The organism is Streptomyces hyderabadensis (assembly GCF_020404845.1).
Lineage (GTDB): Bacteria > Actinomycetota > Actinomycetes > Streptomycetales > Streptomycetaceae > Streptomyces > Streptomyces hyderabadensis.
The window spans coordinates 57,672-113,485 of sequence record NZ_JAIOJZ010000026.1 but is presented as its reverse complement, the minus strand read 5'-3'; the positions used below and the strand labels follow the sequence as shown (position 1 = coordinate 113,485).

General features: G+C 72.4%; 54 protein-coding genes (1 of these 54 only partly in view). 24 read left to right on the top strand and 30 right to left on the bottom strand.

All coding sequences use genetic code 11. From position 1 onward, the window contains the following. Positions 1-36: 36 nt before the first annotated feature. On the bottom strand, positions 37-933 hold the full coding sequence (locus K7854_RS21135; protein WP_226028112.1) for a helix-turn-helix transcriptional regulator: 897 nt from the start codon (positions 931-933) through the stop codon (positions 37-39). A 137-nt stretch (positions 934-1,070) separates the two neighbouring features. Between K7854_RS21135 and K7854_RS21130 the strand changes: the two genes are divergently transcribed. Then, entirely contained in the window at positions 1,071-2,501 is a 1,431-nt protein-coding gene (locus tag K7854_RS21130; RefSeq protein ID WP_226028105.1) for an MFS transporter, read from the top strand. A gap of 124 nt (positions 2,502-2,625) precedes the next feature. Next, entirely contained in the window at positions 2,626-3,702 is a 1,077-nt protein-coding gene (locus K7854_RS21125) for a chitinase (RefSeq protein ID WP_226028104.1), read from the top strand. A gap of 106 nt (positions 3,703-3,808) precedes the next feature. Here the strand turns inward: K7854_RS21125 and K7854_RS21120 are convergent, their stop codons facing one another. Further along, positions 3,809-5,191 carry a glycine--tRNA ligase gene (locus tag K7854_RS21120; RefSeq protein ID WP_226028103.1) on the bottom strand — a complete coding sequence of 461 codons (1,383 nt, stop codon included), beginning with the start codon at positions 5,189-5,191 and terminating at the stop codon, positions 3,809-3,811. A 161-nt stretch (positions 5,192-5,352) separates the two neighbouring features. Between K7854_RS21120 and K7854_RS21115 the strand changes: the two genes are divergently transcribed. The 4 genes from K7854_RS21115 to K7854_RS21100 all read left to right on the top strand — a co-directional run bounded on the left by K7854_RS21115 (position 5,353) and on the right by K7854_RS21100 (position 8,540). After that, a complete protein-coding gene (locus tag K7854_RS21115) occupies positions 5,353-6,333 on the top strand; it encodes a zinc ABC transporter substrate-binding protein (RefSeq protein ID WP_226028102.1) in 981 nt (326 codons plus the stop codon). Positions 6,334-6,371: 38 nt separating this feature from the next. Continuing rightward, positions 6,372-7,142: a metal ABC transporter ATP-binding protein gene (locus tag K7854_RS21110; RefSeq protein WP_226028101.1), complete on the top strand. Its 771-nt coding sequence runs from the start codon at positions 6,372-6,374 to the stop codon at positions 7,140-7,142. Between the two features lie 13 nt (positions 7,143-7,155). After that, a complete protein-coding gene (locus K7854_RS21105; RefSeq protein WP_226028100.1) occupies positions 7,156-8,058 on the top strand; it encodes a metal ABC transporter permease in 903 nt (300 codons plus the stop codon). A 62-nt stretch (positions 8,059-8,120) separates the two neighbouring features. Continuing rightward, positions 8,121-8,540 (top strand): Fur family transcriptional regulator, encoded by a 420-nt coding sequence (locus K7854_RS21100; RefSeq protein ID WP_007449657.1) that lies wholly within the window; start codon positions 8,121-8,123, stop codon positions 8,538-8,540. A gap of 96 nt (positions 8,541-8,636) precedes the next feature. On the opposite strand, the gene K7854_RS21095 is transcribed toward K7854_RS21100, so the two are convergent. From K7854_RS21095 to K7854_RS21080, 4 genes are read right to left on the bottom strand one after another with little or no spacing between them, the layout of a single operon-like run. Then, a complete protein-coding gene (locus tag K7854_RS21095; RefSeq protein ID WP_226028099.1) occupies positions 8,637-9,470 on the bottom strand; it encodes an isoprenyl transferase in 834 nt (277 codons plus the stop codon). A 12-nt stretch (positions 9,471-9,482) separates the two neighbouring features. Further along, positions 9,483-10,229: a DNA repair protein RecO gene (gene recO, locus K7854_RS21090; RefSeq protein ID WP_226028098.1), complete on the bottom strand. Its 747-nt coding sequence runs from the start codon at positions 10,227-10,229 to the stop codon at positions 9,483-9,485. A gap of 22 nt (positions 10,230-10,251) precedes the next feature. Continuing rightward, positions 10,252-10,473, bottom strand: a complete 222-nt coding sequence (locus K7854_RS21085) for a hypothetical protein (protein ID WP_226028097.1) — start codon at positions 10,471-10,473, stop codon at positions 10,252-10,254. Beyond that, entirely contained in the window at positions 10,470-10,676 is a 207-nt protein-coding gene (locus K7854_RS21080; RefSeq protein WP_087809446.1) for a hypothetical protein, read from the bottom strand. Before K7854_RS21080 ends, K7854_RS21085 begins: the two co-directional genes overlap by 4 nt. A gap of 114 nt (positions 10,677-10,790) precedes the next feature. On the opposite strand from K7854_RS21080, the gene K7854_RS21075 reads away from it, so the two are divergent. The 4 genes from K7854_RS21075 to K7854_RS21060 all read left to right on the top strand — a co-directional run bounded on the left by K7854_RS21075 (position 10,791) and on the right by K7854_RS21060 (position 14,069). Further along, positions 10,791-11,624, top strand: coding sequence for a helix-turn-helix domain-containing protein (locus tag K7854_RS21075; protein WP_226028096.1), 834 nt, complete (start codon positions 10,791-10,793; stop codon positions 11,622-11,624). Continuing rightward, a complete protein-coding gene (locus K7854_RS21070) occupies positions 11,606-11,896 on the top strand; it encodes a DUF397 domain-containing protein (protein WP_226028095.1) in 291 nt (96 codons plus the stop codon). The genes K7854_RS21075 and K7854_RS21070 overlap by 19 nt, the downstream gene beginning before the upstream one ends. Before the next feature lie 28 nt (positions 11,897-11,924). Then, complete coding sequence (locus K7854_RS21065) at positions 11,925-12,470, top strand: hypothetical protein (RefSeq protein WP_226028094.1); 546 nt, start codon at positions 11,925-11,927, stop codon at positions 12,468-12,470. 93 nt (positions 12,471-12,563) lie between these two features. Next, a complete protein-coding gene (locus K7854_RS21060) occupies positions 12,564-14,069 on the top strand; it encodes an alpha/beta hydrolase (RefSeq protein WP_226028093.1) in 1,506 nt (501 codons plus the stop codon). Here K7854_RS21060 and K7854_RS21055 read toward each other — a convergent pair. The 10 genes from K7854_RS21055 to K7854_RS21010 all read right to left on the bottom strand — a co-directional run bounded on the left by K7854_RS21055 (position 14,066) and on the right by K7854_RS21010 (position 26,336). Then, positions 14,066-15,223, bottom strand: a complete 1,158-nt coding sequence (locus K7854_RS21055; RefSeq protein ID WP_226028092.1) for a glycoside hydrolase family 113 protein — start codon at positions 15,221-15,223, stop codon at positions 14,066-14,068. The genes K7854_RS21060 and K7854_RS21055 overlap by 4 nt on opposite strands. Positions 15,224-15,311: 88 nt before the next feature. Continuing rightward, positions 15,312-15,986 carry a response regulator transcription factor gene (locus K7854_RS21050; protein WP_226028091.1) on the bottom strand — a complete coding sequence of 225 codons (675 nt, stop codon included), beginning with the start codon at positions 15,984-15,986 and terminating at the stop codon, positions 15,312-15,314. Continuing rightward, complete coding sequence (locus tag K7854_RS21045; RefSeq protein ID WP_226028111.1) at positions 15,983-17,194, bottom strand: sensor histidine kinase; 1,212 nt, start codon at positions 17,192-17,194, stop codon at positions 15,983-15,985. Before K7854_RS21045 ends, K7854_RS21050 begins: the two co-directional genes overlap by 4 nt. 118 nt (positions 17,195-17,312) lie before the next feature. Next, on the bottom strand, positions 17,313-19,391 hold the full coding sequence (locus tag K7854_RS21040) for an MMPL family transporter (protein ID WP_226028090.1): 2,079 nt from the start codon (positions 19,389-19,391) through the stop codon (positions 17,313-17,315). Between the two features lie 146 nt (positions 19,392-19,537). Further along, positions 19,538-20,671: a hypothetical protein gene (locus tag K7854_RS21035; protein ID WP_226028089.1), complete on the bottom strand. Its 1,134-nt coding sequence runs from the start codon at positions 20,669-20,671 to the stop codon at positions 19,538-19,540. 99 nt (positions 20,672-20,770) lie between these two features. Further along, positions 20,771-21,751, bottom strand: coding sequence for an SCO2521 family protein (locus K7854_RS21030; RefSeq protein ID WP_226028088.1), 981 nt, complete (start codon positions 21,749-21,751; stop codon positions 20,771-20,773). A 1-nt stretch (position 21,752) separates the two neighbouring features. Then, a complete protein-coding gene (locus K7854_RS21025) occupies positions 21,753-22,718 on the bottom strand; it encodes an SCO2522 family protein (RefSeq protein WP_226028087.1) in 966 nt (321 codons plus the stop codon). Then, complete coding sequence (locus K7854_RS21020; protein ID WP_226028110.1) at positions 22,715-23,632, bottom strand: SCO2523 family variant P-loop protein; 918 nt, start codon at positions 23,630-23,632, stop codon at positions 22,715-22,717. The genes K7854_RS21025 and K7854_RS21020 overlap by 4 nt, the downstream gene beginning before the upstream one ends. A 2-nt stretch (positions 23,633-23,634) precedes the next feature. Continuing rightward, positions 23,635-25,479: an SCO2524 family protein gene (locus K7854_RS21015; protein ID WP_226028086.1), complete on the bottom strand. Its 1,845-nt coding sequence runs from the start codon at positions 25,477-25,479 to the stop codon at positions 23,635-23,637. Positions 25,480-25,562: 83 nt separating this feature from the next. After that, positions 25,563-26,336 carry an SCO2525 family SAM-dependent methyltransferase gene (locus K7854_RS21010; protein WP_264087522.1) on the bottom strand — a complete coding sequence of 258 codons (774 nt, stop codon included), beginning with the start codon at positions 26,334-26,336 and terminating at the stop codon, positions 25,563-25,565. 261 nt (positions 26,337-26,597) lie between these two features. Between K7854_RS21010 and K7854_RS21005 the strand changes: the two genes are divergently transcribed. Further along, positions 26,598-27,155: a GNAT family N-acetyltransferase gene (locus tag K7854_RS21005; RefSeq protein WP_226028085.1), complete on the top strand. Its 558-nt coding sequence runs from the start codon at positions 26,598-26,600 to the stop codon at positions 27,153-27,155. A gap of 10 nt (positions 27,156-27,165) precedes the next feature. On the opposite strand, the gene K7854_RS21000 is transcribed toward K7854_RS21005, so the two are convergent. Together K7854_RS21000 and leuA are read right to left on the bottom strand one after the other, a co-directional pair. Further along, positions 27,166-27,861: a TerB family tellurite resistance protein gene (locus K7854_RS21000; RefSeq protein WP_226028084.1), complete on the bottom strand. Its 696-nt coding sequence runs from the start codon at positions 27,859-27,861 to the stop codon at positions 27,166-27,168. 184 nt (positions 27,862-28,045) lie between these two features. Further along, entirely contained in the window at positions 28,046-29,767 is a 1,722-nt protein-coding gene (gene leuA / locus K7854_RS20995; RefSeq protein ID WP_226028083.1) for a 2-isopropylmalate synthase, read from the bottom strand. Positions 29,768-30,119: 352 nt separating this feature from the next. Here leuA and K7854_RS20990 point away from each other — a divergent pair, with 352 nt between their 5' ends. The 7 genes from K7854_RS20990 (at position 30,120) to K7854_RS20960 (ending at position 36,239) form a co-directional block, all read left to right on the top strand. Then, the gene (locus tag K7854_RS20990; RefSeq protein WP_226028082.1) at positions 30,120-31,190 is read left to right on the top strand and encodes a M4 family metallopeptidase; all 1,071 of its coding nucleotides are present in this window, start codon (positions 30,120-30,122) and stop codon (positions 31,188-31,190) included. 21 nt (positions 31,191-31,211) lie between these two features. Next, the gene (locus K7854_RS20985) at positions 31,212-31,478 is read left to right on the top strand and encodes a protealysin inhibitor emfourin (RefSeq protein ID WP_003976273.1); all 267 of its coding nucleotides are present in this window, start codon (positions 31,212-31,214) and stop codon (positions 31,476-31,478) included. Positions 31,479-31,535: 57 nt separating this feature from the next. Continuing rightward, positions 31,536-32,864, top strand: coding sequence for a GH1 family beta-glucosidase (locus K7854_RS20980; protein WP_226028081.1), 1,329 nt, complete (start codon positions 31,536-31,538; stop codon positions 32,862-32,864). Positions 32,865-32,968: 104 nt separating this feature from the next. Beyond that, positions 32,969-34,048, top strand: coding sequence for a PhoH family protein (locus K7854_RS20975; protein ID WP_226028080.1), 1,080 nt, complete (start codon positions 32,969-32,971; stop codon positions 34,046-34,048). 12 nt (positions 34,049-34,060) lie between these two features. Further along, positions 34,061-34,558, top strand: coding sequence for an rRNA maturation RNase YbeY (gene ybeY, locus K7854_RS20970; protein WP_226028079.1), 498 nt, complete (start codon positions 34,061-34,063; stop codon positions 34,556-34,558). After that, positions 34,555-35,859 (top strand): hemolysin family protein, encoded by a 1,305-nt coding sequence (locus tag K7854_RS20965; RefSeq protein WP_226028078.1) that lies wholly within the window; start codon positions 34,555-34,557, stop codon positions 35,857-35,859. The genes ybeY and K7854_RS20965 overlap by 4 nt, the downstream gene beginning before the upstream one ends. Then, the gene (locus K7854_RS20960; protein ID WP_226028077.1) at positions 35,856-36,239 is read left to right on the top strand and encodes an MmcQ/YjbR family DNA-binding protein; all 384 of its coding nucleotides are present in this window, start codon (positions 35,856-35,858) and stop codon (positions 36,237-36,239) included. The genes K7854_RS20965 and K7854_RS20960 overlap by 4 nt, the downstream gene beginning before the upstream one ends. Here K7854_RS20960 and K7854_RS20955 read toward each other — a convergent pair. Continuing rightward, positions 36,201-37,658 carry an MFS transporter gene (locus tag K7854_RS20955; RefSeq protein ID WP_226028076.1) on the bottom strand — a complete coding sequence of 486 codons (1,458 nt, stop codon included), beginning with the start codon at positions 37,656-37,658 and terminating at the stop codon, positions 36,201-36,203. The two genes, K7854_RS20960 and K7854_RS20955, sit on opposite strands and share 39 nt — an antisense overlap. A 105-nt stretch (positions 37,659-37,763) precedes the next feature. Between K7854_RS20955 and K7854_RS20950 the strand changes: the two genes are divergently transcribed. From K7854_RS20950 to era, 3 genes are all read left to right on the top strand, one after another. Beyond that, complete coding sequence (locus tag K7854_RS20950; RefSeq protein ID WP_226028075.1) at positions 37,764-38,660, top strand: helix-turn-helix transcriptional regulator; 897 nt, start codon at positions 37,764-37,766, stop codon at positions 38,658-38,660. A gap of 77 nt (positions 38,661-38,737) precedes the next feature. Continuing rightward, entirely contained in the window at positions 38,738-39,091 is a 354-nt protein-coding gene (locus K7854_RS20945) for a cytidine deaminase-like protein (RefSeq protein ID WP_226028074.1), read from the top strand. 65 nt (positions 39,092-39,156) lie between these two features. Next, positions 39,157-40,110 (top strand): GTPase Era, encoded by a 954-nt coding sequence (gene era / locus K7854_RS20940; protein WP_186777347.1) that lies wholly within the window; start codon positions 39,157-39,159, stop codon positions 40,108-40,110. Between the two features lie 36 nt (positions 40,111-40,146). Here era and K7854_RS20935 read toward each other — a convergent pair whose 3' ends face one another. The 4 genes from K7854_RS20935 to K7854_RS20920 form a co-directional block, all read right to left on the bottom strand. Continuing rightward, positions 40,147-41,283: a carbohydrate kinase family protein gene (locus tag K7854_RS20935; RefSeq protein ID WP_226028108.1), complete on the bottom strand. Its 1,137-nt coding sequence runs from the start codon at positions 41,281-41,283 to the stop codon at positions 40,147-40,149. 142 nt (positions 41,284-41,425) lie between these two features. Beyond that, a complete protein-coding gene (locus tag K7854_RS20930; protein ID WP_226028107.1) occupies positions 41,426-42,811 on the bottom strand; it encodes an MFS transporter in 1,386 nt (461 codons plus the stop codon). Between the two features lie 60 nt (positions 42,812-42,871). Further along, positions 42,872-44,167, bottom strand: coding sequence for a glucarate dehydratase family protein (locus K7854_RS20925; RefSeq protein ID WP_226028073.1), 1,296 nt, complete (start codon positions 44,165-44,167; stop codon positions 42,872-42,874). Next, positions 44,164-45,138, bottom strand: coding sequence for a 5-dehydro-4-deoxyglucarate dehydratase (locus K7854_RS20920; RefSeq protein ID WP_226028072.1), 975 nt, complete (start codon positions 45,136-45,138; stop codon positions 44,164-44,166). Before K7854_RS20920 ends, K7854_RS20925 begins: the two co-directional genes overlap by 4 nt. Positions 45,139-45,245: 107 nt before the next feature. On the opposite strand from K7854_RS20920, the gene K7854_RS20915 reads away from it, so the two are divergent. Next, positions 45,246-46,043, top strand: coding sequence for an IclR family transcriptional regulator (locus tag K7854_RS20915; protein ID WP_226028071.1), 798 nt, complete (start codon positions 45,246-45,248; stop codon positions 46,041-46,043). A 174-nt stretch (positions 46,044-46,217) separates the two neighbouring features. Next, positions 46,218-47,567: an MFS transporter gene (locus tag K7854_RS20910; RefSeq protein ID WP_226028070.1), complete on the top strand. Its 1,350-nt coding sequence runs from the start codon at positions 46,218-46,220 to the stop codon at positions 47,565-47,567. A gap of 3 nt (positions 47,568-47,570) precedes the next feature. On the opposite strand, the gene K7854_RS20905 is transcribed toward K7854_RS20910, so the two are convergent. From K7854_RS20905 to K7854_RS20885, 5 genes are all read right to left on the bottom strand, one after another. Beyond that, on the bottom strand, positions 47,571-48,569 hold the full coding sequence (locus tag K7854_RS20905) for an adenosine deaminase (protein WP_226028069.1): 999 nt from the start codon (positions 48,567-48,569) through the stop codon (positions 47,571-47,573). 20 nt (positions 48,570-48,589) lie between these two features. After that, positions 48,590-49,495, bottom strand: coding sequence for a ribonuclease Z (locus tag K7854_RS20900; RefSeq protein WP_226028068.1), 906 nt, complete (start codon positions 49,493-49,495; stop codon positions 48,590-48,592). 18 nt (positions 49,496-49,513) lie between these two features. After that, the gene (locus tag K7854_RS20895; RefSeq protein ID WP_226028067.1) at positions 49,514-49,867 is read right to left on the bottom strand and encodes a histidine triad nucleotide-binding protein; all 354 of its coding nucleotides are present in this window, start codon (positions 49,865-49,867) and stop codon (positions 49,514-49,516) included. A 330-nt stretch (positions 49,868-50,197) separates the two neighbouring features. Continuing rightward, positions 50,198-53,401 carry a S41 family peptidase gene (locus K7854_RS20890; protein WP_226028066.1) on the bottom strand — a complete coding sequence of 1,068 codons (3,204 nt, stop codon included), beginning with the start codon at positions 53,399-53,401 and terminating at the stop codon, positions 50,198-50,200. Between the two features lie 67 nt (positions 53,402-53,468). Continuing rightward, positions 53,469-53,957, bottom strand: coding sequence for a hypothetical protein (locus tag K7854_RS20885; RefSeq protein ID WP_226028065.1), 489 nt, complete (start codon positions 53,955-53,957; stop codon positions 53,469-53,471). Positions 53,958-54,056: 99 nt separating this feature from the next. Between K7854_RS20885 and K7854_RS20880 the strand changes: the two genes are divergently transcribed. After that, positions 54,057-54,434, top strand: coding sequence for a hypothetical protein (locus tag K7854_RS20880; RefSeq protein ID WP_226028064.1), 378 nt, complete (start codon positions 54,057-54,059; stop codon positions 54,432-54,434). 9 nt (positions 54,435-54,443) lie between these two features. Here the strand turns inward: K7854_RS20880 and K7854_RS20875 are convergent, their stop codons facing one another. Further along, positions 54,444-55,193, bottom strand: coding sequence for a 16S rRNA (uracil(1498)-N(3))-methyltransferase (locus K7854_RS20875; protein ID WP_226028063.1), 750 nt, complete (start codon positions 55,191-55,193; stop codon positions 54,444-54,446). Then, positions 55,190-55,814, bottom strand: the 3' portion of a protein-coding gene (locus tag K7854_RS20870) for a nitronate monooxygenase (protein ID WP_226028062.1). 461 nt of this gene lie beyond the right edge of the window; only the last 625 of its 1,086 coding nucleotides appear in the window; its start codon lies beyond the right edge, outside the window; its stop codon occupies positions 55,190-55,192. Before K7854_RS20870 ends, K7854_RS20875 begins: the two co-directional genes overlap by 4 nt.

Here is a 55,814-nt window from a genome sequence, read left to right as displayed (position 1 = left end):
CTTCCGCACATCTCCGGGTTCCCGCACTTCGGGCACTCATCCGGACGATGCCGGCCCGCGCTCCACAGCGATCGCGTGCAGCCTCTCCAGCCGCTCCCGGGACACCTCGTCGGCCGGCGCGTACGTCACCATCCGGGGCCCGGCCTGCGGCCCGAGCCACAGGTCGGTGTGGTCGACGCGGATGTGTCCGACGTACTGGTTGACGAACTCCTTGCACTTGCTGCGGTGCGCGACGACCTCGTGCCGCTCCCAGACCTCGCGGAACTCCGGCGACTGGGTGCGCAGCCGCGTGAGCAGCATCTTCCAGGCGGGCTCGGCGAGATGACCGGCCATGGTCGCGCGGAACCGCGCCGCCATCAGCCGCTGGGTCTCCGGCAGGTGCACGATCGAGGAGCGCCAGTCCTCGTGGGTGAAGGAGAGGACCAGGCAGTTGCGGTCCTCGGGCGGCACCGCGTCCAGGTCGCACAGCAGCAGCCCGTACGTCCGGTTGTGGGCGAGGATGTCGTACCGGCTGTTCTGCACGCAGGCGGGGTACGGCTCGAACCGCTCCAGCAGGGCGCGCACCGCCGGTGTGATCACCGGGCACACCCGCGCGGGCGTCGGGTCGACCGCCCCCGCCAGCTGGAAGAGGTGGGCGCGCTCGGAGGCGTCGAGCAGCAGGGTGCGGGCGAGGGCGTCGAGGACCTGCACGGAGACCTGGATGTCCCGGGCCTGCTCCAGCCAGGTGTACCAGGTGACGCCGACGGCCGAGAGCTGGGCGACCTCCTCGCGCCGCAGCCCCGGCGTCCGGCGCCGGCGGCCGCGGGGCAGCCCGACCTGCTCGGGGGCGATACGCTCGCGGCGGCTGCGCAGGAAGGCGGCGAGTTCGTGCCGCCGGATCTCCGAGCCGGTGTCCCGGGGCGGGAGCCGGTCGGCCGTCCCCCGGCCCGTCATGTCGGCCGCCGCCGCCCGGCCCGTCATCGTCGTCATGCCTCCAGGGTGCCGCGTCCGGCAACCTGTTGCCAGGTACTCCTACTACCAGCATAAGGAGACTCTGGTACCACTCTGGCTGCGGTCGCAGGCTCGACCACGTGACCGAAACCATCACTTCACGTCCCGTCCGCACGGACCCCGCGGCGCCACCCGCGCTCGGCGGTCTCGGACTCTTCACGGTGCTGCTCGGTGCGGCACTCCCGCTCGTCGACGCCTTCATCGTCAACGTCGCCCTGCCCACCATCGCCACGGACCTCTCCGCGGGCGAGGCGGTCCTGGAACTCGTCGTCGCCGGCTACGGGGTGGCGTACGCCGTCCTGCTGGTCCTCGGCGGCCGGCTCGGCGACCTCTTCGGCCGGCGCCGCCTGTTCCTGGGCGGCATGGCGGCCTTCGGGCTGACCTCGCTGGCCTGCGGGCTGGCGCCGGACGCCTGGTCGCTGGTGGCCGCGCGGGTGGCGCAGGGCGCCTCGGCCGCCGCGATGCTGCCGCAGGTGCTGGCGACCATCCAGGCGACCACGACCGGTCCCCGGCGCGCCAAGGCCATGGGCCTGTACGGGGCGACGGCCGGTCTGTCGATGGTGGCCGGCCAGATCCTGGGCGGCGTCCTGGTGGCGGCGGACATCGCGGGCAGCGGCTGGCGTTCCGTCTTCCTCGTCAACGTTCCGGTGGTCCTCGTGGGCCTCTTCCTCGCCGCCCGCGCGGTCCCGGAGACCCGCTCCGCCCGCCCCGAGCCGGTGGACGTCCCCGGCACCTTCCTGCTGGCCGCCTCGATCCTGACCCTGCTGGTCCCGCTGACCGAGGGCCGGGCGGCGGGCTGGCCGCTGTGGACGTGGCTGTCGCTGGCCGCGTTCCCGTTCGCGGCGGCGGCGTTCTACGCGGTGGAGCGCCGGGCGGACCGCGCGGGCCGTACGCCGCTGATCCCGCCGAGCCTGTTCGCGATCGTCTCGCTGCGCCGCGGCCTGCTGCTCATCGTGCCGTTCTCGATCGGCTTCAGCGGCTTCATGTTCGTCATCGCGGTGGCGTTGCAGCAGGGCGCGGGCCTGGGACCGGTGGCCGCGGGCCTGGCGCTGGCCCCGCTCGCGGTGGTGTTCTTCCTCTTCTCGCTCGCCGGTCCCCGGCTGGTCGCCCGCTACGGCACCCGCGTCGTGCCCGTCGGCGCCGCCCTCCAGGGGGTGGGCCTGGCCCTGATGACGCTGGCCGCCTGGCGCTCCTGGCCCGACCTGGGCCTGGTGGAACTCCTGCCGGGCGCGGCGGTCGCGGGCGCGGGCCAGGCGCTCCAGCTCCCGGTCATCCTGCGGGTGGTCCTGTCGGAGGTGCCTGCCGTACGGGCCGGCGTGGGCGGTGGCGTCATGGTCACCACCCAGCAGGCGTCCCTGGCCCTGGGTGTGGCCACCCTGGGCACGCTGTTCCTGTCGCTGGTCCCGGGGATGGGCATGCGGGACGCCCTGGTGACGACGCTGCTGGTCCAGTTCGCCGGGGTGGTGCTGACCGGCCTGCTGAGCCTGCGCCTGCCCCGGACGATCGTCTGACGACCGCCCGATCCACCCGCGCCACTTGGTCCAGACCTCTTGACGAAAGGTCTGGACCACTGCACTGTCATGCCTACGACACAAGACGTCTCTCCCTCACCGAACCCCCACCGGGAGGCCCGGCATGATCCGCCGCAAGATCCGTCTACTGGCCGCCGCACTGGCGGCCACCGTTCTGGTCCCGCTGGGAGTCGCCACCGCGTCGGCGGCTCCCGAGGGCGCCGCCCCCACCGGCGCGGCCGCCGACACCTGCGCCGTGAAGTCGAAGCCCGCGGGCAAGGTCCTCCAGGGCTACTGGGAGAACTGGGACGGAGCCGCCAACGGGGTCCACCCGCCCTTCGGCTGGACCCCGATCACCAACCCCGAGATCGCCGCCCACGGCTACAACGTCCTCAACGCGGCCTTCCCGGTGATCCTCTCCGACGGGACGGCCCTGTGGGAGGACGGCATGGACACCGGCGTGAAGGTGGCGACGCCCGCGGAGATGTGCGCGGCCAAGGCGTCCGGGCAGACACTCCTGCTCTCCATCGGCGGCGCGACGGCCGGCATCGATCTCAACTCGACCGCAGTGGCGGACCGTTTCGTCGACACGATCGTGCCGATCCTGAAGGAGTACAACTTCGACGGCATCGACATCGACATCGAGACCGGCCTGACCGGCAGCGGCAACATCAACCAGCTCTCCACGTCCCAGGCCAACCTGATCCGCATCATCGACGGCGTGCTGGCCCGCATGCCCGCCAACTTCGGCCTCACGATGGCCCCGGAGACGGCGTACGTGACCGGCGGCAGCATCGTCTACGGCTCGATCTGGGGCGCGTACCTGCCGATCATCAAGAAGTACGCGGACAACGGCCGCCTGTGGTGGCTGAACATGCAGTACTACAACGGCAGCATGTACGGCTGTTCCGGCGACTCCTACTCGGCCGGCACCGTACAGGGCTTCACCGCCCAGACCGACTGCCTCAACAAGGGCCTGGTCATCCAGGGCACGACGATCCGGGTGCCCTACGACAAGCAGGTCCCGGGCCTGCCCGCCCAGCCCGGCGCGGGCGGCGGCCACATGTCACCTTCCCTGGTCTCCCAGGCCTGGAACCACTACAACGGCTCCCTCAAGGGCCTGATGACCTGGTCCCTCAACTGGGACGGCTCGAAGAACTGGACCTTCGGCAACAACGTGAAGTCCCTGCAGGGCCGCTGACGCGAAAACGCCCACCCACCAGCCGACCGAGTCGGGTGGTGGGTGGGCACAGGTCCCCGGGGGTCCAGGGGGCAGAGCCCCCTGGTACGGCAACCGAACCGGACGTTCAGCAGCCAACCAGCCGAGACGCGAGGTACCCCTCGATCTGGTCCAGCGACACGCGCTCCTGCTTCATCGTGTCGCGCTCCCGCACGGTCACCGCGTTGTCGTCCAGCGTGTCGAAGTCGACGGTCACACAGAACGGCGTCCCGATCTCGTCCTGGCGCCGGTACCGCCGCCCGATCGCACCCGCGTCGTCGAACTCGATGTTCCAGTGCTGCCGCAGCGCCTGCGCCAGCCCCTTCGCCTTCGGCGACAGCTCCGGGTTGCGGGACAGCGGCAGCACGGCGACCTTCACCGGGGACAACCGCGGGTCGAGCCGCAGCACAGTGCGCTTCTCCAGCTTGCCCTTGGCGTTCGGCGCCTCGTCCTCGATGTACGCGTCGAGCAGGAAGGCGAGCATCGCGCGCCCGACACCGGCCGCCGGCTCGATGACGTACGGCGTCCAGCGCTCCTGGGCCTCCTGGTCGTAGTAGGAGAGGTCCTGGCCGGAGGCCTTGGCGTGCGAGGAGAGGTCGTAGTCGGTGCGGTTGGCGACGCCCTCCAGCTCGCCCCACTCACTGCCGCCGAACTGGAAGCGGTACTCGATGTCGGCGGTGCGCTTGGAGTAGTGGGAGAGCTTCTCCTGCGGGTGCTCGTACCACCGCATGTTCTCCTCGCGCAGGCCGAGACCGGTGTACCAGTTCCAGCGCTGCTCCATCCAGTACTCCTGCCACTTCTCGTCCTCGCCCGGCTTGACGAAGAACTCCATCTCCATCTGCTCGAACTCGCGGGTGCGGAAGATGAAGTTGCCGGGCGTGATCTCGTTGCGGAAGGACTTGCCCATCTGGGCGATGCCGAACGGCGGCTTGCGGCGCGAAGTGGTCTGCACCTGGGCGAAGTTGGTGAAGATGCCCTGGGCGGTCTCGGGCCGCAGGTAGGCGACGGAGCCGCTGTCCTGGGTCGGGCCGAGGTGGGTGGAGAGCAGACCGGAGAACTGCTTGGGCTCGGTGAAGGTGCCCTTGTTGCCGCAGTTGGGGCAGTTGAGGTCGGCCAGGCCGTTCTCCGGGGCGTGGCCCTTCTTCTCCTCGTACGCCTCCTCCAGGTGGTCCGCGCGGAACCGCTTGTGGCAGGAGGTGCACTCGGTCAGCGGGTCCGTGAAGGTGGCGACGTGACCGGAGGCCACCCAGACCTCGGGGGCCAGGATCACGGAGGAGTCGAGACCGACGACGTCCTCGCGCGAGGTGACCATGTAGCGCCACCACTGGCGCTTGAGGTTCTCCTTGAGCTCGACACCCAACGGACCGTAGTCCCAGGCGGCGCGCTGACCGCCGTAGATCTCACTGCAGGGGAATACGAAGCCACGGCGCTTGCTCAGGCTGACGATGGTGTCGATCTTGTCGGCGGCCACGGTGCTCTCTTCATTACGACGACGGGCGACGAAGCGAGGATGCTTCCAGAGAATGCTTCAGGTTACCGGCGTGGGCCGCCCCACGACCAAATCGGGGCCTGCCGTCTGTGCGATCGGGCGCTTGTTGACAACGGTTTCCATATTTGTTGAAAATGGGTGTCATGAACGTACGACGACGCCGCATATCCGGCATAGCAGTCACCGCGGCCACCGCGCTCGGCCTCGGCACCCTCTCCGCCTGCTCCAGCGACAGCTCTGCGGCGGGCAATACGGACAAGTTCGACGTCGTCGCGTCGTTCTACCCCATGGAGTACCTCGCCGAGCAGATCGGCGGGGACCACGTGAACGTCACCACGCTCACCGAGCCCGGCCAGGAGCCGCACGACCTGGAGCTGAGCGCCAAGCAGACCGCCGAGATGGGCGAGGCGGACGCGGTGCTCTACCTCAAGACCCTCCAGCCCGCCGTGGACGAGGCCATCGCCCAGTCCGACGTGAAGACGAAGATCGACGCGGCCACGCTGACCAAGCTGGAAGACCACGGCGACGTGGAGCACGACCACGGCGGCGAGGAGCACGCGGACGAGCACGCCGAGGAGGAGCACTCCGAGGGCGGCGAGCACGCCCTCGACCCGCACGTCTGGCTGGACCCGGTGAAGTACGCCGAGATCGCCGAGGGCGTGGCCAAGTCGTTCGAGAAGGCCGACCCGGACCACGCCGACGACTACCGGAAGAACGCCGAGGCGCTGGCGAAGAAGCTGGCCGGCCTGAACACGGCGTACAAGGACGGTCTGGCGAAGACCGACACCAAGGTCTTCTTCACCAACCACGCCGCCTTCGGCTACCTCGCCGAGCGCTACGGCCTCACCCAGGAGGCCATCAACGGCCTCGACCCGGAGAGCGAGCCCAGCCCCGCCCGGATCAAGGAACTCCAGCAGGAGGCCAAGGCCGACGGCGTCACCACCGTCTTCTACGAGACACTGGTGTCCGACAAGACCGCGAAGACCCTCGCCAAGGACGCGGGCCTGAAGACGGACGTCCTCGATCCGCTGGAGGGCATCACCGACAAGTCCAAGGGCGACGACTACCTCGGGGTCATGCAGTCCAACCTCAAGGCGCTGGAGACCGCCCTCGGCGCCAAGTAAGCAGTACCACCCGCAGTTCGATCGTTACGGAGGACCTCGTGAGCGACGAGTCCGTCATATCCCTGCGCGGCGTCCGCGCCGAGCTGGGCTCACGCCCCGTCCTGCGCGGCATCGACCTCACCGTGCGGCGCGGCCAGGTGGTCGCGCTGCTCGGCGCCAACGGCTCGGGCAAGTCCACGGCCGTGCGCACGATCATCGGCCAGGTGCCGGTGACGGGCGGGGAGATCGAGCTGTTCGGCACCCCCAGGCGCCGCTTCCGCGACTGGGCGCGCGTGGGCTACGTCCCGCAGCGCACCACGGCCGCGGGCGGCGTCCCCGCCACGGTGACCGAGGTGGTCTCCTCGGGCCGGCTCTCCCGGGCCCGCTTCGGCGTCCTGCGCAAGGCGGACCACGAGGCCGTGCGCCGCGCCCTCGACCTGGTCGGCATGGCCGACCGCGCCAAGGACTCGGTGAACGCCCTCTCCGGCGGCCAGCACCAGCGCGTGCTGATCGCCCGCGCGCTCGCCGCCGAGCCCGAGCTGCTGATCATGGACGAGCCGATGGCCGGCGTCGACCTGGCCAGCCAGGAAGTGCTGGCCCAGACCCTGCGGGCGCAGGTCGCGGCCGGCGCCACCGTCCTCCTGGTCCTGCACGAGCTGGGCCCGCTGGAGCCGCTGATCGACCGGGCGGTCGTCCTCCGCGACGGCTGCGTCCTGCACGACGGCCCGCCGCCCGAGGCGGTCGGCCAGCACGCGCTGCCCGGCCACGACCACGTCCACCCGCACGCACCGGCGGGCGCCGAACCGATCCGCACCGGCCTGCTGAGCTGAGAAGGCGACGACCATGGAAATACTGAACTACGCCTTCATGCAGCGGGCGCTGCTCGCCGCCGTCCTGGTGGGCATCACCGCCCCGGCCATCGGCATCTACCTGGTCCAGCGCCGCCAGGCCCTGATGGGCGACGGCATCGGCCACGTGGCGATGACCGGCGTCGGCCTCGGCTTCCTGCTGACCTGGTCCCCCGTCTGGATGGCGACCCTGGTCTCGGTCCTCGGCGCGGTCCTCATGGAGCTGATCCGCTGGTACGGCAAGACCCGCGGCGACATCGCCCTCGCCATGCTCTTCTACGGCGGCATGGCGGGCGGCGTGATGTTCATCAACCTCGCGCCGGGCGGCTCCAACGCCAACCTCACCTCGTACCTCTTCGGCTCCCTGTCGACGGTCTCCGAGTCCGACGTGACCGCGATCTGCCTGCTGGCCGCCTTCGTGGTCCTGGTCACGGTCGGGCTGCGCCGCCAGCTGTTCGCCGTCAGCCAGGACGAGGAGTTCGCCCGGGTCACCGGGCTGCCGGTGCGTGCGCTGAACCTGCTGACGGCCGTCACGGCGGCGGTCACGGTCACCGTCGCGATGCGCGTCGTCGGCCTGCTCCTGGTCTCCGCGCTGATGGTGGTCCCGGTGGCCGCGGCCCAGCAGCTCACCCGCAGCTTCGCCGCCACCTTCGCGATCTCCGTGGCGCTCGGCGTGAGCGTGACGATCGGCGGCACGGTCACCTCGTACTACCAGGACGTGCCGCCCGGCGCGACGATCGTGCTGCTCACCATCGGCGCGTTCATCCTGCTGAGCCTGCTGGCGGCACCGCTGGCCAGGCGACGCGCGCGGGCACTCGCCGCCGCGCAACCGGCCGCGGATCCGGCGGAGTGCAAGATTCCGGCCACCAGGGGGGCCGCCGACGAGGTCGGCGTCTGACCGCGGACAGGCCGGGCTGGCACAATGGCCCGGCAAGCCGCGAAGACGTGAGGAGGAATCCAGTGACCACCGCTGGACCGCCCGTGAAGGGCCGCGCCACCCGGCAGCGGGCTGCCGTGTCGGCCGCCCTCCAGGAGGTCGAGGAGTTCCGCAGCGCGCAGGAACTGCACGACATGCTCAAGCACAAGGGCGACGCGGTCGGGCTCACCACGGTCTACCGCACCCTGCAGTCCCTCGCCGACGCCGGCGAGGTCGACGTCCTGCGCACCGCCGAGGGCGAGTCCGTCTACCGGCGCTGCTCCACCGGCGACCATCACCACCACCTGGTCTGCCGCGCCTGCGGCAAGGCCGTCGAGGTGGAGGGCCCCGCCGTGGAGAAGTGGGCCGAGGCCATCGCCGCGGAACACGGCTACGTCAACGTGGCGCACACGGTGGAGATCTTCGGCACCTGCGCCGACTGCGCGGGTGCCTCCGGCGGCTGAGCGGGGTGGGGCCGGGGCTGCGCCCCGGGCCCCCTTTTTCCGGCCTGAACGGCCTCGTCCTCAAACGCCGGACGGGCTGATTCTGCCGCCCTGGGCTTACTGGGTACTGCGGCCTTCCATGGCCAGCAGTTCCTCGTTGGGGATGGCGCCGCCGAAGCGGCGGTCCCGGGAGGCGAACTCCAGACAGGCCCGCCACAGGTCGCGCCGGTCGAAGTCCGGCCACAGCACGTCCTGGAAGACCATCTCCGCGTACGCGCTCTGCCAGATCAGGTAGTTCGACGTGCGCTGCTCACCGCTCGGCCGCAGGAACAGGTCCACGTCCGGCATGTCCGGGTAGTACAGGTACCTGGCGAGCGTCTTCTCGTTGACCTTGGCCGGGTCGAGCTTCCCGGACCGCACGTCCTCGGCGAGGGCCTGCGCCGCGTCGGCGATCTCCGCCCGCCCGCCGTAGTTCATGCAGAAATACAGAGTGAGCTGGTCGTTGTCCTTGGTCTGCTCCTGCGCGACCTGGAGCTCCTTGGCCACCGACTTCCACAGCTTGGGCATCCGCCCCGCCCACCGCACCCGCACCCCGAGACCGTCGAGGGTGTCGCGGGACTTGCGGATGAAGTCGCGGTTGAAGTTCATCAGGAAGCGCACCTCTTCCGGCGAGCGCTTCCAGTTCTCCGTGGAGAAGGCGTACAGGGAGATGTTCCCGACGCCGATCTCGATCGCGCCCTGGAGCACGTCCATGACCTGCTCGGCGCCGACCTTGTGCCCCTCGGTGCGCGGCAGCCCGCGCTCCTTGGCCCAGCGGCCGTTGCCGTCCATGACGATCGCCACGTGCTCCGGGACCAGCTCACCGAGCTTCGGCGGCCGCGCACCGGACGGGTGCGGCTCCGGCGTCCTGTACTCCCGGCGCTGGCGCCCCAGAATCCCGCGTACGGCCATATCCGTTCTCTCCTACTTCTCGACGTACCGCAGGGAGCGCAGTCCCCGCTCCAGGTGCCAGTGCAGGTAGGCGGAGACCAGTCCGCTCCCCTCCCGCACGTACCGCGGCTCGGCCGCGTCCGCCGTGCCCCAGTCTCCCGCAAGCAGCGCCCCGAGCAGTTCCAGGGCCTGCGGCGAGGGTACGACGCTGCCGGGCACCCGGCAGTCGACGCAGACGGACCCGCCCGAGCCGACCGAGAAGAACCGGTTCGGACCGGGCAGGCCGCACTTCGCGCAGTCCCCGAAGGTCGGGGCGTACCCGTTCACGGCCAGCGAGCGCAGCAGGAAGGCGTCGAGCACCAGGTTCGGCGCGTGCTCGCCCCGGGCGAGGGTCCTGAGCGCGCCGACCAGCAGCAGGTACTGCTGCACCGCCGGCTCGCCCTCGTGATCGGTGAACCGCTCGGCCGTCTCCAGCATGGCGGTCCCCGCGGTGTACCGCGCGTAGTCGGTCACGATCCCGCCACCGTACGGCGCGATGGTCTCGCTCTGCGTGCACAGCGGCAGCCCGCGCCCGACCAGCTCGCTGCCCTTCGAGAAGAACTGCACGTCCACGTGCGAGAACGGCTCCAGCCGCGCCCCGAACTTCGACTTCGTGCGCCGCACCCCGCGCGCCACGGCGCGTACCCGCCCGTGACCGCGCGTGAGCATGGTGATGATCCGGTCCGCCTCACCCAGCTTCTGGGTGCGCAGCACGATGCCGTCGTCGCGGAACAGACTCATGCCGCCCATTCTCGCGCATCCTTCAAGGCACCTCGCCACGGCTCCGGGCGTTGGTGTACGCCGTCGCCGCGCTGAGCCGCTCCGCGGCGGTGGCGTGGCGTACGTCACCCGGCTCGGCGTCCCACTCCCGCCCGCCGCCGTACGGCCGCATCTGCACGTAGGGGCCCTCGTGCCCCATGACGATCCCGACCCGTCCACTGCGGGTGTCCACGGCGTAGACCCCGACGGGCGGCGTCCTCGTCACCGCAACACCGCCGCGAGGCGCTGCGCGGTCTCCACGGAACACCGGCCCAATTCGACGAGCGGACAGGGCGCCTCCCGCGCAAGACTCACCGGGTCGAGCCCGAGTGAGGGAAGAACAATTCCTGCCTCCGCGAGCGCCGCGCGCAATTCCTTCACCGTGTCCTCCGCTCCTTCGACGCAGAGCGCCGAGTGCCGTGCCTCCACCACGTTCCCTTCCCTTTACGTTTTCACTCTTCGTACCCCCAGAATGCCGCGACGTGCCTACACTCGGCAGGAGTACGTGCACTACAAGTGCGGGTCAGCGCATGGGGGTTGGTTATGGCCAATGGTTCACGGCAGGCCGCGTGGGAGTTCTTCGGAACGGAACTGAAACGCCGGCGGGAGGACGCCGGAATCACCCAAGTAGAGCTGGGCGCACGGGTATTCGTGTCCGGCGGCTACATCGGCCAGTTCGAACAGGCAATTCGGAAACCCCAGTTGGACGTGGCCCAGCGGATCGACGATGCGCTACAAACCGACGGTATTTTCGAGCGACTGTGCCGGAAGCTGATTGACGATCCCCGGTATGCGGATTACTTCGCCGGGGTGGTCGAACTGGAGCGGCTGGCCACGAGGATCTGCGAGTTCGCCCCGACGGTCGTGCCGGGCCTGCTCCAGACCGCGGACTACGCCCGCGCGGTCACCATCGCCGCGAACCCCTTCAAGCCGGACTCGTACGTCGACGAGATCGTCGCGGCCCGCCTGGAGCGGTCGCTGATCCTGGACGACGCTACAAGGCCCGAGTATTGGGTGACGCTGCACGAGAACGTGCTGCGGATCCCGGTGGGCGGTCCGCAGGCGATGGCGGCACAGCTGGAGCACGTTGCGCGGCTGATCCGGGAGCGCGCGGCGGTGGTGACGGTGCTGTCGTTCGGAGCGGGGGCGCATGCGGCCATGACCGGGGATCTGCGGCTCATGGACTTCGAGGACGCTCCTCCGGTCGCCTATACAGAGACCTCGTTTTCGGGAACGCTGGTCGACGCACCGGCCGTGGTGAAGCGGGCGCAGCGCGCATACGATCTGCTCAGGGTCGCCGCGCTGTCGCCGGAGGCGTCCCTGGCCCTGATCGACTCGGCGGCGGAGGACTTCAGACGATGCGCGAGTACGACCTGACCGACGCCCGCTGGACGAAGAGCAGCTACAGCAACGGTGAGGGAGGCGACTGCGTCGAAGTCGCGCAAGACTTCCCCGGTGCTGCCCGCTGGCGCAAGAGCACGTACAGCAACGGCGAAGGCGGCAACTGCCTCGAAGTCACCGACGGAGTCCCCGGGGTCATACCCGTCCGGGACAGCAAAGTGACCGACGGCCCGGTGATCGTCGTCGGGTCGGCAGCCTGGACGGAGTTCGTCCGCGGCGTTGTTCAGTCCCGTGGAGCGGGTGTCTGAACAACTCGTCCGGCGCTTGAGTGACCCCATGCTCACGCGTCGATTCGCCCTCGCCCTGTCCGCAGCCGCCACGACACTCCTGACGCTGTCCGCCTGCGGCGGCGGCGCGGACGGGAAGGCGGCCGACGACCGGAAACCGACCCGGGCCGCTTCCTCCACCCCGGCGGAGTCGAAGCAGCCGTCGGCGGCCGCCTCCTCGGCCAAGCCCGCGACCCCGGCGGAGCTGCTGCCGCTCTACCGCATCGCCTACGGCATGAGCAGCTCCCCGATGTGCAGCCACGTCGCCTGGGACGACCCCGGATGCGGGAAGGACCTCACCGCGGCCGGGGAACTCGCCGGCGCGATGGCCGAGAGCATCGAGCGGGACTTCCCCGGCGGTGAGTACACCGAGGTCGAGAAGTCCGCGGGGCAGGTGGTGAAGGCGGTGAACACCGTCCGCAAGCTCGGTTGCTACGACATGGGTTCCACCCCGCCCAAGACCGACCCGGCCAAGCTGCGGGAGCTGTGCCCCTCCATGAGCACCATCGCGTCCCTGTCCTGGCTCAACTTCGAGAGCAACGTGACCCTGCCCTAGTCCGCACGGCGCTCTCCCTAGGGGGCAAACCCCCGTAAACATCGGGCAGTTGCCCGGATGTGACGGCCCCCGGGCTTCGGCGAGGCTCCTCGCATGACGCAGCGCAAGCGAAGCCGCAGCAGAAGCATCCGCAACGCCGCCATCGTCGGCGTGTCCACCGCCCTCCTCGGCGTCACCGCACCGGTGACCGCCTCCGCGACCGGCGGGAGTACGCCCGGGCCCCTCACCTGGTCCGCCTGCGAGGGCACGGGGCTCGACCCCCGGCAGGAGTGCGCCACCCTCGACGTGCCGATGGACTACGCCGATCCCGGCGGCCCCCGCATCGAGATGGCCGTCTCCCGCATCCCCGCCGAGCAGCCGGGCTCCCGGCGCGGGGCCCTGCTCCTGATTCCCGGCGGGCCGGGCGGGTCCAGCCTCAACGACCCCTCGGGCAAGGGGCAGAAGCTGCCCCAGGAGGTCCGCGACCGTCACGACCTCATCGGATTCGCACCGCGCGGGCTCGCCCCGTCCACCTCCGTCGACTGCGGGCTGGAGCACGGCGACCTCGCCACCTCCAAACTCCGCCCCTGGCCCGCCCCCGACGGCTCGGTGGACCAGAACATGGCCACCGCCCGGCGCATGGCCGACGCCTGCGTACGCAACGGCGGGGAGCTGATCAAGCACCTGAGCACGGCCAACGAGGCCCGCGACATCGACCGCCTCCGGGCCGCGCTGGGCGAGCGGCGGATCTCCGCGTGGGGCGTGTCGTACGGGACGTACGTCGGGGCCGTGTACGCGCAGTTGTTCCCGCACCGCACCGACCGGATCGTGCTGGACAGCAACGACGACCCCGATCCCGCCCGGGTGGCGCGTGCCTGGCTCGCGGGGCACGAGCAGGGGGTCGAGGACACCTTCCCCGAGTTCGCCGCCTGGGCGGCCCGGCCCGGCAATCCCGACCGGGTGGCGCGGCGGGCCGCCGACGTACGGCCGCTGTTCCTGCGGCTCGCCGCCCGGCTGGACCGGAAGCCGATCCCGTGGCCCGGTGCCAATCCGGCGGAGCTGAACGGCAACGTGCTGCGCCAGACGATGCTGGACAGCCTCTACTCCCCCGGCAAGTTCCCGACGCTCGCCAGGCTGATGCGGGCCGCCCAGCGGGGCACCGTGCCGCCCGCGCCCCAGGCGCCGCCCGAGGCGGTGCTGCAGAACGTCGCCGCCGTCGGCGCGGGTGTGCTGTGCAACGACGTGGCGTGGCCCGAGGACCAGGCCGCGTACGAGAAGGACGTCGCCGTCAGCCGCGCCGAGTACCCGCTCACCGCGGGCATGCCGCGCAACGCGATGCTGTGCGCCGCCTGGCCGTACCCGCCCCGTGAGGCGCCGGTGCGGATCACCGGTCGCGGGCCGTCCAACGTGCTGCTCGTGCAGAACGAACGGGACGTCGCCACCCCGCTCACCGGGGCACGCAAGCTGCGCGAGGCGTTCGGCCGGCGTGCCGTCATGGTGACCGTGGACTCCACCGGCCACGACTCCTACCTGGCCAACGGCAACGCCTGCGGGGACGCCACGGTCTCCCGCTTCCTGGCCACGGGAATGCGGCCGGCCTCCGACGTGCGCTGCGGCTAGCAGGCCGCCCGGGCGTAGCGGCGGGACAGGGCGTGGAAGGCCTCCTTGGGCTCCCAGTGCCAGGGGGACGCGGGGTCGCCGGGGCGGTCCCTGACCGGCTTGGTGATGGCGTAGCTCGCCATGTCCAGGTCGTGCAGCGGGTCGTCCGCAAGGTGCGGGGCGTCGGCGGTGAGGAACTCGAAGGCCATCGCCGCGTACAGGCCCATCGACTCGAAGACCGCCAGCAGGTCCGTCAGGTAGGCGGCCTGGGTGTGCTCGCTGCGGACCAGGCCGCCCTTGATCTCCGGTGGGTCCTTGTCGTAGTCGACCACGGACCAGCCCATGCCGCCCGCCTGCGGCGCGCCTGCGTACGTGCAGGTGCCGAACTCGGTGATCGCCAGGGGCTTGCCCCAGCGCAGGTACCGGCGCAGCTCGCGGACGTAGTCGGCCGGGTCCTGGTGATACGAGTAGTAGTCGATGCCGACCACGTCGAAGAGGGTCCAGTCGACCTCGTCGTCCTGGGCGGCGGCGTAGCTGAGCCGGCCGTCGAAGACGGAGCGGCCGACCGCCGCCGCCCTCGCGGTGAAGGCGGTCAGCCTGCGCTGCACCTGTTCCGGGTCCGCGGTGCCGGTCTGGAGGTTCTCGATGCGTTCCTGGGCCGTCTCCCCCGGGACGATGCCGGGGACGAAGAGCCAGAACTCGCAGCCGACGCTGAGTTCCACGCTGGCCCCGTGCCTGCGCAGCCGCTCGGCGAACCGGCCGCACTCGGCGAGGTGCTCCAGGATCTCGCGCTGCGGGGCGTCCCCGAGGGTCGGCTGGAGCCAGACGTGCAGGCCCCGTTCGGCAGCCTCGGCGGCCGTGGCGGTGAGGCGTTCGACGCCGTCACCGGTGACGTCCACGGTGTCCGCGTGCAGGTCGCGGCGGACGGCGCGGATGTCGGCGCGCATCCGGGCCGGGTCCCAGGCCGTGCCCGGTGTCTCCCCCGCCCCGACGGTGTAGACGACGCCCCGGCGGGTCAGGCCCCGCCCCGGCCGCCCGGTGCGGGTGTCCGCCGCCGCCTGCGCGCCGGTCGCCGGGAGCGCCGCTCCGGCGAGCCCCAGGGCCGCCGCCCCCGCGAGGAACCGTGCCCGGCTGATGCCCCTGTCTTCCGTGCTTCTGCTCGGCTTCTTCTCCATGCCGCCACTGTGCCGATTCCGGGCCTCCGGGACACTCCGCCGTCGGTCTACGCCGCCGTGACTTAGGTAGGCCGCCCGGCGCCGAAGGTCAGCCGGTGCCGAGGCCCGGCGTCACCAGGCCCGACTCGTAGGCCACGATGACCAGTTGGGCCCGGTCCCGCGCCCCCAGCTTGCCCATGATGCGGCTGACGTGGGTCTTCGCGGTGAGCGGGCTCAGGCCCAGGGAGTCGGCGATCTCGGTGTTGTTGAGGCCCCGGGCCACCAGGGTGAGGACCTGGCGTTCCCGGTCCGAAAGGCAGTCGGGACCCGATCCGGGCGGGTGCAGGGCCGACGGGCTGCGCAGGAAGCGCTCGATCAGGCGGGCCGTCGGACCCGGCGACAGGAGGGCGTCGCCCGCCGTCACCGTGCGGATGGCGTCCAGGAGTTCGGCGGGCTTCGTGTCCTTGACCAGGAATCCGGAGGCGCCCGCGTGGAGCGCCTCGACGATGTTCTCGTCGGTGTCGTAGGTGGTGAGGACCAGCACCTTCACACCTGCCAGGTCCTCGTCGGCGGCGATCAGCCGGGTCGCCTCGATGCCGTCCAGGTCCGGCATGCGTACGTCCATGACGACCAGGTCGGCGCGTCGGGCGCGGGCCAGCTCCACGGCCTCGCGGCCGGTGCCGGCCTCGCCGACCACCTCCATGTCGGGGGCCGACGCCACCAGCAGGGCGAACGCCGCCCGGACCAGGTTCTGGTCGTCCGCCAGCAGCACGCGTATCGTCATGCGGTTCGCTCCGGGGTCAGGGGGGTCGTACGGGTGGTGGCGGGGGTCGGCAGTACGGCCGTCACCTCGAAGCCGCCGGCGTCCTTACGCGGTCCGGCGTCGAGTGTGCCGCCCACGCTGCGGGCCCGCTCCCGCATGCCGACGAGGCCGAAGCCGGGGGTACCGGCCGGGTCGGGTCCGGTGCCGTCGTCGGTGACGGACAGGCGCAGGGCGCCCGGCCCGGCGCGTACCTCGACACGGACCGACGGCTTCGGCCCCGCGTGCCGTACGACGTTGGTCAGCGCCTCCTGCGTGATGCGGTAGACGGCGGCGCCGACCGCGGGCGGGACGTCGTCGGCGTCCACCGACAGGTCCACATCCGCACCGGCGAGCCGGGCGCTGCGCGCCAGGTCGGGCAGGCCGTGCAGGCCGGGCAGCGGGCCGCGGGCGTCGGGTACCCCGATGGCGTCCTGCGCCCTGAGCACTTCGAGGGTGGTGCGCAGTTCGCCGCGCGCCGAGCGGCAGGTCTCGGCGATGTCGTCGAGGGCCTTGGCGACGGCCGCGCGGTCCAGGCGCTCCGGGTCGGCGGTCAGGACGTGGGCGGCGACCGAGGTCTGCACCCCGATGAGGGTGATGCTGTGCGCCAGCAGGTCGTGCAGGTCCCGGGCGACCCGCAGGCGTTCCTCGGCGACGCGCCGCCGGGCCTCCTCCTCGCGGGTGCGTTCGGCGCGCTCGGCGCGCTCGACGATGGAGGCGACGTACTGGCGGTAGTAGCGGACGTCGATGCCGCAGAAGAGAATGGCGATGACCCAGCCGGAGATGCGGATCAGTTCGAGGGCCTGGTGGGTGTTGACGGTGAGCATGATGCTCACGGACGCGGTGAGGACCGCGACGCCGGTCACGACGGTGCGCAGGGGGCGGCCGGTGACGGCCAGGGTGTAGAGCGCCACGTAGGAGGCGGGGCCCGCGGCGGTGTGGTTGTTGTCCATCGCGTGGTAGGGCCCGACCAGGGCGAACAGCGCCGCGAGCACCAGCAGCGGATGGCGCCGCCGCCACACGATCGGGACGTGCGCGGCGACCAGCAGCGTCCAGCCCAGCGCGTCCGGGCGGCGGTCCTCGTCGGTGAACAGCGCCAGGCAGACGGCGGCGCCGAGGAGCACCGCGGCCAGTACGGCGTCGTTGCGGGTGCCGTGGGGCGCGGTGAGGGGATCACGGTTGATGACGGCCATGATCCGCTCGCCGATCCGGGGGCGGGGCGTTGCCTCGGTGGGTGCCTGCACGGGTCCATCCTCCGCGACGGACGCGCCCCTCCGGGAGGGGAGGGGCGCGCTCCGGTCGCCGGGCACCTCAGACACCGACGGGCTCCCGTACGTCGTCCGGCGCGGCGCGGCCGGGCGCCCGGGACAGCCGCCCCGGCCACCACACCCGGCGCCGCAGCGCGACGCTGGCACTGGTGACCAGGTAGGTGCGGACGAGGAAGGTGTCGAGCAGGACGCCGACCGCGATGACGAACCCCAGCTCGACCAGCTGCACCAGCGGCATGCTGGTGAGCACGGCGAAGGTGGCCGCCAGGACCAGCCCGGCCGAGGCGATGACACCGCCGGTGGTGCGCAGCGCGGACAGGGCGGCCTGGGTGGGTTCGGCGCCCTTCAGGGACTCCTCGCGCATCCGGTGCATCAGGAAGATGCCGTAGTCGACGCCGAGCGCGACCAGGAAGACGAAGGAGAGCAGGCCCAGCCCCGGGTCGGTGCCCCCGAAGCCGAAGAGGGGGCCGAAGACCAGGCCGCCGATGCCGAGGGCCGCGCCCCACACGGCGACCACGGCGGCGACCAGGATCAGCGGCGCGACCAGCGAGCGCAGCAGCACCGTGAGGATCAGCAGGACCGAGAGCAGCACGATCGGTACCACGATGGCGGTGTCCCGGGCGTTGGTGTCCTCCAGGTCGATCTGCTCGGCGCTGGGGCCGCCGACGTAGGAGCCGTCGAGCTTGTCGCGCAGCGCCTCGATGGTGGCGGTCTCGGCGGCCGACTGGGGCGGCGCGGAGGCCAGCACGGTCAGCTCCGTCCACCCGCCGCCGCTGCGGCCGGCCTCGGCGCTCTCGACGCCGTCGGTGTCGCGGATCTCGCTGAGCGCGGCCGCGGCGCGGTCGGTGGGGCTGATGACACTGATCGGCTGGGTGCCCGACTCCGGGTAGGCGTCGGCGAGGGTCTCCATCGCGGCGATCGCGTCGGGGCGGGTGGTGAAGGAGTCCTCCTGCTTGAGGTTGCCGGGCAGGGCGAACGCGCCCAGCGCGAGCGCGCCGAGCAGGACGGCGCCGCCCACCAGGACGGTGCGGGGCCGGCGCTCCGCGGAGCCGCCCATCGCGGTGAACAGCGAGCGGCGGGCCTTGGGGGTGCTGCCGTAGCGGGGCACCAGCGGCCAGAAGACCCGGCGGCCGAGCAGGACGAGCAGCGCGGGCAGCAGGGTCAGCATGGCGGCCAGCGCGCACAGCACGCCGACGGTGCCGAGGGGGCCCATGCCGCGGCTGGAGTTGAGGTCGGCGGCGAGCAGGCACAGCAGCCCGGCGGCGACGGTGCCGGAGGAGGCGAGCACGGCGGGGCCGCAGCCGCGCAGGGCGGCGAGCATGGCGTCGTACGGCCGCTCGATGCGGCGCAGTTCCTCGCGGTAGCGGGAGACCAGCAGCAGCGCGTAGTCGGTGCCGACGCCGAAGACGAGGATGGTCATGATGCCGCTGCTCTGGCCGGAGACGGAGGTGCCGAAGGCCTGGTTGAGGCCGTAGGCGACCCCCATGGAGAGGTAGTCGGCGAGTCCGGCGACGACGAGCGGCACCAGCCACAGGAACGGGCTGCGGTAGATGAGGATCAGGAGGAGGGCGACGACGCCCGCGGTGGTGTAGAGCAGCGGGCCGTCGAGGGAGTTGTAGACCTCGGAGGCGTCGGTGGCGAGCGCGCCGGAGCCGCCGACCTCGACGCCGAGCCCGTCGCCGCCCCGGGCGACGTCCCGCACGTCGTTGACGAGGGCGTCGCGGGCCTCCTCGTCCGTGCCGGGCTCGGTGGAGGCGACCGGGTACATGAGGGTGGTGCCGTCCTCGGACGGGATGCCCTGCGGGCGGCCGGTGAGTTCGTGCGCGGCGGCGATCTCGGCGACCTGCTCGGCGGCGGTGGCCCGGTCGGCGGCGGTCAGTCCGGCGTCGCGGTGGTAGACGAGGACCAGCTCGGTGGCCTCGCCGCCCGGCAGCCGCTCCTGGATCTTGGCGACCTGCGTCGAGTCGGCGCTCGCCGGCAGGTAGTCGACGGCCCGGTCGCGCTGCACGTCACTGAGCTTCGCCGCGAACGGCGAGGCGATCGCCAGCACGGCGATCCACAGTCCGAGCACCAGCCAGGGCACGGCCCGCCGCCGCCCCGCGCCTGTCGTTGTGGCCCCCATCTGACGGGCTCCCTCCGGTGGATGTCTGGGTGGGTCTCCAGACTTCCGGCGGCGGGGCGCGAACGCGTCGGGCCTGAGGGCGAGCCCGCGGCTACTGCCCGGGGAGACGCGGAGCCGCCGTTACTCCCCGGGGAGTACGGCGGCCGTCAGGCCCGGTCGACCATCCAGTTGCCGTCCTCCTCGTCGTCGACGCGCACCTCCAGTTCGCGCAGGCCCATGCCCGCGTCCCAGAGTTCCCGGAAGCGCTTGAGCCGGTCCCGCACGTAGTCCTGGCGGGCGGTGAGCCGGGTGCGGACGTTGACGTCCCGCAGGTCCTGCTCGATCTCGAACGACACCTCCTCGTCGTAGAGGATGAAGTCGTTGGTGGTGCCGCGCTGGAGGTGCGGGGGCAGCTCCGGCAGAACCGCCACGCGGACGTCGATGCGGCGCAGCTCCTGCTCCTCGCACAGCCGCAGCAGCCGGTCGTCGAGTTCGCGGGCGCTCTCCAGCAGGAACAGGCGGCGTACCGCCACGCCCTGTTCGTCGATGGCCGCCTGCTGGGCGTCGAGGTAGCGCCCGGCGGGCTCGCTGGTCCAGAACTCCCGGTCCACGGAGGTGCTGGTGGCGAGGATGGACTGCTCGGCGGCGCGGGTGAGGGTGAGCATCCAGTCGTGGTTCTCGCCGGGGCACTCGGCGCTCAGGTTGGTGAGGTCCGCCATGTGCCCGACCACCCGGGACATCTCCAGGTGGACGAAGGTGTGCAGGATTGAGGGGCTGGGCAGCAGGACGTCCGCGAAGCCCTTGGCCAGGTCGGGCACGCTGTCGATGCGGACCGGGTCCAGCGGGCGGGCGGCCTCGGCGGACCGGTGGTCGACCTGGGTGACGTGCGTCTCGACCAGCTGCTTGACGTCCTCGGTGTGCCGGGTCAGGCCCGACTTCAGCTCGGTGTCGTACCGGCTGAGGCCGTCGCGCACGGCGGCGGTGTTCTCGGCCAGGGCCTCCTCCACCCGACGGGTGTGCTCCGCCAGCCGGGTGTGCTCCTGCGGCCGTTCCGCTCCGGGGCGGGGTGCCAGGCCGAGGACGTACTGGACGGCCAGTGCGGCGGCGGCGCAGAGCACCGCGGCCACGAACTGCCGCAGGGTGCCGTCGTCCGGATCCAGCAGGGCCGCGACGCTCCAGAAGAGGCCGCCGACGACCAGGGCGACCAGCAGCATGCGGGCCCAGGAGGACTCGCCCCTCGGGTCGATCGGGCTGGTCGTGCGGGGCGGGTCGTCGGGTCGGGGTGACTGTGCCGTGCTCATCTCGCTCTCTCCCCCCGTTGGGATACGCGTCGGATCGTGCGGGGATGTGCGTGCGGTGACGGGCGTGCGGTGCTGCGCGCGCCGGACGGCGGGGCTCGGTCAGGGAGCCGGTTCCACCTCCCGGTGGGCTGCGGGGATGGCGTGCAGGGTGAGCTGGTCGCGGATGCGCTGCACCAGGGCCTGCCACTGCCGGGTGAAGCCGGGCCGCTCCTCCAGCGGGTCCCAGAGCGCGGCCAGTTCGCGGCCGACCCGGGCGCCGGGCATCCACAGGTGGAGCAGGTGGTCGACGGCCGGGCGCAGCGTGCGGACCACGGCACCGGCGTCGTGGGCGGCTCCGGCGCCCAGGCGGAGCCCGTCGAGCATGCGGACGACGGTGGTGAGCAGCCAGTCGTGCAGGGCGAGGTCGTCGCAGAGCGCGGCGATGTCGGCGCCGGCGGTGCCCTCGGGCACGCGCAGGCGTACGGTGCGCAGCTCGTCCTCGGCGAGGGTGAACCGTTCCAGCGCGGGTCCCTCGCCCGGGGCGGCGGGCAGGGCCGCCCAGCGCAGCCGGGTGGGGCGGGAGCGGAACGGCGGGCGCTGGTCGAGCAGGGGGTGCCGCAGCACCCGGGTGAGCAGGCCGTCGGCGATGAGTCCGACGTCGAGGTCGCCGTGGCGGGGGCCGCCGAGGACGCCCTGTGCGACCGCGTCGCGCGGGAGCTTGCCGAGCGGTTCGACGACCCCGGGCCGCACCAGGTACTCGCCCCAGGGGCGCCGCTGGTCGGGGCCGGTGCCGGGCATGCGGCAGTGCGCGGAGGTCTGCAGCACCCGGCCCTCGGTGAGCGCGGCATGCGCGGTGACGGTGCCGACGGCGCGGACCCGGGCGCCGTTGGCGCTGGGCAGGGGGCAGTCGACGCCGGTGAGGGTCTCGGGGGAACGCGCGTAGAGGCCGGGTCGCTCGGAGAGCAGGACGCGTTCGTCGGCGCGCAGGCCGAGCAGCTGGGCGGCGGAACGGATGTCGAGGGCCTGCCGGGCGGGCAGCAGACAGGTGCGGATCTCGCCGCAGGCGAGGACGGCGGGCGGGGTGCTCTGCCGCGGCGCCATGTCAGGGCCCCGCGTAGTACACGTAGGAGATGCGGTCGGCGACCGAGTCGGGGACGGGCATGCGTTCCTTCCCGGAGCGGTCGGCGACCTGCGCGAGTGCTCCCGGGTCGACCTCGATCTGGTCGAGGATCACGCGGACGGCGTGTTCGACGGGCAGGAAGCGGGTGGGCAGGACGGAGCAGGTGCGGTAGGCGGCGAAGGGGTCCGCGTGTTCGTTGAGCTGCAGCAGGGTGGGCAGCTCGTCCCACTTGTCGGGGAAGCCGCCGGCGGTGTGCGGCTGGGGGGCGAGGACGGCCTCGCCCTCGTTGCGCAGGAGTCCGAGGCGGGCCAGCTGCCAGACGGCGGCGAGGAAGGGGCAGGACCACAGGCGCTGTCCGTCGGCGTCGTCGCTCCACAGCTCGACGTCGAGGAAGACGGAGTGCCGGCGGGCGGCGGTCTCGTGCGGGGGCTGCCAGGTCACGGCCCGCTTCATGGCCTGCGGGGCGCGGGCGACGGGGCTGCGTTCGCCGTTGGCGAGCCAGCCGGTCTGCGCGGCGGGCGGGCGCAGCCCGTAGCTGCCGGGCGGCGGGGACTCGACGATGCGGGCGGCCACCGCCTCGGCGACGGGCACCTTGCCGGTGACGGCGCAGCCGGACTCGCGGGCCAGGTAGTCGACGGTCAGTCCGGCCCGCTCGGCCTCCGCGAGGAGCATCGGGACGACCTCGGCGGGGGTGGAGAAGCGGGTGAAGTAGTCGTCGATGAGGAAGCAGGTGCTGATCCGGGCCCGCTTGCCGCCGGCCCGGGCGGTGGCGGCGGTGCGGGCCGCCTCCACCCAGGGCCGCACTTCGGCGAAGTGGGCGCGCAGCCGTTCCGGTCCGGCCTCGAAGTCCTCCATGTAGAGGTGGCCCAGCTCCACGGAGAGGTGGGCCAGCGGCACGGACTGGGTGCGCGGCTCGGCGGCGGTCTCGCGGAACACGGGCTCCGTCACAGCCGCCCCCAGTGGGTGTCGTCCGTCAGGCGCCGGGCGATCTCCTCCAGCGCTTCCAGGGTCTCCTTGTTGGCTATCTGGGTGGAGAGGACGTCTTCCTCGGTGATCAGCTGCTCCTGCCACTGGAGGATCGGTTCCAGCGGCACGATGCCGAGGACGACGCTGTCGCCGATGCGCTGTTCGGCGGCGAGCCGGCGCAGCGCCTCGTCGCAGGCCTGCATCCAGGTGGCCTGGGCGGTGGAGCCCTGGGACCACAGGGGCGATTCGGGGTCGGGCACGGCGGCCCGCACGAAGCGGATCGCGGCGCGCAGTTCGTCCTCGTCGTGGCCGCGTTCGACGCCGCCGCCGATGATGCCGTGCTCGGCGTGGACGAGTCCGGAGGCGGCGATCACGTGCTGGCGGGTCCAGCGGTGGAAGACCAGCCAGCGGAAGGGGACGTTGCGCATCCGGGGGTGGGCGGTGGCGTCCAGGACCATGTCGACGGCGTAGCTGCGGCCGGCGCTGAGGTCGACGAAGGTGACGTCGAACTCGTTGTTGAGCTTGAGCAGCAGGTCGACGCAGCGCTCCAGGGCTTCCTCGCCGGTGGCGAACTCGCCGCCGCCCGCGTCGCCGGGGAAGAGCACCAGACGGCCGGACTGGTTGGGCCGGGCGCGCAGCAGGGGGTGCTCGGTCTGCCGCCAGACGTCGATGCGGACCGGTTCGGCGGTCTCGCCCTCCAGGTAGGAGTGCAGGCCGCGTTCCTCGGTGCCGCGCATGGCGCCGGGGACGTCGAAGACGGCGGCGGCGGTGGGCGAGCCGAAGTCGAAGTCGACGTAGGCCACGTGGTCGCCGGTGAGTGCGCGCTGGTAGGCCAGGTTGGCGCTGGTCACCGAGCGTCCGGTGCCTCCCTTGTCGGAGGCGGCGAAGACCAGCACGCTCACACCTCCTGGGCGGCGGCGCCCCTGGCCTGGGCCAGGGTGTCGAGTTCCTGGAGGACGGGCAGGGCCAGCGCGAAGGCGGTCGCGGGCCGTTCGTCGACCATGCTGCGGGCGTGGTCGAGGCGGCTCTCGATGCTCCGCATGGCCCTGGCTCTGCTTCCGTCGGCGGCGGCGGGCGCCTCCAGCTGCTCCCGGCCGAACAGATGGGTGGCCTCGCTGAGCAGTTCCCGGGCCAGCTCGGCCAGTTCGGGGCTGCGGATGGGCTGCTGCTCGTACAGGATGCGGGCGGCGACGAGGCATTCGGTGACGCGCTCGGTGATGCTCCAGGACATGCGCAGCCCGGCGTCCTGGGCCTCGGGGTAGACGGCCTGGATGTTGTCCCAGAGGCCGGCGCCCTCCTCCTCGTCGATGCGCCGCTTCCACAGGTGCTCGAAGGACTGCTCGGCGAGGCGGAGCAGGCGGTCCTGGGCGCCGATGTTCCGGGAGAGTTCGGCGAGCTGGATGATCCGCTTGAGGAGCTGGGCGGAGAAGTCGGTCATCCGCCACAGGAGTTGGCCGCCGGCCCGCTCGGACCCGGCGAGCGGCATGGTGACGCCGGGGGTGTGCAGCAGCAGCGTCGGGTCGTTCTTGGTCATGCGGCTGGTGACCCGGCCCCGGTCGGCGAGGCGTTCCATGATGGCGACGGTGCGGGTGAGGTCGTCGTCGGTCGCCTTCCGGCGGACCAGGTCGTGGACGAGGATGGCCGCGACGGTCAGGGAGAAGTACTCCGACTCCAGGCGCAGTCCGGTGGTCTGCCAGGGCAGGTCCTCCAGGGGCCAGCGCTCGCCGCCGAAGCGGGCGATCGCGGACCAGTACTGCTGGCTCAGCTCCCAGCGCAGGCGCAGCATCTCGGCGAGCTTCTGCTGGTCCTCGTCGAGCAGGCCGAGGGTGAGGGTGCGGTCGGAGAAGAGGTCCTGGATGCCGTCGAGGGCGACGACGGTGAAGTACACGTAGGGCAGCCGGTCGGCGATGCCGTCGGGCTGGCCGGGGACGTCGACGGTCAGGTCGGTGATCTTCGGGGCGTCCTTGACGATGCCCCAGGCCCAGCCGCACTCGAAGAGCTGGCTCTCGTCGCGGATGCCCTCGTCGACCTGGATGCCTCGGGACAGGCTCTCGATGATGGTGGCGCGCAGCGGGCGTAACCGGCGGGAGAACTGCTGGAGGACGATCCGGTCGGACTGGCCGCCCTGGCCGATGACCTCGATCAGCCGCTTGCCCTGCTCCGACTCGGCGTCGAAGACGTTCACCGAGAAGGAGCGCAGCAGGCTGACCATCGCGGAGGTCAGCCGGGCGTTGGTGGCCTCGCGCAGCTCGGCGATGGCCTTGAGGACCTCGGGCCGGGTGGTGGTGCCCTCGTAGACCTTGAGGAAGCCGAGGGTGGCCAGGCAGAGCGTGACGGACATGGAGTAGGAGTCGACCACGCCCAGCTGGCGCTGCTCGTGGCTGACCGTGCCGCCGGGCTCGGAGGGGCGGAAGTAGTGGCCGCCGGAGAAGGTGGGGCTGTCGTCCGTGCCGGTGTGGGTGCGCATGAACTGGGTCAGCGCGGCGATCAGGTTGGGCGGGATCTCCAGTCGGCTGCCGACCCGTTCGAGGGCGCGCAGGACGTCACGTTCGGTGGTGTCCGGCTGGTCCAGGCGGAAGGCCGGGACCTCGGTGGCCGGATACAGCAGGCACAGCAGGCGTTCGGCGTCCGCGACGCTGCTCAGTCCGTCGGTGTCCCCCCGGACGAGCTTCCCGTCGTCGAACGAATGACGGGCCATGGCCTGCCAGATGTCCAGCAGGTGCTGCCGTGGCTTGATCTGCATCCCCGCACCCCTCGTACAGACCTCGTTGCCCTGTGTTCGGCACGTCCCCGTTGCGATGGTCCCCGTTGAGCATGTCCCCGTTCCTACGGGGCGGCAATCGCGGAATTGCGCCGTCCCAGGGCGAGGAGCATTCCCTCGTGCCCCGGCCGCACCGAGTGGTGCAGATCGTGGATCTCCAGATCGCCGGTGAACGGCTCCAGGCTCAGTCGGACCGTTTCCTCGTTCACCCGGTAGGCCGGGTAGTCGTGGGCGCCGACGCGGTAGCCGACGGACTCCTTCATGAAGGCGGCGGCGAAGGGTGCTCCCTCGCCCAGCGCGTTCATGAAGCAGCGCACGCCGCGGTGGAACTCCTCGGGCGCCTCGGACATGGAGTCGGCGACGAAGAACATGGTCCCCAGGGACCAGCGCCGGTCCCCGCCCTCCAGGTCGAAGAGGTTGCCCCGCTCCACGCGGACGATCTCGCCGACCCGCGGTCTGGGCTCGACGGCGGCGTAGGCGGGAGCCTCGCGCAGCACGTCCCAGAAGGGGTCCCAGGCGATGTCGTAACCGGCCGGGGAGATCTGCTTCTCCAGGTACTCCACGTTCGGGTGGGCGTATTCCAGCAGGAGCAGCTTCTCGCACCACGGGAGCATGGACAGGGCCGGGTACAGGTTGGCGCCGGCGCCGACGTCGATGCCGCGCGCGGAGCGCGGGGGGACCCCCTCGAAGCAGCGGGTGAAGTAGTCGCGCATCAATCGGACGATCAGCAGGTCCACTTCGAGTGGCGTCCGGTAGTTGTTGTCGACGTACACCTCTGGATCGAACTTCGACCACGGCGCGTCGGCGTTGCGATCCATAGTCACCCTGCCACGTTCCATTCGATTTTGGACAAGCCCCCACTACCGTTCACGGTAAGTGACGCGGCCACTACGGAACAGCGAGGGAACACGCCATATACGCCATCCTCATCCGCCCGGCGCACGTCGGGCGCATGGTCGCACACCCGAACTCGCCCTTGCATGAGGGAAGTTGGACGCTCACTCTAGCCAGAAGCAGACACCGGCCGCCACATGAGTCCTTCACTCGACCGTGTGCGGCTCGGATGCCCACGAGTTGACGCAGTCTGACCAGGGGGTTGCATGACCGCCGAACCGCTGGAACGTTCCCTCGACCACCACGACCAGCTCACCCGCCCCGGTCTGCCACCGGACGACCTGCCACTGGAACTGCGCACGGCGCGGGAGTCCGACCTGCCGGAACTGCGGCGGCTGGACGAGGAGGTCTTCCAGGACGTCGCCTATCCCGGGTTCCTGCTGCGCCAGCTCTTCGACATGTACGAGGAGCACTTCCTGGTCCTCGACGACGGCACGGGCCGGCTGCGCGGCTACGTGCTGGCCGCCACCCGCACGCTCGGCGCGGACAGCTGGATACTCGGGCTCTGCGTGACCATGGACCGGCGCCGCCACGGGCTGGGCCGGGAGCTGATGCGGGAGGTGCTGAGCCGGCTGCGCCGGGACGGCATACGGGTGGTCCGCCTCACCGTGGAACCCGCCAACCTCGCCGCCATCTTCCTCTACCGCTCCCTGGGTTTCCGTCCCGAGGAGCCCGACGGCGGGCTGCGTCCGGACTACTTCGGACCGGGCATGCACCGCCAGATCATGCGGCTGGACCTCGCCCCGGACCAGGGCCTGCCTTAGGGGGCGTGCCCTAGGAGGGCGTGCCCGCCGACTCCAGGAGGCGCCGCACGTCGTCGGAGCCGAGGGTCAGGGCCGCACCGACGGTGGCCAGGGCGTCGCGCTCGGCGGGCGTGTAGGGGCCGTCGGCCAGGGCGATGCGGGCTCCCTGGAGCAGGATCGACTCGCGGCCGACGGCGGCGAGGTGCGGGGCCAGCGGGTCCAGCGCCTCGTGCAGTTCTATCGCCAGGCCCGGCACGCAGGGCTCGCCGCGGACCCGGCCGGTGTCCGCCTCCAGCGCCTGGACGAGCGCGTTCAGCTGGTCCTCGGTGCAGTCCTCGAAGCCGGCCGCGCGCACCGCGACGGTCGCGGTCTCCAGCGAGGTGCGGGAGCAGGTGCCGCCCGCGGTGAGGACCGCGAGGGCGACGGTGTGCACGGCGTCGCGGAGCATCGCGGAGAAGCGGGTGGTGGTCGGGTGGTCGAGGACGTCGGTGCCGTAGTGGCGGCGGCAGGCGGCGCACTCGACGGTCGGCGCGGACTCGCCGCGGGGCAGCACGGGCACGCCGAGCAGGGTGAAGCGGCGGCGGCCGGTGAGCCGCGTGTAGTTGCGGTCGCCACCGCAGCCGGGGCAGAAGAACTCACCGTCGCCGACGGGCGTCCACGCGGTGCGGGTGCCCAGGATGCGTGGCAGCCGGGCAGCTCGGCTGGTTCGTCCCCGTCCAGGCAGCACGTCGCACCTCCGTAACGGCGCGACAGCATCGTCGCGCTGGCGTGATGTTAGCCACATCACCGACGTGGAGTCAGTACCCGGGACGAGACCTTTCCGTGACCATCACGGATATATGGCCGGTATATGACGGGGTCCCGCCCACCGTTTTCCGGCGGGCGGGACCTCAAACCGCTGATTCGGCTGGTCAGCGAGCCGCGCGGTTGACGGCGGAGACCACGGCCTTCAGCGAGGCGCGCGTGGTGTTCGCGTCGATTCCGATGCCCCACAGCACCTTGTCGCCGATGGCGCACTCGATGTAGGAGGCGGCCTGCGCGGAGGCGCCCTCGCTCATCGTGTGCTCCTGGTAGTCCAGCAGCCGTACGTCGATGCCGACGCCCTGCAGCGCGTGGAAGAACGCCGAGATCGGGCCGTTGCCGGTGCCGACCAGGGTGGTCTCGGTGCCGTCGACGGTGGCCTCGACGGTGAGGGTGTCGACGCCGTCGCGGTCGGTGGTGGTCTGCCCGTTGGCCACCTGGATGCGGCCCCAGGGGTTGTCCGGGTTGGGCAGGTACTCGTCCTGGAAGACGTCCCAGATCGCGGTCGGCGTGATCTCGCCGCCCTCGGCGTCGGTCTTGGCCTGGATGATCTTCGAGAACTCGATCTGCATCCGGCGCGGCAGGTCCAGGCTGTGGTCGTTCTTCAGGACGTAGGCGATGCCGCCCTTGCCGGACTGCGAGTTGACGCGGATGACCGCCTCGTAGGAGCGGCCGACGTCCTTGGGGTCGATCGGCAGGTAGGGGACGGCCCACTCGATGTCGTCGACGGTGACGCCCTTGGCCTTCGCGTCGGCCTCCATGGCGTCGAAGCCCTTCTTGATGGCGTCCTGGTGGGAGCCGGAGAAGGACGTGTAGACCAGGTCGCCCACGTACGGGTGGCGCGGGTGGACCTCCATCTGGTTGCAGTACTCCCACGTGCGACGGATCTCGTCGATGTCGGAGAAGTCGATCTGCGGGTCGACGCCCTGGGAGAACAGGTTCATGCCCAGGGTGACCAGGTCGACGTTGCCGGTGCGCTCGCCCTGTCCGAACAGGCAGCCCTCGACGCGGTCGGCGCCGGCCATCAGCGCCAGCTCGGCCGCCGCGACCGCCGTGCCGCGGTCGTTGTGCGGGTGGACGGACAGGCAGACGTGCTCGCGGCGGGACAGGTTGCGGCCCATCCACTCGAAGCGGTCGGCGTGCGTGGACGGCGTGGAACGCTCCACGGTGGCGGGCAGGTTGAGGATGATCTCGCGGCCGGGGCCGGGCTGGTAGGTGTCCATCACCGCCTCGCAGACCTCCAGGGCGAAGTCCAGCTCGGTGTCGGTGAAGATCTCGGGCGAGTACTGGTAGCCGAACTCGGTCTCCGGGCCCAGCAGTTTCTCGGCGTACTCCATGACCAGCCGGGTGCCGTCGACCGCGATCTGCTTGATGTCGTCGCGCGAGCCGCGGAAGACGACCCGGCGGAAGACCGGGGCGGTCGCGTTGTACAGGTGGACGGTGGCCCGCTTGGCGCCCTTCAGGGACTCCACGGTGCGCTCGATCAGGTCCTCGCGGGCCTGGGTCAGTACGGAGATGGTGACGTCGTCCGGGATGGCGCCCGGCTCCTCGATGATGGACCGTACGAAGTCGAAGTCGGTCTGGCCGGAGGCGGGGAAGCCGACCTCGATCTCCTTGTAGCCCATCTTGACCAGCAGGTCGAACATGGCGCGCTTGCGGACCGGCGACATGGGGTCGATCAGGGCCTGGTTGCCGTCGCGCAGGTCGGTGGAGAGCCAGCGGGGGGCGGTGGTGATCCGCCGGTCGGGCCAGGTGCGGTCGGCGATGTCGACCTGCTCGTAGCCTCGGTACTTGGCGGTCGGCATGGGGCTGGGCTGCTGGCGGTTGGCCATGATGGCGTGGGCTCCTCGTGATGTCCGCGGATCTCGGCGGTGTCCGCGTCGTCCGCGTGTCCGGAAGGACGGCCGACGGCACCACCAAGCTCCGCGGGGAGGGAGTCGGCCTCTACAGGCCCTCGCCGCGGCAGCTAAGGAGAAGCAGCCCGAATCGCATGATGCCCAGCACCTTAGCCGAGTCACGCGGGTCACGCGGGTCCGTATCAGTATGCGGGATCGCCGGGACAAGCGGGACAAAAAGTGCCGTATACCACTCCCGGCCGGGCCGCGGGGGCACCTTGGCACCGCTGTGCACCAATCGTGGTTGCGGGTGGTGACAGCCCGGTCACGCAGTGCGAAAGTGCCGGACATGACGACATACGGGGGCTTCCAGCCCGTCTTCTGCACCATCGTGCCGCCCCACGTCCTCGACCGGCTCGCCCGGAACGCGGACCCGGTGCTGGCCGGGCCCGCCCGCCGCACCCTCCAGCGCGACGCCCTGGAGCGCACCCGCCGCGGCCTGACCACGGTCATCGGCGCCCCCGCCGTGGCCCCGCGGGCGGGCGCCGAGCCGGAGAAGCCGCAGCGCACCGTCTACGACGCCCGGCACGGCACCGACCTGCCGGGCCGTGAGGTGCGCGGCGAGGGCGAGGAGCCCGGCCAGGACGCCACCGTCAACCGCGCCTACGCGGGTCTGGGCGCCACCTTCGAGCACTACCTCAAGGTGTACCGGCGCAACTCCATCGACGGTCAGGGCCTGCCGCTGGACGCGACCGTGCACTACGACCGCGAGTACAACAACGCGTTCTGGAACGGCGAGCAGATGGTCTTCGGCGACGGGGACGGGGAGATCTTCCTGGACTTCACCATCGCCCTGGACGTGATCGGCCACGAGCTGACCCACGGCGTCACCCAGCACACCGCCAACCTGACCTACTACGGCCAGCCCGGCGCCCTGAACGAGTCGGTGTCGGACGTCTTCGGCTCCCTGATCAAGCAGTACTCGCTGGGCCAGACCGCCGCCGAGGCCGACTGGCTGATCGGCGCCGGACTGCTCGCCCCGCGCGTCACGGGCGAGGCGCTGCGCTCGATGAAGGCGCCGGGCACGGCCTACGACGACGACGTGCTGGGCAAGGACCCGCAGCCCGCGACGATGGACGACTTCGTGCGCACCGGCCGCGACAACGGCGGCGTGCACATCAACTCCGGCATCCCCAACCACGCCTTCTACCTGCTCGCCACCGCGCTCGGCGGACACGCCTGGGAGCGGGCCGGGCAGATCTGGTACGACGTGCTGACCGGCGGCGAGCTGGCCGAGGACGCGCTGTTCGCGGACTTCGCGACGCTGACCCTGAAGGCCGCCCGGGAGCGCTACGGCGACGCGGACGAGCTGGAGGCGGTGCGCAAGGCCTGGGAGCAGGTCGGGGTGCGGACGCTGTAGTTCCGTACTAGACACGGGTCCATGCGGATTCAGGTGAGGCGCACAGGAGGCTTCGCGGGCATCGAACGCCACGCGGAGGTCGAGACCGCGGGACGCCCCGACGCCGACGAGTGGCACGCCCTGGCCGAACGGGCGGTCGCCGACGGCCGGAGCACCCCGCCGGTCGGGGTGCCGGACGGGTTCAGCTACCAGCTCACCGTGGACGGCCGGACGGTGTACGCCGCCGACCCCCGGTTGACCGACGAGCAGCGCGCGCTGATCTCGCGGGTGCTGAAGGAGGGTGCGTAACGCCGGGTGGGCGCAGGGGCGTTGACTTCCCTCACCGGGGGTGCGGATGATCCGCGCATGGCGACTGACCCGATGCCTCGGTTCCCGGACGGCTTCCTGTGGGGTGTGTCCACGTCCGCGCACCAGATCGAGGGCGCGGCCGGGCTGCGGGGGCCGTCCGTGTGGGACGCCTTCACGGCGGAACCCGGCCGGGTGAAGGACGGCTCGACGGCGGCGGTGGCCTGCGACCACTACCACCGCTACCGCGAGGACGTGGCCCTGCTCGCGGACCTCGGCGTGGACGCGTACCGCTTCTCGGTCTCCTGGCCCCGGGTGGCCTCCCCCGGCGGCCTGGACTTCTACGACCGTCTGGTGGACGAGCTGTGCGCGGCGGGCGTGCGCCCGGTGCCGACGCTCTTCCACTGGGACCTGCCGGCCGGCCTGGACTGGCTGGAGCGGGACACGGCCGCCCGGTTCGCTCAGTACGTGTCCCTGGTCGCGGGGCGCCTCGGCGACCGGGTCGGCAAGTGGATCACCCTCAACGAGCCCGCCGAGCACACCCTGCTCGGCCACGCCCTGGGCGTCCACGCCCCCGGCCGGAAGCTGCTGTTCGACGCGCTGCCGGCCGCCCACCACCAGTTGCTGGCGCACGGCCTGGCGGTACGGGCCCTGCGCGCCGCGGGCGCCACCGACGTCGGCGTCGCCAACTCGCACGGGCCGACCTGGCCCGCCTCCGACGACCCGGCCGACCGGGAGGCGGCGGACTTCTACGACCTCCTGCTGAACCGGATGTTCGCCGACCCGGTCCTCACCGGGCGGTACCCGGAGGGCCTCGGCGAGCTGATGCCCGGCTCCCCCGGGGAGGTGGCGGCCGACCTGGAGATCATCGCCGAGCCGCTGGACTGGTACGGGGTGAACTACTACGCGCCGACGCGGGTCGGTGCCCCGCAGGGCGCGGAGATCGAGTTCGGCGGGGTGACGCTCCCGGCCGAACTGCCCTTCTCGGTGCGCGAGATCGAGGGGCGGCCGCTGACGGACTTCGGCTGGCCCGTGGTCCCGGAGGGGCTGACGGAGCTGCTCACCGGCTTCCGCGACCGCTACGGCGACCGGCTGCCGCCGGTCGTGATCACGGAGAACGGCTGCTCCTACGAGGGCCTCGACGACCGGGACCGCATCGCCTACCTCGACGGGCACGTGCGCGCCCTGCACCGGGCGATCGAGGCGGGGGTGGACGTGCGCGGTTACTTCGTGTGGTCGCTCCTGGACAATTTCGAGTGGGCCGAGGGGTACGCCCGCCGCTTCGGACTGGTCCACGTCGACTTCGCGACGCTGCGGCGCACCCCCAAGGCGTCGTACGGCTGGTTCCGGGATCTGCTCGCCGGGCAGCGGCGGGTACCGGTCGGATAAACGACTCGGTGCTGTCGGCGGGGAGTCGTACGCTGGAGTCAGCAGACACACCCGTCACGCGGCGACGCCGCAGAGGAGGACGAGCAGGCCTAGAGCGCCGGCCCATGACTCAGACACCCTCAGCCCACAGCCCCGCGCAGGGGCAGGCGAGAGCGCAGATCACCGTCCCCGCCCAGCACCCCATGGTGACCGTACTGGGCTCCGGAGACTCCCTCCTGCGCGTGATCGAGAAGGCCTTCCCGGCGGCCGACATCCACGTCCGGGGCAATGAGATCAGCGCCGTCGGCGACACCCATGAGGTCGCCCTCGTACAGCGCGTGTTCGACGAGATGATGCTGGTGCTGCGCACCGGGCAGCCGATGACGGAGGACGCAGTGGAACGCTCGATCGCCATGCTCAAGGCGAGCGAGAACGGGGAGAGCGACGGCCAGGAGACCCCGGCCGAGGTGCTCACGCAGAACATCCTGTCCTCGCGCGGCCGCACCATCCGTCCCAAGACGCTGAACCAGAAGCGGTACGTCGACGCGATCGACAAGCACACCATCGTCTTCGGCATCGGCCCCGCGGGCACCGGCAAGACCTACCTGGCGATGGCCAAGGCGGTGCAGGCCCTGCAGTCCAAGCAGGTCAACCGCATCATCCTGACCCGTCCGGCGGTCGAGGCCGGCGAGCGGCTCGGCTTCCTGCCGGGCACGCTGTACGAGAAGATCGACCCGTATCTGCGGCCGCTGTACGACGCCCTGCACGACATGCTCGACCCTGACTCGATCCCGCGGCTGATGGCGGCCGGGACGATCGAGGTCGCGCCGCTGGCCTACATGCGCGGCCGCACGCTGAACGACGCGTTCATCATCCTGGACGAGGCGCAGAACACCAGCCCCGAGCAGATGAAGATGTTCCTCACCCGGCTCGGTTTCGACTCGAAGATCGTCATCACGGGTGACGTGACCCAGGTCGACCTGCCGGGCGGCACGAAGTCGGGTCTGCGGCAGGTGCAGGACATCCTGGAGGGCGTCGAGGACGTCCACTTCTCCCGGCTCACGTCCCACGACGTCGTCCGGCACAAGCTGGTGGGCCGTATCGTCGACGCCTACGAGCAGTACGACAGCAGGAACGGCACCGAGAACGGCGGCCACAACGGCGGCCGGACACCGAGACACGGTGCCAAGGCCAAGGGGAAGTAGACCAGCACGACCATGTCGATCGACGTCAACAACGAGTCCGGAACCGAGGTCGACGAGCAGGCGATCCTCGACATCGCCCGCTACGCCCTCGCGCGGATGCGCATCCACCCGCTCTCCGAGCTCTCGGTGATCGTCGTGGACGCCGGCGCCATGGAGCAGCTGCACATCCAGTGGATGGACCTGCCCGGCCCCACCGACGTGATGTCCTTCCCGATGGACGAGCTGCGTCCGCCGTCCAAGGACGAGGAGGAGGCGCCGCAGGGGCTGCTCGGCGACATCGTGCTCTGCCCGGAGGTCGCCGCCAAGCAGGGCGCCGAGGCGCCGACGCAGCACTCCATGGACGAGGAGCTGCAGCTGCTGACCGTCCACGGGGTGCTGCACCTGCTCGGGTACGACCACGAGGAGCCGGACGAGAAGGCCGAGATGTTCGGTCTGCAGGCCGCGATCGTGGACGGCTGGCGTGCGGAGCAGGGCCTGACCGGCCCGTCCCCGGCCCCGACGGTCTCATGAGCCTCCCGCTCGTCGCCGGCGCCGTCGCCCTGGTGGTGGTCGCCTGGCTGGCGGCCTGCGCGGAGGCGGGGCTCGCGAGGGTCTCCAGCTTCCGCGCCGAGGAGGCGGTGCGGTCCGGGCGCCGGGGCGGCGAGAAGCTCGCCCAGGTCGCCGCCGACCCGACGCGCTACCTCAACGTGGCGCTGCTGGTCCGCGTCGCCTGCGAGATGGCGGCCGCCGCGCTGGTCACCTACGCCTGTCTGCAGGAGTTCCCCAACACCACCGAGGCCCTGCTCGTCGCCATCGCGGTGATGGTGCTGCTCTCCTATGTCGCCGTCGGGGTGTCCCCGCGCACCATCGGGCGCCAGCACCCGCTGAACACCGCGACCGTCGCCGCGTACGTGCTGCTGCCGCTGGCCCGGATCATGGGCCCGATCCCGTCGCTGCTCATCCTCATCGGCAACGCGCTCACCCCGGGCAAGGGCTTCCGCCGCGGCCCGTTCGCCTCGGAGGCGGAGCTGCGGGCGCTGGTGGACTACGCCGAGAAGGAGTCGCTGATCGAGGCCGAGGAGCGCCGCATGGTGCACTCGGTGTTCGAGCTGGGCGACACGCTGGTGCGGGAGGTCATGGTGCCGCGCACCGACCTCGTCGTCATCGAGCGCTACAAGACCATCCGGCAGGCGCTCACCCTCGCCCTGCGCTCCGGTTTCTCCCGGATACCGGTGACCGGTGACAGCGAGGACGACGTCGTCGGCATCGTGTACCTGAAGGACCTGGTCCGCAGGACGCACATCAGCCGGGACGCGGAGAGCGACCTGGTCTCCACCGCGATGCGCCCGGCGTCCTTCGTGCCCGACACCAAGAACGCCGGCGACCTGCTGCGCGAGATGCAGAAGGAACGCAACCACGTCGCCGTCGTCATCGACGAGTACGGCGGCACGGCCGGCATCGTCACCATCGAGGACATCCTGGAGGAGATCGTCGGCGAGATCACCGACGAGTACGACCGGGAGCTGCCGCCGGTCGAGGAGCTGGGCGGGGAGCGCTTCCGGGTCACCGCGCGCCTGGACATCGGCGACCTGGGCGAGCTGTACGGCCTGGACGAGTACGACGACGAGGACGTGGAGACGGTGGGCGGTCTGCTCGCCAAGGCGCTGGGCCGGGTCCCGATCGCCGGGGCCTCGTCGATCGTGGAGCTGCCCGACGGCCGTGAGCTGCGGCTGACGGCGGAGGCCGCGGCCGGCCGCCGGAACAAGATCGTGACGGTGCTGGTGGAGCCGGTCGCCGCGGCGAAGCCGGCCGAGGAGGCGGTGCCGGAATGACCCCCGGGGAGCTGCGCGAGTTCTGCCTGTCCTTCAACGCCGCGGTGGAGGACTTCCCCTTCAGCCCGGAGATCTCGGTCTTCAAGGTGCTGGGCAAGATGTTCGCGCTCACCTCCCTGGACGCCCGCCCGCTCACGGTCAACCTCAAGTGCGACCCGGACGACGCGGTCCGGCTGCGGGACGACCACCCGGGGCTGATCGTCCCCGGGTGGCACATGAACAAGCGGCACTGGAACACGGTGACGGTGGGCTCCGGCCCCGACGGCCGACCCGGCGGCGGGCTCCCGGACCGTGTCGTCCGGGAGCTGGTGGAGGACTCGTACGACCTGGTGGTCGCCGGTCTACCGCGCGCCGACCGGCTCCGTCTCGACCGTCCCTGAGCCCGTCGCCCGGCCGGTCCGCAGCCCCGCCGCGACCAGTACGGCCGCCGCCAGCACGATCACCGCGTCCAGCACCAGCACCGTGTGGACGCCGGACCGCAGGTCGGTCGAGGTGGTGGCGAGCACGCCGAGCAGCGGGATGCCGACGGTCATGCCGACCTGCTGGGTGGAGGTGACCAGGCCGGTCGCCAGGCCCTGCTCCTCGTCGGGGACGCCGGAGGTGACGGTCAGGCCGTAGGAGATGATCGCGCCCAGGTGGCACATGCTGGCCAGCGAGACGGCGGCGGTGGCGAGGACCACCGACCAGCCGCCCTCCCCCAGCGCCAGCAGGGACAGGCCGAGGGCGCCCTGCCCGGCGAGCGCGCCGACCAGGGTGCGGCGGGCGCCGAAGCGGCCGATCACGCGCGGGGCGTACGCACCGGCCACCACCGACAGCACGCCCTGCACCCCGAAGACCAGACCGGTCTCGAAGGCGCTCAGGTGCAGGATCTCCTGGAGGTACAGGGTGAGCACGAAGACGACCGTCGACATCATCGAGAAGGTGACAAGACCGCCCAGGTTGCCCCAGGCCACCGTGCGGCGGCGCAGCATCGGCAGCGAGACCAGCGGCGCCTGGGTGCGTGACTCGACGGCCGCGAAGGCGGCCAGGAGCAGCAGCCCCGCGACGAGGGTGACCAGGACGTCGGTACGGCCGAAGCCGTGCTCGGCGGCCGTGGTCAGGGCGTAGATCAGGCAGAGCAGGCCGCCGGTGACGGTGACCGCGCCGGGGACGTCGAGGCGGGGCCGCTCCGGGGTCCGCGACTCGGGGAGCAGGCGGGGCGCGAGGGGCAGCACGACGAGTGCGAACAGGGCGAGCAGGCCCATGGTGGAGCGCCAGCTCAGCAGGTCGGTCAGGACGCCGCCGGCCACCATGCCGACGGTGAAGCCGAGCGAGAGCAGGGTGCCGGAGATGCCGAGGGCGCGGTCGCGGGCGGGGCCCTCCGGGAAGGTCGTGGTCAGCAGGGACATACCGGTCGGGACGATGGCCGCCGCGCCGATCCCCTGCAGGGCGCGTCCGGCGAGGAAGGAGGCCGGGTCCCAGGCGAGGGTGGCCAGCAGGGAGGCGGCGCCGAAGAGCGCCAGTCCGGCGAGGAAGAGCCGGCGGCGGCCGTAGAGGTCGCCCATGCGGCCGAAGAGCAGCAGGAACCCGCCGGACGGCAGCGCGAACGCGGTGACCGCCCACTGCAGGGCGGAGGTGCTCATGCTCAGGTCGGCGCCGAGCACGGGCAGGGCGACGTTCAGGACCGAGAAGTCGAGCGCGACCATGAACTGGGCCGCGCAGAGCACGAACAGGACGAGCCGGTCGCGGGGCGAGAGCCGGGGAGCGGACGGCTCGGCCACGGGGGGCGGGGTGGAAGTCGGAGTGGTGTCGATCGCCATGGACAGGAGCCTCGGGCCCCCGGAATAGTTGTGGGGAGACGGCGATTGTCCTGGTGGTGGCACCACCAGGCAGCACCCGGGCGACCGACAGGGGGAGAGGGACACGTGCCGGACGTGATCGCGAGGGCGGAATCGGTGCCGGGGCGGGACCGGCGCCGCAGTGAGCTGCGGGAGTTCCTGATGAGCCGGCGGGCCCGGGTGTCCCCGGCCGAGGTCGGCCTGCCGGACGGCGGGGCGCGGCGCCGCACGCCGGGGCTGCGCCGCGAGGAGGTGGCCGTGCTCGCCGGGGTGGGCGCCTCCTGGTACCAGTGGCTGGAGCAGGGCCGCGACATCTCCGTCTCGCCGCAGGTCCTGGACGCGGTCGGCCGGGTGCTGCGGCTCAGCAACGCCGAGCGCCGCCACCTGTACGTGCTGGCCGGGCTGAACCCGCCGGCCGCCGAGGTGGAGCCGGCCAAGCGGGACATGTGCGAGGGGCTGCGGCGGCTGATCGACACCTGGATGCCGTATCCGGCGCACATCATGGACCGGTACTACAACTGCGTGATGTACAACGACGCGGCGGCGGCGGTGCTGGGCATGCGGCCCGAGACGACGTGGAACTGCATCGTCGACTTCTTCACCGACCCGCTGTACCGCTCCCGCGCCCGCAACTGGGAGCACAACGCGCGCACGGTCGTCGCCCAGTTCCGCGCGACCTGCTCGGCCCACCCGGACGACGAGGGTTTCCAGCAGGTGCTGGCGGAGCTGCGGGAGGCCAGTGCCGAGTTCGCCGCGCTGTGGGAGCAGCGGGACATCGAGGACGCGGGGCAGATCCGCAAGGAGCTGGACCATCCGCTGGTCGGCCTGCTCAGCCTGGAGTCGACGGCGCTCCAGGTGCCCGCGCGGCCGGATCTGACCATCGTGCTGCACACGCCGCTGGACGAGGCGAACACCGCGGCGAAGCTGGAGTGGCTGGCCTCGCCGGAGGGGCGGCGCGGGGCGATGTACCCGGTGGCGGGGTGAGCGGGGCCTCTCGCGGGGAGCGGGCCGGTGACGGGGTGAGCGGCCCGGCGGCCGACGGGGCTCCGTATGCTCACCCCATGACCGAGACTCCCGACCTCGACCCCGAGGACCGCAAGATCGTCACCCTGGCCCGCTCGGCCCGCGCCCGCAACGGCGTGCCCGAGGGCGCCGCCGTACGCGACGAGACCGGCCGCACGTACGTCGCCGGGACCGTCGCCCTGGCCTCCCTGAAGCTCAGCGCCCTGCGTACGGCGGTGGCGATGGCGGTGGCGTCCGGCGCCAAGTCCCTGGAGGCGGCGGCCGTGGTGACCGAGGCGGAGTCGGCGTCGGACGAGGACCGGGCGGCGGTGCGGGACCTGGGCGGGCCGGAGACCCCGGTGCTGGTGGCCGGGCCGGACGGCACGGTGCGGGCCACGATGAGCGCGGGCTGACCCGCGCGGGCCCGGCGGACGACCGTGGTACGGCGGGGCTTCGGGGATCAGGGACAATGGGCGCCATGAGCGTTCGTACCCAGTCATCCGAAGAACCGGCCGAGGCTGTTCACCGGGCCGGCTTCGCCTGCTTCGTGGGCCGCCCCAACGCGGGCAAGTCCACCCTCACGAACGCTCTGGTCGGGCAGAAGGTGGCGATCACCTCGAACCGCCCGCAGACCACCCGGCACACGGTGCGGGGCATCGTCCACCGGGAGGACGCCCAGCTGATCCTGGTGGACACCCCGGGGCTGCACAAGCCGCGCACGCTGCTGGGCGAGCGGCTGAACGACGTGGTGCGCACCACGTGGGCCGAGGTGGACGTGATCGGCTTCTGCCTGCCGGCGAACGAGAAGCTGGGCCCCGGTGACCGCTTCATCGCCAAGGAGCTGGCGGGGATCAAGAAGACCCCGAAGATCGCGATCGTCACCAAGACCGACCTGGTGGACTCCAAGGCCCTGGCCGAGCAGCTGATCGCGGTCGACCAGCTGGGCAAGGAGCTGGGGATCACCTGGGCGGAGATCGTCCCGGTGTCCGCCACGGCGAACCAGCAGGTGGACCTGCTCGCCGACCTCCTCACCCCGCTGCTGCCCGAGGGCCCGGCGCTCTACCCCGAGGGCGACCTGACGGACGAGCCGGAGCAGGTCATGGTCGCCGAGCTGATCCGGGAGGCCGCGCTGGAGGGCGTGCGCGACGAGCTGCCGCACTCCATCGCGGTGGTGGTCGAGGAGATGCTCCCGCGCGAGGACCGCCCCGCCGACAAGCCGCTCCTGGACATCCACGCCAACGTCTACATCGAGCGCCCCAGCCAGAAGGGCATCATCATCGGCCCCAAGGGCAAGCGCCTGAAGGACGTCGGCATCAAGTCCCGCAAACAGATCGAGGCGCTGCTCGGTACCCCGGTCTTCTTGGACCTGCACGTGAAGGTGGCCAAGGACTGGCAGCGCGACCCCAAGCAGCTGCGGCGCCTCGGGTTCTGAGCGTGCGGGTTCGGCGCGCGCCGGGCCGGGGGGCGGTCAGGGGGCCGGGCGGCGGAAGCCGATGGTGGGGACCGCGCGGCGCAGCGGCCACGGGGCCACCAGGTCGTCCGGGACCAGGCCGGACAGGAAGGCGTAGCGGCTGAGCGCGGCCGGGTCCTGGTCCTCCAGCGACTGGACCTTGCGCCACCACGTCGCGATCTCGCCCCAGCCCGGCGCCGACAGCGAGCCGCCGAACTCCTGGACGGAGAGGGCGGCGGTCAGCCCGGCGAAGGCCAGGCGGTCGGCGAGCGGCCAGCCGGCCAGGGTGCCGGTGACGAACCCGGCGACGAACACGTCCCCGGCGCCGGTCGGGTCCAGCGCCTCGACCTCGATGGCCGGGACCTCGGCGCTCTCCCCCGTGCGCCGGTCCACCGCGTAGGCGCCGTCCGCGCCGAGGGTGACCACGGCGAGCGGCACGTGCTCGGTCAGGGCGTGCGCGGCGGCGCGGGGGCAGGTGGCGCCGGTGTAGCGCATGGCCTCTTCCGCGTTGGGCAGGAACGCCTCGCAGTGCGCCAGGTCGGGCAGCGCGGCCAGGTCCCAGGCGCCGGTGTCGTCCCAGCCGACGTCGGCGAAGACGCGGGTGCCGCGGGCGGCGGCCCGGGCGATCCAGGGGGCGCTGACCCCGGGCGCGAGGGAGGCGACGGCGGCGCGGGCGCCGGGCGGGCAGTCGGGGGACGGCTCCTCGGGCGGCGGCTCGTGGCCGTGCGAGACCATCGTGCGCTCCCCCTCGTACGCCATGGAGACCGTCACCGGCGAGTGCCAGCCCGGCACGGTGCGCGAGGGGGTCAGGTCGATGCCCTCGCCCCGGGACAGGGCGTCCCAGCAGTAGTCGCCGTAGTGGTCGTCGCCGAACGCGGCGGCCAGCGAGGTGCGCAGGCCGAGGCGGGCCAGCGCGGTCGCCATGTTGGCGATGCCGCCCGGGCTCGACCCCATCCCCCGGGCCCAGGACTCGGTCCCGCGCACCGGGGCGGAGTCGAGCCCGGTAAAGATCACGTCGAGGAAGACGGTGCCGGTCAGATACACGTCCCAGGGCGGGTCCTGCGGGGTGCGCAGGCCGTCGAGGGGATCGACCTGGGGGTGGCGGTGCGATCCCTCGGGCGGGACGTGGCGGTGCGTTCTCTCGTCGGCCGGCATGACGGGCACGTCGGTCGCGTCGGGAACGTCGGGCACGTCGGTGGACACGGTGGAGGCTGTCACGGTGCGCTCCCTGGCATGGTGCGGACCCCGCCAGTGTGCACCACGCCACCGGCAGTGCGGTGGCGCCGGCCGCGTGGCGTCAGGCCGTGGCAGGACCCGGGTGCGTGGTCCGGGCGGCGCCGGGGCTGGTCTCCGGTGCCGGGGCGGCGGCCGCCCCGGCCGGGCGGGTGCGGACCCGGTCGTTGCGTCCGCCGCCGCGCACCAGCAGCACGCTCAGCGCGGCCAGGAATCCGACGACGGTCAGCCCGACCAGGCCGCCCTTGGTCGAGCCGGTCGTGTCCTCGATGATGCCGAAGGCGGTGGGGGCGACGAACCCGCCGAGGTTGCCGATGGAGTTGATCAGCGCGATGCCGGGGGCCGCGGCGCGGGCGTCGAGATAACTCTGCGGGATGGTCCAGAAGACCGGGGAGGCCGGTTTGAACCCCATCGCGGCCAGGCACAGCGCGCCGAGCCCCACCCAGGGCGAGACGAACACGGCCAGCAGGGTGCCGCAGCCGCCCAGCAGGAGCAGGGCGACCAGGACGGGCCGGCGCTTGCCGATGCGGTCGGAGACCCGGCCGCTGACGAACAGGGCGACCAGCGCGCACAGCCACGGCACGGCGGTCAGCAGCCCCACCTGGAAGTCGCTCACCCCGCCGATGTCGTCCACGATCGACGGCAGCCAGAAGGTCACCGCGTACAGGGCGACGTTGATGGCGAAGTAGATCCAGAGGAAGAGCAGCATCTGGGGGTCGGCGAGCAGCTTCCAGCGGGAGACCCTGGCCGCCTTCTCGCCGCGCCGCGCGTCGCGTTCGTCCTGCTCGGCGTCGATGGCCGCGACGAGGCCGGACTTCTCCTCGTCGGTCAGCCACGCCGCCTGCTCGACGCCCGAGTCGAGGAAGCGGTAGACGACGAAGCCGAGGACGACGGAGAAGACGCCCTCGATGAAGAACATCCACTGCCAGCCCGCGTGGCCCCAGATCCCGTGCATCTCCATCAGCGCGCCCGAGATGGGGCCGACGATGACGGTGGCGGTGCCGGAACCCATCAGGAAGACCGAGGTGGCCCGGCCCCGGTGGGAGTCGGGGAGCCAGCGGCTGAAGTAGTAGATGACGGCCGGGAAGAAGCCCGCCTCGGCGACGCCGAGCAGGAAGCGCAGGGCGTAGAACATCTCCACGCTGTCGACGAAGGCCATCGCGGTGGCGACGACACCCCAGCTGATCATGATGCGGGTGAGCCACACCTTGGCCCCGAACCGCTCCATCAGCATGTTGGAGGGGACTTCGAAGATGGCGTACGCGACGAAGAAGATGCCGGCGCCGAGGCCGAACGCGGCGGCCGACAGGCCGACGTCGGCGCGGAGTTCGTCCTGGGCGAAGCCCAGGTTCACGCGGTCCATGTAGTTCGCCACGAACATGACGAAGAAGAGGGGGACCACGCGGCGGAAGATCTTGCGGACGGCGGACTGTACGGCGGGGGAATGCACCTCGGGGACTGCAGCGGACACGAGCGGCTCCGGTCGTGGCAGGGAAGGGAGGGAACGGCTTCACCAACGGGGGACGGACGGGGTGACCCACCCCGGGTCGGCGGCCCGCATCGCCGCCGCGTCGTCGCGGTCGCGGAGCGTGCCGTCGTCGTCGAGCCAGCGCCGGTGGAGGAACGCCAGGCGCTCGCGGTCGAGTTCGACGCCGAGGCCGGGGGCGTCACTGACGGCGACCTTGCCGCCGTCGAAGGTGAGCCGTTCGGTGAGCACGTCCTCGGACTGCCAGGGGTAGTGGGAGTCGCAGGCGTGGTGGAGGTTGGGCACGGTGGCCGCGACATGGGTCATGGCGGCGAGGCTGATGCCCAGGTGGGTGTTGGAGTGCATGGAGACGCCGACGCCGAAGGTGCGGCAGACGGCGGCGAGTTGCTGGGTGTTGCGCAGTCCGCCCCAGTAGTGGTGGTCGGAGAGCACGACCTGCACGGCGCCCTTGGTGAACGCCTCCCGGATCTCGGCGAAGGTCGTCACGCACATGTTGGTCGCGAGCGGCACCCCGGTCTGTGCGGCGACCTCGGCCATGGCCCCGGTGCCGAGCGCGGGGTCCTCCAGGTACTCCAGGACGTCCCCGAGTTCGGCGGCGACCTTGAGCGAGGTCTCCACGGACCAGGCGCCGTTGGGGTCCAGGCGCAGCGGGTGCCCGGGGAAGGCCTCGGCGAGGGCCCTGATCGCCGCGATCTCCTCCTCGGGCGGGAAGACGCCGCCCTTGAGCTTGAAGGAGGTGAAGCCGTACCGCTCGGTGAAGGTGCGGGCCTGCTCGACCACGCCGGCCGGGTCGAGGGCGGCGCCCCAGTCGTCCTGCTCGCAGGCGACGCCCTCGGGGTGGCCGGCCCACTTGTAGAAGAGGTAGGCGCTGTACTCGACGGCGTCGCGGAGCTTGCCGCCGAGCAGGGCGTGCACGGGCAGGCCGAGCGCCTTGCCGAGGGCGTCGAGGCAGGCGACCTCGAAGCCGGAGACGACGGACAGGCGCAGCTTGTCGGCGGTCTGGACGCCGCGCAGCCCGCCGACGTCCACCTGCCCCGAGACCCGCGAGTCGTCCACGGCGACCTCGTCGGCGACGGTGAACAGGCCGTTGAGGTCGTTGACCTGACGTCCCACCAGTTTGCCGGCGAACGGGCGGGCCAGCTCCAGGTACTTGGCGTCGCCGTAGGTCTCGCCGACGCCGGTGACGCCGTCGGCGGTCTCCACCTCGACGATCAGGCGGGGGGTGTACGGCTGGTGCACGCCCTGGGTGTTCAGCAGGGGCGGGTCGGCGACCAGGATCGGCGTGAGGCGGACGGCCGTGATGGTGAGGTCGGCGGTCACAGGGCGGCTCCTACGAGGTCGAGTCCGACGGTGAGCAGGGTCTTCAGTTCGGCCGACTCGGCAGCCGTGGGGTCGGTGAGCGGTGCGCGCACGGGGCCGACGGGGCAACCGCGCAGCCGGGCCGCGGCCTTCACGAGGGACACCCCGTACCCGGGGGTCCGGTCGCGCAGTTCGACGAAGGGCACGTAGAAGTCGCGCAGCAGCTTGTCGACCGTGCCGGTGTCGCCGCCGCGCAGGGCGGCGAGGAAGGCGTTCGCGATCTCGGGGGCGAAGGCGTGCACGGCGGAGGAGTAGGCGGGGACGCCGACGGCGGCGTAGGCACGGGCCTGGACCTCGGCGGTGGCGGCGCCGTTGAAGAACAGGAAGTCGTCGGGCGCGGCGAGGACCGTGCGCTGGAGGCGGTCGAGGTCGCTGTGTCCGTCCTTGAGGCCGATCACGCCGGGGACGCGGGCGAGGCGCCGGACGGACTCGGCGGTGTAGGCGACCTGGCCGCGCTGGTAGGCGATGAGCGGGAGCCGGGTGCCCGCGGCGATCCGCTCCACCTGGGCGACCAGGCCGTCCTGCGGGGCGGCTGTGAGGTAGTGCGGCATGACGAGGAGGGCGTCGGCCCCCGCGTCCTCGGCGATACGGGCGAACCGCAGGGCCTGCGCCCAGCCGTAGCCGGTTCCGGCGACGACGGGCACGCTCCCGGCCGTCTCCTCGACGGCGATGGTGACGGCCTGCCGGTACTCGTCCTCGTCCAGGGAGAAGAACTCGCCGGTGCCGCAGGCGGGGAAGAGGGCGCCCGGACCGGCGGCGAGCCGTTCGGCGACGTAGGCCCGGTATCCGTCGGCGTCGAAGGAGCCGTCCTCGTGGAAGCTGGTCAGCGGGAAGGACAGCACGCTCGCCGCCATGCCTTCGCGCAGCCTCCGGGCGACGGCCGCCCGACCGGTGTCGGGGTCGGGGTCGCGGCCCGCACTCGTCGTCTCCATCACTCTCACTGTCTCCGTATGTAGATGACGTCTACGTATGAAGATGGAGATTAGAGAGGTGACCGTGGGGCGTCAATGGGTCGAGGGCATCCGTTTACGATCGGCCCATGTCGGAGACTGGGGACGCGGCGCCGGGCGGCGTCCGCGAGGTGAAGTCCGCCGCGCGCACGGTCGAACTGCTGGAGGTGCTGGCCGCGCGCGGCGACCGTCCGGCCCGCCTGCAGGAACTGGCGGACGGACTGGGAGTGCCGCGCAGTTCGATGTACGCGCTGCTGCAGACCCTGATCTCGCGCGGCTGGGTCCGCACCGACGTCACCGGCTCCCTGTACGGCATCGGCATCCACGCCCTGCTCACCGGCACCAGCTACCTGGACTCCGACCCCCGGGTGCGGGCGGTGCGGCCGTACCTCGACGAGGCGTCCGAGGCGCTGGGCGAGACCATCCACCTGGGGCGGCTGGACGGCCACGACGTGGCGTACCTGGCGACCCGGGAGTCGCACGAGTACCTGCGCACGATCAGCCGGGTGGGACGCCGGCTGCCCGCCCACGTGGGCGCGCTCGGCAAGGCGCTGCTGGCGGAGCGGCCGGACGCGGACCTGCCCGAGGGGCCGTACGAGGTGTTCACCCCGAACACGCACACCAGCAGGGAGGCCCTGGCGGCCGACCTCGCCCGGACCAGGGAGCGCGGATACTCCGTGGACCGCGAGGAGGGCGTGGCCGGCATCGTCGGTTTCGGCTTCGCGCTGCGCTATGACGTCCCGGCGCTGGACGCGGTCAGCTGCTCGGTGCCGGTGGCCCGGCTGACGCCGGCTCACGAGGCGCGGATCGTGGCGGTGATGCGGGAGATCAGGGCCAAACTGGAGGCAACGGTTCCGGCCGGAGGCGGCTCGATCCACTGGCGTTAGCGACCGCTGCTACCCAGCTTCTCAACCCCCAAACGGATATGTGACCTAGATCACATCGACTCGCCTGTTTCGGGGCTCCTTCCGCTTGATACAAATTGCCCGCGCGCCCCTCTCGGTCGACGGTCGTCGCTCCCTCCCTTCCCACCGTCCCTTTCGCATGCCCTGGGAACGCCCGTGTTCGCCCCCCGCACCACTCCCTGGCCCCTCGTCGCCCTTTTCACGGCCGGGTACCTTCCCCCGTACCTGCTGCCCACCACCGTCGGCAGACTCGACACCAGCCTGCCGCTGTCCACCACGCAGGCGGGCGCCGTCGGCAGCGCGCTGCTGCTGAGTTCGGCGGCCGCGGGCTTCCTGCTCGCCTCCCGGGTGGAGCGTGTCGGCGCCCGGACCCTGGCCCGCTTCGGGCTCGCGCTGGCCGTCCTCGGCTTCGGCGCCGCCGCGCTCGGCACCGCCGTCCCGGCCGTCGTCGTCGGCGCGGTCGTGGGCGGTTTCGGGTCGGGGACGGCCACCACGGTCGCCGCCACCCGGATCGCCGCCGAGAAGGACCCCCACCGCGCCTCCACGATGGGCCTGCTGAGCGTGTCCGCGCTGGCCGGTGCGGTGTACCTGACGGTCCCCCACCTCGGCCGGGCGCACGGACTGCCGCTGGCCGCGATCGCCCTGACCGCGCTGGCGGTCTGGCCGCTGACCGGCCGCCTGCCGGGCCCGACGGCCGCCTCCCCGGCCGCGCCCGGCACCGGTGCCACCGCCCCGCTCCCCCACCGCCGTTCGGGACTGGTCCTCGCCGTCACGGTGCTGTGCTGGTCCCTGGCGCAGAACTCCCTGTGGGGCGTCAGCGGCCGGATCGGGCTGACGCAGGCCGGCCTGGGCGACGCCGCCCTCGGGGCCGTCTTCGCCGTCGCGCTGGGCGCGGGGCTGGTGGGCGTGCTGGCGGCCGGGGCGCTCGGGCCGCGGCTGGGGCGGGCGATGCCCGTCGGCGCGGGCACGGTGCTGATCGCGGGCTGCATCGCGGTGAGCGCGTCGGCGACCACTCCGGGGGCCTTCGCCACCGGAGAGATCGCCTGGAACACCGTCTACCCGGTCGTGCTGTCCTACCTGATCGGTCTCGCCGCATCCCTCGACCCGCGCGGCCGGTGGGCGGTGCTCGTGGGCTCGGCGTCCTCGCTGGGCACCGCGGCCGGGCCGCTGACCGGCAGTGTCCTGTCGGCGCAGGCCGGTTACCCGGGCATGGGGCTGGTCCTGGCCGCCGGACTGCTGCTGCTCGCCGCGCCGCTGACGGCCGTCGCGCTGCACACCGCGGGGCGCCCGCTGCTGCCCGGCGCGATCCGCCGCCGTGGCGGCACCCCGGCCGCGCTGGTCGCCGCCGCCACGGGCACGCCGAGCGGTGCGGTGCCCGAGGTCGGTGCCGCGGAGCAGCCGGTCGTGGAGATCGACGTGGAGGCCCCGGCGGTGGCCGTCCAGGGCGCCTACGACACGGCGGGACCCCGGCAGGCGGCGGCCGCACCGGGGTCCGGGACGGGCTGAGTCCTACGCCGTCGGGAAGATGTACGCGTCGACCTCCGCGAGGTAGCGCGCCCGCAGCTCCTCGTCGTCCTCCAGGAAGGAGGCGAGGAAGGAGTTGCGGGCCAGCTCCCGCAGCCGCTCCTCGGTGAGGCCGAGGGCCTGGCGCACGGCGTCGAAGTTGTCGCCCGCGTAGCCGCCGAAGTAGGCCGGGTCGTCGGAGTTCACCGTGCACATCAGGCCCGCGTCGAGCATGGCGGGCAGCGGGTGGTCGGCGAGGGTGTCGACGGTGCGCAGCCGGACGTTGGAGAGCGGGCACAGGGTGAGCGGGACGCGCTCGCGCACCAGCCGCTGCACCAGCGCCGGGTCCTCCACCGAGCGCAGCCCGTGGTCGATCCGCTCGACGCCGAGGACGTCCAGGGCCTCGACGACGTACGCGGGCGGCCCCTCCTCGCCCGCATGCGCGACCCGGCGCAGCCCGAGGGCGGCGGCGGCCTCGTACACCTCGCGGAACTTGACCGGCGGGTGGCCGACCTCGGCGGAGTCCAGGCCGACGCCGGTGATGCGGTCGAGGTAGGGGCCCGCGGCCTCCAGCGTCGCCATCGCCGACTCGGCGGACTCGTCGCGCAGGAAGCACATGATCAGCCGGGTGGAGACCCCGTGGTTCTCCCGGCTGCCGGCCAGCGCCCGCCACAGCCCCTCCACCACGGTGCCCATCTCCACACCCCGGGCGAGGTGGGCCTGCGGGTCGAAGAAGATCTCGGCGTGCCGGACGCCCTGGGCGGCGGCGCGGGCGAGGTAGGCGCCCGCCAGATCCTCGAAGTCCCGCTCGGTGCGCAGGACGGCCATCAGTTCGTAGTACAGGTTCAGGAAGGACTGGAGGTCCGCGAAGCGGTACGCCTCGCGCAGCGCGTCCTCGTCCGCGTACGGCAGGGACACGCCGTTGCGGGCGGCCAGCGCGAAGGCCAGCTCGGGTTCCAGGGTGCCTTCGATGTGCAGGTGCAGTTCAGCTTTGGGCAGGGGCATCAGAGCATCGTACGGCGGTTTCACCGACGTTTCGGAACCGGTACGCGGGTGAGGTCGCGGGCGACGGTCAGCTCGCCCTCGTAACCGGCCGCGCGCGCCTGCCGCTCGAACTCCTCGGGGTCGGAGTAGCGCTGGCTGAAGTGGGTCAGGACCAGGTGCCGTACGCCCGCGTCCCGGGCGACCCGGGCGGCCTGGCCGGCGGTGAGGTGGCCGTGTTCGGTGGCGAGGGCCTCGTCCTCGTCGAGGAAGGTGGACTCGATGACGAGCAGGTCGCAGCCCTCGGCGAGCGCGTGCACGCCCTCGCACAGCCGGGTGTCCATGACGAACGCGAACCGCTGGCCGCGGCGGACCTCGCTGACCTCGTCGAGCGCGACGCCGTTCAGCGAGCCCTCGCGCTGGATGCGGCCGACGTCGGGGCCCTTGATGCCGTGCGCGGCGAGGCGGTCGGGCAGCATGCGGCGGCCGTCGGGCTCGGTGAGCCGGTAGCCGTACGACTCGACGGGGTGGGAGAGCTTGCGGGCGTCCAGGGTGTAGGCGGGGGTGACCGCGAGGGGGCCGTCGGCGGCGACCGGGGCCTCGGTGAGGGCGACGGTCTCGCGGTAGGCGGTGGCGTAGCGCAGGCGCTCGAAGAACCGCTGCCCGGAGCGCGGGTAGTGGGCGGTGATTTCGTGCGGGACCCGGTCGAGGTTGATGCGCTGGATCACGCCGGCCAGGCCCAGGCTGTGGTCGCCGTGGAAGTGGGTGACGCAGATCCGGTTCAGGTCGTGGGCGGCGGCCCCGGCGCGCAGCATCTGGCGCTGGGTGCCCTCGCCGGGGTCGAACAGGATGCCCTCGCCGTCCCAGCGGAGCAGGTAGCCGTTGTGGTTGCGGTGCCGGGTCGGGACCTGGCTGGCGGTGCCGAGGACGACGAGTTCACGGACGGACACGGTGTCTGAGGCCTCGGACTATCCGGGGGGCCACTCGAGGCCGCGGCCGCCGAGCACGTGGGCGTGCGCGTGCCAGACGGTCTGTCCGGCGCCGCTGCCGGTGTTGAAGACGGTGCGGTAGCTCTCCAGCTTCTCGTCGTCGGCGACGGCCTGGGTCTCGCGCAGCACGTCGGCGGCGAGCTGCGGCGCCTCGGCGGCGAGGGCGGCGGCGTCCTGGTGGTGGGCCTTGGGGATCACCAGGATGTGGGTGGGGGCCTGGGGGTTGATGTCCCGGAACGCGACGGTCGTCTCCGTCTCGCGGACGATCGTCGCGGGAATCTGCCCTGCGACGATCTTGCAGAACAGACAGTCGTCCTGTGCCTCGCCAGCCACTTGACTCTCCTCACACCGGTGATCTCCTGATGAGCATCGTATCCGCCACCGCCATAGCTGCGGGCAGTCGTGCCGCCCCAGCCTGCGGGCAGTCGTGCCGCTTGGGGCGGCACGGGTGGGCGCAGGCGGCACCCCGTCCCGCCGGGCTGCGCTCCCCACCCCGGGGCCGGCACGGGCACCGTGCGCCGTGGTGCACGCCGGGTGGGTGCGCTCGCCGGCGCTTGCCGGGTGCCGCCGCGCCCACCCGTGCCGCCCTGGGGGTACCTCCCAGGCCGTTCAGGCACTGGGGGAGGCACGACTGCCCGCAGCGGCGGCGGGGAGCGCCGCAGGCTACGGCAGCGTGGGCGGTGTCTTCGCCGGGGTTTCCTCCAGCGCCGCCAGCGCCAGCGCGATCGCCTCGTCCAGTTGGGGATCGCGCCCCGCCGCGTGGTCCTGCGGACGCTGCGGCACCTCCACGTCCGGATCGACGCCGTGGTTCTCCACGCCCCAGCCGTACCCCTCCAGCCAGAACGCGTACTTCGGCTGCGTGATCAGCGTCCCGTCCACCAGCCGGTACCGGCTGTCGATGCCGATGACGCCGCCCCAGGTGCGGACCCCGACGACCGGGCCGATGCCGAGTGCCTTGATCGCCGCGTTCACGATGTCGCCGTCCGAGCCGGAGAACTCGTTGGCGACCGCGACGACCGGCCCGCGGGGCGCGTCCTGCGGATAGCTGGTCGGCCGCATGCCGCGCGGCAGGTCCCAGCCCACGATACGCCGGGCCAGCTTCTCCACGACCAGCTGGGAGGTGTGCCCGCCGCGGTTCTCGCGCACGTCGACGACCAGGCCCTCCCTGGCCACCTCGACACGCAGGTCGCGGTGGATCTGGGCCCAGCCGGGCGCCTGCATGTCCGGCACGTGGAGGTAGCCGAGCCGTCCGCCGGACTTCTCGTGGACGTAGGCGCGGCGGTCGGCGACCCAGGCGTGGTAGCGCAGCGGCTCCTCGTCGGCGAGCGGGACGACGACGGCGTGCCGCACCTCGCCCCCGCCCGACGGCGAGACGGTCAGCTCGACCGGCTTGCCGGCCGTGCCGACGAGCAGCGGTCCGGGACCGGTGACCGGGTCCACGGCCTGCCCCGCGACCGCGACGATCGCGTCCCCGGCGCGCACCGCGACCCCGGGCGCGGCGAGCGGGGAACGGGCGTCGGGGTCGGAGGTCTCCGAGGGCAGGACCCGGTCGATGCGCCAGGTGCCGTCCTCGTGGCGGGAGAGGTCGGCGCCGAGCAGGCCCTGCCGGGCACCGGAGCCGTGGCCGCCGCGCGGGGTGACGTAGGCGTGCGAGGTGCCGAGTTCGCCGTGCACCTCCCACAGCAGGTCGACCAGGTCGTCGTGGGTGGCGACGCGGTCGAGGACGGGCCGGTAGCGGTCCAGGACGCCGTCCCAGTCGACGCCGTTCATGTCGGCCCGCCAGAAGTGGTCCCGCATGATGCGGCCGGTCTCGTCGAACATCTGCCGCCACTCCGCGGCCGGTTCGACGGTCTGCCGGACCCGGGCCAGGTCGACGGTGACGTTGGTGTCGCTGTCCTCGTCGCCGGAGGCCCGCCGGTCGCTGGGTACCACCTTGAGCCGTCCGTCGGTCCACAGCAGCACCCGCTTGCCGTCGCCGCTGACCTCGTAGTGGTCGGCGTCGCCGCCGAGGTGCTCGACGCGCTGCTGGGCGAGGTCGTACCGCTCCAGCTCGGTGTTGGGGTCGGGGTCCTCCGGGGTGGCGCGGGAGGCGCCGAGGACGCCGGTGAGCGGGTGGCGCAGCCACAGGACGCCGTCCTTGGCGGCGCGCAGCCGGGAGTAGCGGGCGGCCTCCACCGGGAAGGGCACGATGCGGTCGGCGAGGCCCTCGATGTCGATCCGGGTGGTGGGGGTGCCCTCGCTGTCGGGGGTCTCCTCGCGGTCCGGGGTCTCGAAGGGGCGGCCGTGGCGCTGCGGGCCGAAGGGCGAGGGGGTGGTCGCGGCGAGGGTGATCAGGTAGGGCCGGGCGCCCTCGACGAAGGCGAGGTCGAAGACGTGCTCGTCGTAGACCGGGTCGAAGGACCGGGTGGAGAGGAAGGCGAGGTGCTTGCCGTCCAGGGTGAAGGCCGGCGAGTAGTCCTTGAAGCGCAGCGGGGTCGCCTCGCTCACCGACAGGTCGGTGGTGTTGGCGAGCTTGAGCTGGCGCAGTGGGTCGGGGCCGGGGTGGGACCAGGCGAGCCAGGCCGAGTCCGGTGAGAAGACCAGCCCGGAGGCGTCGCCGTCCTCGCTGCGGTCGACCTCGCGGACCTCGCCGCTCTCCCGCTCGACGAGCAGCACCCGCCCGTCGTGCGAGGCGACGGCGACGCGGCTGCCGTCGGGTGCCACGGCCAGGTTCAGCACCCGGCCGAGCTGTCCGGCGGCCAGGCGCCGTGCGGTGGCGCCGGGGGCGAGCCCGGTGGCGGGCGCGAACTCCAGGGCGTCGTCGCCCTCGGCGTCCGTCACCCACACCACCCACTCCTCGCCCTCGGCGCGGAAGGTGCGCGGCAGCCGGTTGCGCACCCCTGGGGTGGCCGCGAGCGCGCGTGCCGGTCCGGAGCGGTGGGTGACCCAGTGCACGCCGCCGCGTACGGCGACGGCGCTGCCGCGCGCGGTGTGGTCGGGGGACGCGGAGCCGAACCAGTGGGCGGCGTTGACCGGGTACGGCTGGAGGTCGACGCGGGCGCCGCCGAGCCGGATGTCCAGGCGGCGCGGCTCGGCGCCGTCGAGGTCGTCGAGCGTCCACAGCTCACCGGCGGACGAGTAGACGACACGGGTGCCGTCGGTGGCGGCGTGCCGGGCGTAGAAACCGTCGAGGGGCGTGTGCCTGCGCAGGTCGGAGCCGTCGGCGAGGGAGGAGTACAGGGCGCCGGTGCCCTCGTGGTCGGAGAGGAAGGCGATCCGGTCGCCGACCCAGAAGGGGTACTCGATGTTGCCGTCGAGGTCCGCGTGCAGGCGGACGAACTCGCCGTCGTCCTCGCGGTCGATCCACAGCTTGCCCGCCGTACCGCCCCGGTAGCGCTTCCACCAGGCGGCCTCGCGGCCCATCGGCGCGGACAGCAGCACGGTGTGCGGGCCCTGGGCGACGTCGCCGACGGGGCCGTAGGGCAGGGTGGTCGCCGGTCCGCCGTCGAGCGGGACGGCGCGGGCCCAGCTGCGGCGCAGGCTGGCCTGGCCGTGGGTGCTGAGCGCGAGGACGCGGCCGTCGGCGGTCCAGCCGCGTACTTGGGTCCTGATGCTGCCCCAGTGGGTGAGGCGCTTGGCGGGGCCGCCGTCGACCGGCGCGACGTGCACCTCGGGGGCGCCGTCGCGGGTGGAGGTCCAGGCGACCGCGGTGCCGTCCGGCGAGATGCGCGGGTGGTTCACCGGCACGTTGTCGGCGCTGACCCGCCAGGCCCGGCCGCCGTCGAGCGGGGCGAGCCACACGTCGTCCTCGGCGGTGAAGGCGACCAACTCGCCGTGCGGGTGCGGAAAGCGGAGGTAGGCAGGCGCTGCGGGCTGAGTCACCCCCATACCCTATGCAGGGGCGCGCCCCGCCGACAGAGGTTTGGATCACTTCCCGGCCGAGGACGCCGTCCGGCTACTTGCCCTCCACCGGCCGGCAGTGCGGGTCGTCCGGGCACCAGATGGTCCGGGTGACGGTCACGGTGGGCCCGGGCCTCTCGTGCGAGGGCCGGTTGGCGGGCGGGGCGCCGGTGGCGTCGCAGTCGCCCAGGCCCTTGACCCGGAACCACTCCTTGCCGTCCACCTTCGCGGTCAGGTTCCCGCGCACGCAGGCGCCGTTGACGGCCTTGGTGACCTTGCCGTCGACGGTGATGTCCTGGCCGCCGTCCGTCCGGCCCTCGCAGTGGACGGACGCGACCGCGTTCTCGGTCGCCGAGGCGGTGGCGCCCTTGTCGCCGAAGGACGCGGTGCAGGTGAGCCACCGCACCTCCGCCTTCTGCCGCTCCAGCTCACGGGTCACGGTCTGGTCGGTCGTGTAGGCCACCGTCGCGGAGCTGAGTCCGCCCGGTTCGCACGCGACGAGAGCGCCGACGGCGACGGCCGAGCCGACGACCACCGGAGCCATGCGCCGAATCCGCCTCAAAGCCCCCATGGAGGGCAGCCTGCCACCGCTCCGGGACCGATGGTAGGGCGCATACGGCCACTCCTCACTACCGTGGGCGCCATGGGCAACGACCGCAGGCAGCGCAGGCTCGTCGTGGACGAACGCACCACCTGGCTGTGGAGCCACCGGCACAGACGCGGGCGCGACGGCGTCTGGCGGGACGCGCTGACGCTGTACCGGGAGGGCGTCCGGGTCCGGTTCGTGTTCCGCGCGGGTGCGCCCGGCTCCGGCCGGTGGACCACGGAGGGCGGCCACTGGTACGAGGGCTGCGTGGGCGACGGCCGCGGCAACCTGCTCAACCTGCGCGAACCCGGTGTCGTACGGGCGCTGGTGGAGGAGGCGGGGCGGCGGGGACTGCTGCCCGGCCGCGGGGGCCGGCCGGTGGAGCTGGACGGCTGGGACCTGTTCCCGGCCGTGGTCGCCGCCGTCGACGGCTGACCGGGCGGCTCAGGACCAGCGGCCGGTGCGGGCCAGGAGTACGGCGGTCGCGGCGGTGCCCGCGGTGGAGGTGCGCAGGACGCTGCGGCCCAGCCGGAAGGGCTTGGCACCGGCCTCGGCGAAGAGCGCCAACTCCTCGGGGGACACGCCCCCTTCGGGGCCGACGACCAGCACGATGTCGCCGTCGGCGGGGAGTTCGGCGACGGACAGGGGTTCCTCGCCGCTCTCGTGGAGTACGGCGGCGAAGTCGGCTTCGGCCAGAAGTGAGGCAACCTGCTTGCTCGTCGCCGCGTCCGCGACGTCCGGGAAACGGACCCGGCGGGACTGCTTGCCGGCCTCCCGGGCCGTCGCCCGCCACTTGCCGAGCGCCTTCAGACCGCGCTCGCCCTTCCACTGGGTGATGCACCGGGAGGCCGCCCAGGGCACGATCGCGTCGACCCCGACCTCGGTCATCGTCTCGACGGCCAGCTCACCGCGGTCGCCCTTGGGCAGGGCCTGGACGACGGTGATGCGGGGCCGCTCGGCGGGTTCCTCGCGCACCCCGTCCGCGACGGCGACGACCAGGCGGTCCTTGCCCTCGGCGGCCTTCACTACGCCCTCGGCCCAGCGGCCCCTCCCGTCGGTGAGGACGACGTCCTCGCCCGCCCGCAGCCGCTTCACGGAGACGGCGTGCCGCCCCTCCGGGCCGTCCAGGACGTAATCACCCCCGGGCAGGTCCTGCGGCCGCAGCGAGTCGACCACGAACACCGGTGCCGTCATCGCGCGCCGCCCCCCGTCGCGTAGTTTGACAACGCTGTCCCGGCGGCGGCGAGTTCGGCCGCCAGCACCTCCACCAGCTGGCCGGCGGGCAGCTCCCGGGCCATCCGGTGGCCCTGGCCGGCCCACAGCGCCATGCCCTGCGCGTCGCCCGCCTTGGCCGCCGCCTTGCGCACCGGCGAAGTGAGGTGGTGCACCTCGGGGTAGGCGGCCGGGGCGTAGGGGCCGTGCTCGCGCACGAAGCGGTTGACCAGGGCGCGGGCGGGGCGGCCGGAGAAGGCCCGGGTGAGTTCGGTGCGGACGAACAGCGGGTTGGTCAGCGCCTGCTTGTGCAGGTCGTGCGCGCCGGACTCCGGGGTGGCGAGGAAGGCGGTGCCGAGCTGGGCCGCGCTCGCGCCGGCCGCGAGGACCGCGGCGATCTGGGTGCCGCGCATGATGCCGCCGGCGGCGACCACGGGGATGCTCACCGCCTCCCGGACCTGGGCGACCAGCGACAGCAGTCCGGTGCCCAGGCCGCCGGTCTCCGGGTTGTCCCGGTGGGTGCCCTGGTGGCCGCCGGCCTCGGCGCCCTGGGCGATCACCGCGTCGGCGCCGGACCGCTCGACGGCCCGGGCCTCGTCCGCG

Bases quoted from the DNA above. Each gene is read 5' to 3' on its own strand.
- era (WP_186777347.1), top strand. From the start codon at position 39,157: ATGAGCGTTCGTACCCAGTCATCCGAAGAACCGGCCGAGGCTGTTCAC.
- K7854_RS20905 (WP_226028069.1), bottom strand. From the start codon at position 48,569: ATGCCCCTGCCCAAAGCTGAACTGCACCTGCACATCGAAGGCACCCTG.
- leuA (WP_226028083.1), bottom strand. From the start codon at position 29,767: ATGGCCAACCGCCAGCAGCCCAGCCCCATGCCGACCGCCAAGTACCGA.
- K7854_RS21035 (WP_226028089.1), bottom strand. From the start codon at position 20,671: ATGAGCACGGCACAGTCACCCCGACCCGACGACCCGCCCCGCACGACC.
- K7854_RS21135 (WP_226028112.1), bottom strand. From the start codon at position 933: ATGACGGGCCGGGGGACGGCCGACCGGCTCCCGCCCCGGGACACCGGC.
- K7854_RS21015 (WP_226028086.1), bottom strand. From the start codon at position 25,479: ATGCAGATCAAGCCACGGCAGCACCTGCTGGACATCTGGCAGGCCATG.
- K7854_RS21060 (WP_226028093.1), top strand. From the start codon at position 12,564: ATGACGCAGCGCAAGCGAAGCCGCAGCAGAAGCATCCGCAACGCCGCC.
- K7854_RS20975 (WP_226028080.1), top strand. From the start codon at position 32,969: ATGACTCAGACACCCTCAGCCCACAGCCCCGCGCAGGGGCAGGCGAGA.
- K7854_RS21050 (WP_226028091.1), bottom strand. From the start codon at position 15,986: ATGACGATACGCGTGCTGCTGGCGGACGACCAGAACCTGGTCCGGGCG.
- K7854_RS20890 (WP_226028066.1), bottom strand. From the start codon at position 53,401: ATGGGGGTGACTCAGCCCGCAGCGCCTGCCTACCTCCGCTTTCCGCAC.
- K7854_RS20965 (WP_226028078.1), top strand. From the start codon at position 34,555: ATGAGCCTCCCGCTCGTCGCCGGCGCCGTCGCCCTGGTGGTGGTCGCC.
- K7854_RS21030 (WP_226028088.1), bottom strand. From the start codon at position 21,751: ATGGCGCCGCGGCAGAGCACCCCGCCCGCCGTCCTCGCCTGCGGCGAG.
- ybeY (WP_226028079.1), top strand. From the start codon at position 34,061: ATGTCGATCGACGTCAACAACGAGTCCGGAACCGAGGTCGACGAGCAG.
- K7854_RS21065 (WP_226028094.1), top strand. From the start codon at position 11,925: ATGCTCACGCGTCGATTCGCCCTCGCCCTGTCCGCAGCCGCCACGACA.
- K7854_RS21075 (WP_226028096.1), top strand. From the start codon at position 10,791: ATGGCCAATGGTTCACGGCAGGCCGCGTGGGAGTTCTTCGGAACGGAA.
- K7854_RS21055 (WP_226028092.1), bottom strand. From the start codon at position 15,223: ATGGAGAAGAAGCCGAGCAGAAGCACGGAAGACAGGGGCATCAGCCGG.
- K7854_RS21045 (WP_226028111.1), bottom strand. From the start codon at position 17,194: ATGGCCGTCATCAACCGTGATCCCCTCACCGCGCCCCACGGCACCCGC.
- K7854_RS21095 (WP_226028099.1), bottom strand. From the start codon at position 9,470: ATGGCCGTACGCGGGATTCTGGGGCGCCAGCGCCGGGAGTACAGGACG.
- K7854_RS20880 (WP_226028064.1), top strand. From the start codon at position 54,057: ATGGGCAACGACCGCAGGCAGCGCAGGCTCGTCGTGGACGAACGCACC.
- K7854_RS21010 (WP_264087522.1), bottom strand. From the start codon at position 26,336: ATGGAACGTGGCAGGGTGACTATGGATCGCAACGCCGACGCGCCGTGG.
- K7854_RS20990 (WP_226028082.1), top strand. From the start codon at position 30,120: ATGACGACATACGGGGGCTTCCAGCCCGTCTTCTGCACCATCGTGCCG.
- K7854_RS20915 (WP_226028071.1), top strand. From the start codon at position 45,246: ATGTCGGAGACTGGGGACGCGGCGCCGGGCGGCGTCCGCGAGGTGAAG.
- K7854_RS21040 (WP_226028090.1), bottom strand. From the start codon at position 19,391: ATGGGGGCCACAACGACAGGCGCGGGGCGGCGGCGGGCCGTGCCCTGG.
- K7854_RS21105 (WP_226028100.1), top strand. From the start codon at position 7,156: ATGGAAATACTGAACTACGCCTTCATGCAGCGGGCGCTGCTCGCCGCC.
- K7854_RS20875 (WP_226028063.1), bottom strand. From the start codon at position 55,193: ATGACGGCACCGGTGTTCGTGGTCGACTCGCTGCGGCCGCAGGACCTG.
- K7854_RS20960 (WP_226028077.1), top strand. From the start codon at position 35,856: ATGACCCCCGGGGAGCTGCGCGAGTTCTGCCTGTCCTTCAACGCCGCG.
- K7854_RS21115 (WP_226028102.1), top strand. From the start codon at position 5,353: ATGAACGTACGACGACGCCGCATATCCGGCATAGCAGTCACCGCGGCC.
- K7854_RS20920 (WP_226028072.1), bottom strand. From the start codon at position 45,138: ATGGAGACGACGAGTGCGGGCCGCGACCCCGACCCCGACACCGGTCGG.
- K7854_RS20980 (WP_226028081.1), top strand. From the start codon at position 31,536: ATGGCGACTGACCCGATGCCTCGGTTCCCGGACGGCTTCCTGTGGGGT.
- K7854_RS20985 (WP_003976273.1), top strand. From the start codon at position 31,212: ATGCGGATTCAGGTGAGGCGCACAGGAGGCTTCGCGGGCATCGAACGC.
- K7854_RS20955 (WP_226028076.1), bottom strand. From the start codon at position 37,658: ATGGCGATCGACACCACTCCGACTTCCACCCCGCCCCCCGTGGCCGAG.
- K7854_RS20945 (WP_226028074.1), top strand. From the start codon at position 38,738: ATGACCGAGACTCCCGACCTCGACCCCGAGGACCGCAAGATCGTCACC.
- K7854_RS20885 (WP_226028065.1), bottom strand. From the start codon at position 53,957: ATGGCTCCGGTGGTCGTCGGCTCGGCCGTCGCCGTCGGCGCTCTCGTC.
- K7854_RS21125 (WP_226028104.1), top strand. From the start codon at position 2,626: ATGATCCGCCGCAAGATCCGTCTACTGGCCGCCGCACTGGCGGCCACC.
- recO (WP_226028098.1), bottom strand. From the start codon at position 10,229: ATGAGTCTGTTCCGCGACGACGGCATCGTGCTGCGCACCCAGAAGCTG.
- K7854_RS20935 (WP_226028108.1), bottom strand. From the start codon at position 41,283: ATGCCGGCCGACGAGAGAACGCACCGCCACGTCCCGCCCGAGGGATCG.
- K7854_RS21070 (WP_226028095.1), top strand. From the start codon at position 11,606: ATGCGCGAGTACGACCTGACCGACGCCCGCTGGACGAAGAGCAGCTAC.
- K7854_RS21005 (WP_226028085.1), top strand. From the start codon at position 26,598: ATGACCGCCGAACCGCTGGAACGTTCCCTCGACCACCACGACCAGCTC.